General features: G+C 36.4%; 69 protein-coding genes and 1 pseudogene (2 of these 70 cut by a window edge). 5 read left to right on the forward strand and 65 right to left on the reverse strand.

Annotation, left to right across the window (positions count from 1 at the left end):
- The 4 genes from FFX44_RS08410 to FFX44_RS08425 all read right to left on the reverse strand — a co-directional run.
- On the reverse strand, positions 1–164 hold the 5' end (the start) of the coding sequence (locus FFX44_RS08410) for a hypothetical protein (RefSeq protein WP_289979949.1). The gene continues 166 nt to the left of window position 1, outside the view; only the first 164 of its 330 coding nucleotides appear in the window; its start codon is at positions 162–164; its stop codon lies off the left edge, out of view.
- An 11-nt stretch (positions 165–175) separates the two neighbouring features.
- The gene (gene fliD, locus FFX44_RS08415) at positions 176–1,615 is read right to left on the reverse strand and encodes a flagellar filament capping protein FliD (protein WP_289979951.1); all 1,440 of its coding nucleotides are present in this window, start codon (positions 1,613–1,615) and stop codon (positions 176–178) included.
- Positions 1,616–1,753: 138 nt separating this feature from the next.
- Positions 1,754–2,812: a flagellin gene (locus FFX44_RS08420; RefSeq protein ID WP_289979952.1), complete on the reverse strand. Its 1,059-nt coding sequence runs from the start codon at positions 2,810–2,812 to the stop codon at positions 1,754–1,756.
- A 248-nt stretch (positions 2,813–3,060) separates the two neighbouring features.
- On the reverse strand, positions 3,061–3,648 hold the full coding sequence (locus FFX44_RS08425) for a helix-turn-helix transcriptional regulator (protein ID WP_289979953.1): 588 nt from the start codon (positions 3,646–3,648) through the stop codon (positions 3,061–3,063).
- 213 nt (positions 3,649–3,861) lie between these two features.
- Between FFX44_RS08425 and FFX44_RS08430 the strand changes: the two genes are divergently transcribed.
- The 5 genes from FFX44_RS08430 (at position 3,862) to FFX44_RS08450 (ending at position 6,124) form a co-directional block, all read left to right on the forward strand.
- The gene (locus FFX44_RS08430; RefSeq protein WP_289979954.1) at positions 3,862–4,497 is read left to right on the forward strand and encodes an NAD(P)H-binding protein; all 636 of its coding nucleotides are present in this window, start codon (positions 3,862–3,864) and stop codon (positions 4,495–4,497) included.
- A gap of 183 nt (positions 4,498–4,680) precedes the next feature.
- A complete protein-coding gene (locus FFX44_RS08435; RefSeq protein ID WP_289979956.1) occupies positions 4,681–4,968 on the forward strand; it encodes a type II toxin-antitoxin system RelE/ParE family toxin in 288 nt (95 codons plus the stop codon).
- 14 nt (positions 4,969–4,982) lie between these two features.
- Complete coding sequence (locus FFX44_RS08440; protein WP_289979959.1) at positions 4,983–5,276, forward strand: HigA family addiction module antitoxin; 294 nt, start codon at positions 4,983–4,985, stop codon at positions 5,274–5,276.
- A gap of 321 nt (positions 5,277–5,597) precedes the next feature.
- A complete protein-coding gene (locus tag FFX44_RS08445; RefSeq protein WP_289979961.1) occupies positions 5,598–5,861 on the forward strand; it encodes a type II toxin-antitoxin system Phd/YefM family antitoxin in 264 nt (87 codons plus the stop codon).
- The gene (locus tag FFX44_RS08450; RefSeq protein ID WP_289979962.1) at positions 5,858–6,124 is read left to right on the forward strand and encodes a Txe/YoeB family addiction module toxin; all 267 of its coding nucleotides are present in this window, start codon (positions 5,858–5,860) and stop codon (positions 6,122–6,124) included. The genes FFX44_RS08445 and FFX44_RS08450 overlap by 4 nt, the downstream gene beginning before the upstream one ends.
- A gap of 119 nt (positions 6,125–6,243) precedes the next feature.
- Here the strand turns inward: FFX44_RS08450 and FFX44_RS08455 are convergent, their stop codons facing one another.
- From FFX44_RS08455 to flgB, 61 genes and pseudogenes are all read right to left on the reverse strand, one after another.
- Positions 6,244–6,420 (reverse strand): hypothetical protein, encoded by a 177-nt coding sequence (locus FFX44_RS08455; protein ID WP_289979963.1) that lies wholly within the window; start codon positions 6,418–6,420, stop codon positions 6,244–6,246.
- Complete coding sequence (locus FFX44_RS08460; protein WP_354669254.1) at positions 6,413–6,682, reverse strand: type II toxin-antitoxin system RelB/DinJ family antitoxin; 270 nt, start codon at positions 6,680–6,682, stop codon at positions 6,413–6,415. The genes FFX44_RS08455 and FFX44_RS08460 overlap by 8 nt, the downstream gene beginning before the upstream one ends.
- A 282-nt stretch (positions 6,683–6,964) precedes the next feature.
- Positions 6,965–8,223, reverse strand: a pseudogene (locus tag FFX44_RS08465) (chloride channel protein).
- A gap of 154 nt (positions 8,224–8,377) precedes the next feature.
- The gene (locus FFX44_RS08470; protein ID WP_289979965.1) at positions 8,378–8,692 is read right to left on the reverse strand and encodes a SemiSWEET family transporter; all 315 of its coding nucleotides are present in this window, start codon (positions 8,690–8,692) and stop codon (positions 8,378–8,380) included.
- A gap of 121 nt (positions 8,693–8,813) precedes the next feature.
- On the reverse strand, positions 8,814–9,797 hold the full coding sequence (locus FFX44_RS08475; protein WP_289979966.1) for a helix-turn-helix domain-containing protein: 984 nt from the start codon (positions 9,795–9,797) through the stop codon (positions 8,814–8,816).
- A gap of 208 nt (positions 9,798–10,005) precedes the next feature.
- On the reverse strand, positions 10,006–10,905 hold the full coding sequence (locus tag FFX44_RS08480; RefSeq protein ID WP_289979968.1) for an AEC family transporter: 900 nt from the start codon (positions 10,903–10,905) through the stop codon (positions 10,006–10,008).
- Between the two features lie 85 nt (positions 10,906–10,990).
- Positions 10,991–11,806 (reverse strand): rhamnulose-1-phosphate aldolase, encoded by an 816-nt coding sequence (gene rhaD / locus FFX44_RS08485; protein ID WP_289979970.1) that lies wholly within the window; start codon positions 11,804–11,806, stop codon positions 10,991–10,993.
- A gap of 37 nt (positions 11,807–11,843) precedes the next feature.
- Positions 11,844–13,109: an L-rhamnose isomerase gene (locus FFX44_RS08490; protein ID WP_289979971.1), complete on the reverse strand. Its 1,266-nt coding sequence runs from the start codon at positions 13,107–13,109 to the stop codon at positions 11,844–11,846.
- 14 nt (positions 13,110–13,123) lie between these two features.
- On the reverse strand, positions 13,124–13,441 hold the full coding sequence (gene rhaM, locus FFX44_RS08495) for an L-rhamnose mutarotase (RefSeq protein ID WP_289979973.1): 318 nt from the start codon (positions 13,439–13,441) through the stop codon (positions 13,124–13,126).
- Positions 13,431–14,915, reverse strand: coding sequence for a rhamnulokinase (rhaB, locus tag FFX44_RS08500; protein WP_289979975.1), 1,485 nt, complete (start codon positions 14,913–14,915; stop codon positions 13,431–13,433). The genes rhaM and rhaB overlap by 11 nt, the downstream gene beginning before the upstream one ends.
- 35 nt (positions 14,916–14,950) lie before the next feature.
- Complete coding sequence (locus FFX44_RS08505; RefSeq protein ID WP_289979976.1) at positions 14,951–16,213, reverse strand: MFS transporter; 1,263 nt, start codon at positions 16,211–16,213, stop codon at positions 14,951–14,953.
- 311 nt (positions 16,214–16,524) lie between these two features.
- Entirely contained in the window at positions 16,525–17,643 is a 1,119-nt protein-coding gene (locus tag FFX44_RS08510) for an NAD(P)-dependent alcohol dehydrogenase (protein WP_289979977.1), read from the reverse strand.
- Between the two features lie 230 nt (positions 17,644–17,873).
- On the reverse strand, positions 17,874–18,086 hold the full coding sequence (locus tag FFX44_RS08515) for a DUF3923 family protein (protein ID WP_289979978.1): 213 nt from the start codon (positions 18,084–18,086) through the stop codon (positions 17,874–17,876).
- 4 nt (positions 18,087–18,090) lie between these two features.
- The gene (locus tag FFX44_RS08520; RefSeq protein WP_289979980.1) at positions 18,091–18,642 is read right to left on the reverse strand and encodes a helix-turn-helix transcriptional regulator; all 552 of its coding nucleotides are present in this window, start codon (positions 18,640–18,642) and stop codon (positions 18,091–18,093) included.
- 74 nt (positions 18,643–18,716) lie between these two features.
- On the reverse strand, positions 18,717–19,292 hold the full coding sequence (locus FFX44_RS08525) for a histidine phosphatase family protein (RefSeq protein ID WP_289979984.1): 576 nt from the start codon (positions 19,290–19,292) through the stop codon (positions 18,717–18,719).
- 199 nt (positions 19,293–19,491) lie between these two features.
- Entirely contained in the window at positions 19,492–20,358 is an 867-nt protein-coding gene (locus FFX44_RS08530) for an ROK family protein (protein ID WP_289980082.1), read from the reverse strand.
- 43 nt (positions 20,359–20,401) lie between these two features.
- Positions 20,402–21,295: a ketose-bisphosphate aldolase gene (locus FFX44_RS08535; RefSeq protein WP_289979986.1), complete on the reverse strand. Its 894-nt coding sequence runs from the start codon at positions 21,293–21,295 to the stop codon at positions 20,402–20,404.
- 30 nt (positions 21,296–21,325) lie between these two features.
- Entirely contained in the window at positions 21,326–22,186 is an 861-nt protein-coding gene (locus tag FFX44_RS08540) for a class II fructose-bisphosphate aldolase (protein ID WP_289979987.1), read from the reverse strand.
- A 17-nt stretch (positions 22,187–22,203) separates the two neighbouring features.
- Positions 22,204–23,295, reverse strand: coding sequence for a PTS fructose transporter subunit IIC (locus tag FFX44_RS08545; RefSeq protein WP_289979988.1), 1,092 nt, complete (start codon positions 23,293–23,295; stop codon positions 22,204–22,206).
- Between the two features lie 26 nt (positions 23,296–23,321).
- Positions 23,322–23,627: a PTS fructose transporter subunit IIB gene (locus FFX44_RS08550; protein WP_289979989.1), complete on the reverse strand. Its 306-nt coding sequence runs from the start codon at positions 23,625–23,627 to the stop codon at positions 23,322–23,324.
- A gap of 3 nt (positions 23,628–23,630) precedes the next feature.
- Complete coding sequence (locus FFX44_RS08555; RefSeq protein WP_289979990.1) at positions 23,631–24,116, reverse strand: PTS sugar transporter subunit IIA; 486 nt, start codon at positions 24,114–24,116, stop codon at positions 23,631–23,633.
- Positions 24,113–25,594 carry a transcription antiterminator gene (locus FFX44_RS08560; RefSeq protein WP_289979991.1) on the reverse strand — a complete coding sequence of 494 codons (1,482 nt, stop codon included), beginning with the start codon at positions 25,592–25,594 and terminating at the stop codon, positions 24,113–24,115. The genes FFX44_RS08555 and FFX44_RS08560 overlap by 4 nt, the downstream gene beginning before the upstream one ends.
- 647 nt (positions 25,595–26,241) lie before the next feature.
- A complete protein-coding gene (flgL, locus tag FFX44_RS08565; protein WP_289979992.1) occupies positions 26,242–27,165 on the reverse strand; it encodes a flagellar hook-associated protein FlgL in 924 nt (307 codons plus the stop codon).
- 5 nt (positions 27,166–27,170) lie between these two features.
- A complete protein-coding gene (gene flgK, locus FFX44_RS08570) occupies positions 27,171–28,682 on the reverse strand; it encodes a flagellar hook-associated protein FlgK (protein WP_289979994.1) in 1,512 nt (503 codons plus the stop codon).
- 12 nt (positions 28,683–28,694) lie between these two features.
- Complete coding sequence (locus FFX44_RS08575) at positions 28,695–29,054, reverse strand: flagella synthesis protein (protein ID WP_289979995.1); 360 nt, start codon at positions 29,052–29,054, stop codon at positions 28,695–28,697.
- A gap of 1 nt (position 29,055) precedes the next feature.
- Complete coding sequence (gene flgM, locus FFX44_RS08580; RefSeq protein ID WP_289979996.1) at positions 29,056–29,358, reverse strand: flagellar biosynthesis anti-sigma factor FlgM; 303 nt, start codon at positions 29,356–29,358, stop codon at positions 29,056–29,058.
- A gap of 91 nt (positions 29,359–29,449) precedes the next feature.
- Positions 29,450–30,544: a flagellar motor switch phosphatase FliY gene (gene fliY / locus FFX44_RS08585; RefSeq protein ID WP_289979997.1), complete on the reverse strand. Its 1,095-nt coding sequence runs from the start codon at positions 30,542–30,544 to the stop codon at positions 29,450–29,452.
- Positions 30,541–31,539 (reverse strand): flagellar motor switch protein FliM, encoded by a 999-nt coding sequence (gene fliM, locus FFX44_RS08590; RefSeq protein ID WP_289979998.1) that lies wholly within the window; start codon positions 31,537–31,539, stop codon positions 30,541–30,543. Before fliM ends, fliY begins: the two co-directional genes overlap by 4 nt.
- 16 nt (positions 31,540–31,555) lie before the next feature.
- Positions 31,556–31,948, reverse strand: coding sequence for a chemotaxis protein CheW (locus FFX44_RS08595; protein WP_289980000.1), 393 nt, complete (start codon positions 31,946–31,948; stop codon positions 31,556–31,558).
- A 20-nt stretch (positions 31,949–31,968) separates the two neighbouring features.
- Positions 31,969–32,331: a response regulator gene (locus tag FFX44_RS08600; protein ID WP_289980001.1), complete on the reverse strand. Its 363-nt coding sequence runs from the start codon at positions 32,329–32,331 to the stop codon at positions 31,969–31,971.
- A gap of 13 nt (positions 32,332–32,344) precedes the next feature.
- Positions 32,345–32,932: a chemotaxis protein CheC gene (locus tag FFX44_RS08605; RefSeq protein ID WP_289980003.1), complete on the reverse strand. Its 588-nt coding sequence runs from the start codon at positions 32,930–32,932 to the stop codon at positions 32,345–32,347.
- Positions 32,932–34,986, reverse strand: a complete 2,055-nt coding sequence (locus FFX44_RS08610; protein WP_289980005.1) for a chemotaxis protein CheA — start codon at positions 34,984–34,986, stop codon at positions 32,932–32,934. The genes FFX44_RS08605 and FFX44_RS08610 overlap by 1 nt, the downstream gene beginning before the upstream one ends.
- 20 nt (positions 34,987–35,006) lie before the next feature.
- Positions 35,007–35,780 carry a protein-glutamate O-methyltransferase CheR gene (locus FFX44_RS08615; protein WP_289980006.1) on the reverse strand — a complete coding sequence of 258 codons (774 nt, stop codon included), beginning with the start codon at positions 35,778–35,780 and terminating at the stop codon, positions 35,007–35,009.
- Positions 35,781–35,784: 4 nt separating this feature from the next.
- Positions 35,785–36,789, reverse strand: coding sequence for a chemotaxis-specific protein-glutamate methyltransferase CheB (cheB, locus tag FFX44_RS08620; RefSeq protein ID WP_289980010.1), 1,005 nt, complete (start codon positions 36,787–36,789; stop codon positions 35,785–35,787).
- Between the two features lie 13 nt (positions 36,790–36,802).
- A complete protein-coding gene (locus FFX44_RS08625; protein WP_289980012.1) occupies positions 36,803–37,297 on the reverse strand; it encodes a chemotaxis protein CheD in 495 nt (164 codons plus the stop codon).
- Entirely contained in the window at positions 37,278–37,769 is a 492-nt protein-coding gene (locus FFX44_RS08630; RefSeq protein WP_289980016.1) for a chemotaxis protein CheW, read from the reverse strand. Before FFX44_RS08630 ends, FFX44_RS08625 begins: the two co-directional genes overlap by 20 nt.
- A gap of 29 nt (positions 37,770–37,798) precedes the next feature.
- Positions 37,799–39,109: a methyl-accepting chemotaxis protein gene (locus FFX44_RS08635; protein WP_289980017.1), complete on the reverse strand. Its 1,311-nt coding sequence runs from the start codon at positions 39,107–39,109 to the stop codon at positions 37,799–37,801.
- Positions 39,110–39,227: 118 nt separating this feature from the next.
- Positions 39,228–39,941 (reverse strand): ATP-binding cassette domain-containing protein, encoded by a 714-nt coding sequence (locus FFX44_RS08640; protein WP_289980018.1) that lies wholly within the window; start codon positions 39,939–39,941, stop codon positions 39,228–39,230.
- Positions 39,942–39,964: 23 nt separating this feature from the next.
- Entirely contained in the window at positions 39,965–40,732 is a 768-nt protein-coding gene (locus FFX44_RS08645; RefSeq protein WP_289980019.1) for a flagellar hook-basal body protein, read from the reverse strand.
- Between the two features lie 12 nt (positions 40,733–40,744).
- The gene (locus FFX44_RS08650; protein WP_289980020.1) at positions 40,745–41,449 is read right to left on the reverse strand and encodes a flagellar hook-basal body complex protein; all 705 of its coding nucleotides are present in this window, start codon (positions 41,447–41,449) and stop codon (positions 40,745–40,747) included.
- Entirely contained in the window at positions 41,446–42,159 is a 714-nt protein-coding gene (locus FFX44_RS08655; RefSeq protein ID WP_289980021.1) for a FliA/WhiG family RNA polymerase sigma factor, read from the reverse strand. The genes FFX44_RS08650 and FFX44_RS08655 overlap by 4 nt, the downstream gene beginning before the upstream one ends.
- Before the next feature lie 30 nt (positions 42,160–42,189).
- Complete coding sequence (gene flhA / locus FFX44_RS08660) at positions 42,190–44,265, reverse strand: flagellar biosynthesis protein FlhA (protein ID WP_289980022.1); 2,076 nt, start codon at positions 44,263–44,265, stop codon at positions 42,190–42,192.
- Positions 44,266–44,292: 27 nt separating this feature from the next.
- Entirely contained in the window at positions 44,293–45,360 is a 1,068-nt protein-coding gene (locus FFX44_RS08665; RefSeq protein ID WP_289980023.1) for an EscU/YscU/HrcU family type III secretion system export apparatus switch protein, read from the reverse strand.
- Between the two features lie 9 nt (positions 45,361–45,369).
- On the reverse strand, positions 45,370–46,122 hold the full coding sequence (locus tag FFX44_RS08670; RefSeq protein WP_289980024.1) for a flagellar biosynthetic protein FliR: 753 nt from the start codon (positions 46,120–46,122) through the stop codon (positions 45,370–45,372).
- Positions 46,123–46,131: 9 nt separating this feature from the next.
- Positions 46,132–46,395 carry a flagellar biosynthesis protein FliQ gene (gene fliQ / locus FFX44_RS08675; protein WP_289980025.1) on the reverse strand — a complete coding sequence of 88 codons (264 nt, stop codon included), beginning with the start codon at positions 46,393–46,395 and terminating at the stop codon, positions 46,132–46,134.
- Positions 46,396–46,412: 17 nt separating this feature from the next.
- Entirely contained in the window at positions 46,413–47,162 is a 750-nt protein-coding gene (gene fliP, locus FFX44_RS08680) for a flagellar type III secretion system pore protein FliP (RefSeq protein WP_289980084.1), read from the reverse strand.
- A gap of 17 nt (positions 47,163–47,179) precedes the next feature.
- Positions 47,180–47,548 carry a flagellar biosynthetic protein FliO gene (locus FFX44_RS08685; RefSeq protein WP_289980026.1) on the reverse strand — a complete coding sequence of 123 codons (369 nt, stop codon included), beginning with the start codon at positions 47,546–47,548 and terminating at the stop codon, positions 47,180–47,182.
- A 12-nt stretch (positions 47,549–47,560) separates the two neighbouring features.
- Positions 47,561–48,052, reverse strand: a complete 492-nt coding sequence (locus FFX44_RS08690; RefSeq protein WP_289980027.1) for a flagellar basal body-associated FliL family protein — start codon at positions 48,050–48,052, stop codon at positions 47,561–47,563.
- 10 nt (positions 48,053–48,062) lie between these two features.
- Positions 48,063–48,281 carry a flagellar FlbD family protein gene (locus FFX44_RS08695; protein ID WP_289980029.1) on the reverse strand — a complete coding sequence of 73 codons (219 nt, stop codon included), beginning with the start codon at positions 48,279–48,281 and terminating at the stop codon, positions 48,063–48,065.
- 36 nt (positions 48,282–48,317) lie between these two features.
- Positions 48,318–49,208 carry a flagellar hook-basal body complex protein gene (locus tag FFX44_RS08700; protein ID WP_289980031.1) on the reverse strand — a complete coding sequence of 297 codons (891 nt, stop codon included), beginning with the start codon at positions 49,206–49,208 and terminating at the stop codon, positions 48,318–48,320.
- 77 nt (positions 49,209–49,285) lie between these two features.
- Positions 49,286–49,654 carry a flagellar protein gene (locus FFX44_RS08705; RefSeq protein WP_289980033.1) on the reverse strand — a complete coding sequence of 123 codons (369 nt, stop codon included), beginning with the start codon at positions 49,652–49,654 and terminating at the stop codon, positions 49,286–49,288.
- The gene (locus FFX44_RS08710) at positions 49,638–50,075 is read right to left on the reverse strand and encodes a flagellar hook capping FlgD N-terminal domain-containing protein (protein ID WP_289980035.1); all 438 of its coding nucleotides are present in this window, start codon (positions 50,073–50,075) and stop codon (positions 49,638–49,640) included. Before FFX44_RS08710 ends, FFX44_RS08705 begins: the two co-directional genes overlap by 17 nt.
- Positions 50,076–50,088: 13 nt before the next feature.
- On the reverse strand, positions 50,089–51,579 hold the full coding sequence (locus FFX44_RS08715; protein WP_289980036.1) for a flagellar hook-length control protein FliK: 1,491 nt from the start codon (positions 51,577–51,579) through the stop codon (positions 50,089–50,091).
- Positions 51,572–52,009 (reverse strand): flagellar export protein FliJ, encoded by a 438-nt coding sequence (gene fliJ / locus FFX44_RS08720; protein WP_289980038.1) that lies wholly within the window; start codon positions 52,007–52,009, stop codon positions 51,572–51,574. Before fliJ ends, FFX44_RS08715 begins: the two co-directional genes overlap by 8 nt.
- Before the next feature lie 15 nt (positions 52,010–52,024).
- Complete coding sequence (gene fliI / locus FFX44_RS08725; protein ID WP_289980039.1) at positions 52,025–53,356, reverse strand: flagellar protein export ATPase FliI; 1,332 nt, start codon at positions 53,354–53,356, stop codon at positions 52,025–52,027.
- Complete coding sequence (locus FFX44_RS08730; protein ID WP_289980041.1) at positions 53,346–54,056, reverse strand: FliH/SctL family protein; 711 nt, start codon at positions 54,054–54,056, stop codon at positions 53,346–53,348. The genes fliI and FFX44_RS08730 overlap by 11 nt, the downstream gene beginning before the upstream one ends.
- Positions 54,040–55,044: a flagellar motor switch protein FliG gene (fliG, locus tag FFX44_RS08735; RefSeq protein WP_289980042.1), complete on the reverse strand. Its 1,005-nt coding sequence runs from the start codon at positions 55,042–55,044 to the stop codon at positions 54,040–54,042. Before fliG ends, FFX44_RS08730 begins: the two co-directional genes overlap by 17 nt.
- Before the next feature lie 16 nt (positions 55,045–55,060).
- A complete protein-coding gene (gene fliF / locus FFX44_RS08740) occupies positions 55,061–56,611 on the reverse strand; it encodes a flagellar basal-body MS-ring/collar protein FliF (protein WP_289980043.1) in 1,551 nt (516 codons plus the stop codon).
- 34 nt (positions 56,612–56,645) lie between these two features.
- Positions 56,646–56,975, reverse strand: a complete 330-nt coding sequence (gene fliE, locus FFX44_RS08745; RefSeq protein WP_289980044.1) for a flagellar hook-basal body complex protein FliE — start codon at positions 56,973–56,975, stop codon at positions 56,646–56,648.
- A gap of 10 nt (positions 56,976–56,985) precedes the next feature.
- On the reverse strand, positions 56,986–57,426 hold the full coding sequence (gene flgC / locus FFX44_RS08750; RefSeq protein ID WP_289980045.1) for a flagellar basal body rod protein FlgC: 441 nt from the start codon (positions 57,424–57,426) through the stop codon (positions 56,986–56,988).
- A gap of 23 nt (positions 57,427–57,449) precedes the next feature.
- A protein-coding gene (flgB, locus tag FFX44_RS08755; RefSeq protein WP_289980046.1) for a flagellar basal body rod protein FlgB crosses the window boundary here: on the reverse strand, positions 57,450–57,671 show its 3' portion. 138 nt of this gene lie beyond the right edge of the window; the window shows 222 of its 360 coding nt (coding positions 139–360); its start codon lies beyond the right edge, outside the window — the gene reads right to left on this strand; it ends in the stop codon at positions 57,450–57,452.

Genomic DNA, 57,671 nt, shown 5'->3' on the forward strand with positions numbered 1-57,671 from the left:
TCAGGCATATCAGCTAATCCATTCGGCCGAGCAGTGCTCTGCAGTGTATCCAACAAAGTATTGGTTTTAGTAAGTGCTTCTTCATAAACAGTGGTCTCTTGCTGTAACAAACTATCTGCAAGCAACGAATTTATCTGCATTATTGTCTTCTTATAATTATTCACTTGCTTTCTCCTTAACTACTACTGCTGCTTGACGTTGACGATGTCAGGCTTGTTACATAACTAAGCTGTGTCTCAGCCTTCATCATTGCAGTATCAAGCCGAGTATAGATGTCAACATAATGGTCCTTTTTTGCCTCAAGTGCTGTCGTGAGCTTTTTAATTTGGTCATTTAATTCAGAAGTTGAAGTTGTATATCCAGCCAACTTAACTGCAATAGTGCCCTTGTTCGTCGAAGTGTCTGACAAATAATTGTTTGCTAAGCTCCCGAGACTCGCAGCATACCCTGATTCTGACTTTGTTGTACCAGTAATGCTCTTGGTTGACTGGTAAAAGAAATTCTTGACCGCATCAGGGTCACTAGCTAACTGTGCCTTAAACTTATCTGCATCAAATCCAACTGTCCCATCATTATCAGTAATTGAGATCCCCAACTTGCTGGCATTCAAGGCTGTACCATTCGTGGCTGAAGAAGTCATCAAGCTGCTCAATTGACTCTGAAGTCGGGTTAACTCGCTGTCGCCAACGAGTGTCCCCTGGGTGTTGTCCGAACTGCTTGGATCACCAACATCCAAGTCATCACTTATTAAGCCCATTAGACTATTATATTGACTGACCAATGTGCTAACAGCCGAAGTGGCTTTGGAGGTATCGTTCGTTAGAGACAGTGTCACTGCATCACTGCTGATTTTGGAGAGATTGATTGTGACTCCCTTGATTGCATCAGAGACTGAATTAGTATTACGTTCAATAGAAACACCGTCCAATTGGAACTTAGCTGTCTTTCCGGTTGTCGTTGTTGTCGCATCACTGCTCATCCCTAGTGAACTCAGAACACTATCACTGTCGGCTGAAACTGCGAGTGTCTTTGCTCCTGCAGTCTGTGCCGTTAGCACCAAGTGATTATCTACCAAGCTGGCCTTGACACCTGATTTATTGGTTTGTGCATTTATCTTATCAACTACATTACTTAATGAATCAGTAGCACTGATAGCTACATCAACCGAAGTTGCCGTTGTCGTACTGCTATCACTGCTGTTCAGGGTCAGCGTACCGCTAATACCAAGTGCTGTATCCTTATCTGTGGAGACTTGACTACCAATGACTTTAGTATTCGTTGCCAGCTGACTGACGCTAAGTGAATATGTTCCTTCATCGGCCGCAGAGGTTCCTGAGATTGAAGCCACACTAGAATCAGAGGTTGTTGCAACTTTTGTATTGAAAGCATCGTCAGATTCTAGTGCTTGAACATCAGTCAAAAAATTGGTTAGCCGGCTTTTAATATCTCCCCATGCTGTCTGCTGTGAACTATTTGTCGTGATTTGAGTCTGTGCTTTTGTTCTGGCTACATAAGAAGAATCAGCCTGCAATAAAGATTCAATGGTACTTGCAGTGATACCTGAATATTGTCCCAATGTAGTACTAATTCCATCAGTAGTCGTCACACTAGTCATAATATCAATCCTTTCACTTTATAATATTTAAGTTAGTAAATTATGTGTTTAGAAGCAATCCTTATGTATACGACAAAAGTCGAACCTGCATTCGACTTTTGAGCGCTATTGTATAACGATAAATCAGCGTGCTTAAGCTTAACCTTGAAGTAAAGTAAGCACTGTATTAGGCATTGAGTTAGCTTGTGAAAGCATTGACGTTGCTGCCTGTGTCAAGATATTTTGCTTTGTAAATGTTGTCATTTCTGAAGCCATATCAACATCACGAATTTGTGAATTAGCATCTGATAAGTTCTCAGAAGTTGTTCCCAAGTTGTTGATTGTATGTGTCAAACGGTTTTGTGCGGCACCAAGGTCGGCACGTTGACCAGAAACAGTACTTACAGCCTTTGTAAGAGCTGTGATTGCTTGAGATGCTTTAATAGTATCTGCTGTCTCTTGTAGCTGTGTAGCTGAACTAGTAGTATCAGCTAATGTCTTAATCTTAGCTTCTAAGTCTGACAAACCTGAAACATTACTCAATGTAGATGCTGTAGTCAATGATGTTGTATCAACACCCAATGCTGCCAAATTTTCAATATCAGTATCGGACAATGTTGCAGTTGTTCCCACTACTGTTGTAAGTGCACTAGCTGCGGTTTGCATTGTAGTAATATCTGTGTCTGAAGCTGTTAAAGACAAAGTCGTGCTTCCAACTTTTAATGAATCTGCACTCATGTCACTGATTGAAACTGAGAGTGTTTGCCCAGCATTTGCACCGATTTGGAAAGTAAATGTGTTATTTCCACTCAAGAGACTCTTGTTATTGAACTCTGTATCCTGGCTAACACGTGTAATTTCACTTTGAAGAGCACCGAATTCCTTTTGGATATCCGTACGGTCACTATCTGATAAAGTACTATTGGCACTTTGAACAGAAAGATCACGCATACGTTCAAGCATTGTTTGGCTTTCGCTAAGTGCACCTTCAGCTGTTTGAATCAACGAAACACCATCTTGGGCGTTACGTGTTGCTTGAGTCATCCCACTGATTTGTGACTTCATGTTTTCTGAGATAGCTAATCCAGCAGCATCGTCACCGGCTTTATTGATACGTGAACCAGATGAAAGCTTTGACAAAGAATCACTTTTAGCTGCAGTTGCAGCATTCAAGTTACGAAGTGTATCCATAGCAGAAATATTAGTATTTATACGCATATTTAATTCCTCCATTTTTTACGAGTTTATTTTGAGGCTTCCCCCTCATGTTTATAGATATCGGTCGAGTAATAAATTATTTAATACTCTTGTTAAGAAATATTCATAAAATTTGCTTTGAAGTGTAAATCAAAGTTATCCGGTGACTCCCTTTAATGAAGTTTTATTAAAATTTTTACTCTACCATGGTTTAATTCTTTCATTGATTACATACTATGAGACTTGATTTACATCACATCTACCAAAAATCACACAAACAAAGAAACTATCGTGACCAAGAAAAAAATAGCGATTGCGAGAAAGAGAAGTGCAAAAATCAACTTGCCAATTTTGTGATATGGGTTAATTGCAATCCCATAGCCAAAAACTTTTGGTACGAACAGTGGTGTATTAGGCTCGTTCGCATACTTTTGATAGACTTGCTTCAGGAAATTATAAGAAACGTAAAGCGATGCAAGAATTAACAGTGACATAACCAACGTCAACGATTTGACCACACCTGTTTGATTTTCAAAGAATGACATTGCAAAAGCCGCTATAATGACCAATGTTAGCAATATCAAGAGTGACCAAGAATATTTCTTATTAGCCTTTTTGATATTAATTAATTCGTAATCCGTTTCAACTTTCTTCATCAGTTGCTTATCTCCCTTCATAATATCAAGTGAAAAATTGTAATAATTGCTGAGCTTAATTAATGTTGGCACATCAGGAAAGTTCTTCCCATTTTCCCAATTAGAAAGCGTCTGTCGCGAAATAAATAAATCATCCGCAACTTCTTGCTGTGTTTTCCCCAAGTGTTTTCTTTCTTGAATCAGAATCTTGGCTAATTCCATAATTATCATCCCTCCCTTACAACAACTACGCTATTAAATAATGAAGAAAATGTCTAGCAAATCTTTTTTGCATCCGCATGATTATTAGAAAAAAGTTATTTGGCTTGGAACTTTCCACACCTAAAATACATTTTAACCAAAGTGTAATCATTAGCCGTAAAATAATCAAAAATGCTAGAATATAACTGATAATTATATTAAAGAGGTGCGGAAATGAAAATATTTATTGTTGGAGCCACAGGACGTGTTGCTACTAAATTAATCGAACAATTAACTTTGGAAGGCCATGAGATTTTGGCTGGTGCCAGATCTCCAGAAAGAGTCTTGCGGAATCCACATGTTACACCGCTAAAGTTGGATCTGCACACTGGACTTGAAACCTTGTCAGAACTTGTTAAAGATGCAGATGCAATTTATTTCGTCGCTGGATCACGCGGCAAAGACTTACTACAGACCGATGCCTTCGGTGCTGTTAAAATAATGCAAGTTGCAGAGAAAAATCATATTAATCGATTTATTATGCTTAGTTCCGCCTTTTCTTTAGAACCAGAACAATGGAAGAAGAGGGGTATGGAAGACCTTTTGGACTATAATATTGCTAAGTTCTTCGCCGATAATTACCTTGTCCATCAGAGCAAGTTGGACTACACCATCTTACAAGCTGCCGCATTGATTGAAGAAAAGGGTTCTCACAGAATTGCTCTTAATGAGAATAGCGGAACAAAGAATACAATTCAAAATGTTGCTGAGACACTGGCTGCCATTATCAAGTTCGACAATACCAGCAAAAAGATCATTAAAATGAGCGATGGGAAAACACCTATTGATGAAGCTTTAACACAAATATAGATTCAGGTTGCTTGATTTTAACCGTAAGCACCCAATAACCGACCGTCCATAAAGCTTAATATTCAATGATTCTATGAGTGAACTGTAGGGTTTATAAATTATCAATGACCCCTAGGATATAGCTGTTTTACATATACACGCAATTGAGGTACAATATAGTTAAATTACGTCAAAGGAAAAACTATGATAAGAAATTTTGCAGACAAGGAAACTAAGAAAATATATAATCAAAAATTTTCTAAGAAGTTGCCTCAATCAATTCAGAAAGTAGCTTTACGAAAGCTAATTATGTTAGATAATGCTACGAATATCAATGATTTAAGAATTCCGCCTGCTAATCATTTGGAACAATTAGTGGGAGATCGAGAAGGACAGTATAGTATAAAAATTAATGCACAATATCGACTTTGTTTTTCAGTTGAAAATCATAGTGATTTTACCAACGTCGAAATTATTGATTATCACCATTAAGGGGAGTGAATATTATGAGTAAGATCCCAACACCAAAAATTAGCGAAATTTTGAAAGAAGAATTTATGGAGCCTTTGAACTTCTCAGCCTATGCATTGGCAAAGAAGATCAATGTACCAACGTCTAGAATACAAGATATTTTACATGATCGGCGACAAATCACTGTTGATACATCTGTTAGATTAGGCAGGTTTTTTGGAGTTTCTGACCGCTATTTTTTAAACTTACAAAATGATATAGATATTCGTAATGCCGAAGAAGAAAAAGGAAATGAGTATAGTCAGATTCAACAATATCAATTTGGATAGATTTAAATGGCTCTTTGTCAACCGCTGTTGATGAGAAATTTTTATTAGGGGCTTGACTAAACGTAGGAAGAGGCTGGGTCAAAAGTTAAATTTTGATTCAGTTTCTCTATTTATTTCGTATAAACGTGTTTCATAAGTCAAAATTTTCCGTCTAACTTCGAATTACTCATAGCAAAGTACTCGCTATGTTCGTAATTTCGAGTTAATACTCAATTTTTGTAAAGCACTTCAGCTTAGCCACATCCCAAAGTATGACTTATATAAGCAAATAGTTGCGTACGTGTAAAACGTACGTTCTAATTTGTCTTAGAGGTGATCAAAATGAAAAACTATACACCCACAAAAGCACGTCAGCACCTTTATCAGATTTTAAAAGATATCAACCAGCAAAAAAAACCGGTTACAATTACACCTGCTAACGGAAATGAAGATCAAGCAGCCATTATTATTTCTAAAAAAGATTGGGATTCAATCACTGAGACCTTATATTTGGAAAATACTGGAACATTGGCTAAAGTCCGTGAACGTGTAGATGATGACAGTGGCTTTACTAACGCTGATGAAATTGATTGGGATAATCTATGAGTGTTTATCAAGTTGAGATAAAAAACTCTGCTAAAAGTGATTTGAAAAAGTTAAAGAAATCGAACTTAAAGGACCAATTTTTAAAAACGGTTGCTATTTTAAAAGTGAATTCATACCAGTTAACACAATCATTTGAAAAATTACAGCCAACCGGTCGTGGATTGTATTCAAGGCGACTAAATGCGCAGCACCGAGTAGTTTATCGTGTAGATGAAGAATTAAAAAAGGTTTACATTTATGCAGCATGGAGCCATTACGAATAACTAAAAAAACTAGCAAAATAGATCCTGAATTTGGGAGAAATTTTGCTAGTTTTTTGCTTAATTTCGCTTCTTTAGAGTGTTCGGAAAATCAATAGGAAATGTTTGACCACACTATACTGTTAGAAATATTCTGGAATGCTCCTATCTGTTAAAAAACAGTCGATTATGTAATCCCAAGGAGAACGTACCTCTGTATCGGAAGATACCTTTCCATTAAAAATTGGCCGCCATCTGTGATTCTTCTTCACAACTTTATATTGCCGCTTAAACTGAGTGGTTGGAGTTATTTTACTCATTTAACAACTGCTCCAACTCTTGCTTATTAGTCGCACTCTTTAATTCTGTAGTCCCTGCAAGGTCTTCAGCCACCTCAGTTAATGACCTAGCAACCTGATTGTTTGGAAAACCATAATGCTGTGGTAATCCATTGTTAGCCACGGTTGTCACAACTACTCGCATGAATTCGGACATAGTTAAGCCGTGTTGAGCTAGTTGTTCCTGGGCCTTTTTCTTAATTACTGGGTCGACTCTAGTGTTAATTCTGGAACTAGTTGCTATGTTAGCCTATCATCAGTCCTTTCTTTTATAATTGTACGCCATACTTCACACAGAGCAAAAAAGAGTGTTATTATGTAACAAATTGCCGTACCAATAAAAGATTCTAATGTTCTTAAAGAAGTCAAAGATACCTTACTCAATAAAATTTTTTGAAAACATTTGAAAAAAATTTGTATTTAATTTCCTGCATTAAACTGAACCAACTATGTACAAAATCAAGAAAAAAAGAACTCGAAGCAGTATAGCTTCTAAGTTCTGTATAAAATTATTAAATCTATTCTATTATTGCCCTTTTAAAACTAATTTGGAAACTATCATCGCTATTGATACTCCTAAGCCTAATGGCAAAATAGCCGAATAGCCGAATAGCTCAAATGACAAATTTCCAAAATCATCATTAATGCCATTAATGGTGCTTACTGAGATGCTGCAAGCAAACTGCATTGCCAAAGCGAAAGCCCTGGAAAAAAATTTTGGAGCATAAGTCCAAAAATTGTGCCCATTACAGCCCCAATTGAAATTGATGGTGTCAGTGTTCCGCCAGAGGCTCCACTTTTAATTGTTAAAACCGTTACGACTGCTTTTATTATCGCTCCGACAAGTAGTAACAACAAAAACTTGTGATTGATTGTATCGATTGATAATTGAGCTAAAGCACGACCATTTCCCATAATCTCTGGAAAAACAGTTGCTATAACACCCGTTAATAAACCAGTTAGCGGCAATTGCCACAAAATATTTTTATCTTTAGTCTGTTTATAGCCTGCCCATTTAAATGCTTGGCGAAAGAAGGCTCCTGCTAAACCACAAATTGGTGCTGCAAAAATTACAAATAGCAAAAATTTCAAAGAAAAATTTTGCTTTCCAACTAAATAGTAAGGGCCAATTCCCTTAAAGATTGTACCAATTAACATTGAAGTTGATGACATCACTAAACTGACAGCAACTGTTTTTTTGCTCACATCCTTTAGTAATACCTCAACACAAAACAACATACCAGTTAACGGGGCACCATACACACCGGCGAAACCTGCTCCGGCAGCTGCTGCAATCAGCAACTTTTGATCACTCATGCTCAAAGAAAAATTTATTTTTTTCAAAAAATAATTCCAGCGTTGGGCAAGCATTGCTCCGGCCTCACGAGGTGCTAGTTCTCTACCAACTGATCCGCCAGTTGCTACATAAAATATTTGCGTCATAACATGGATGGTCGTTTGAACAGCTGGCATATTTTTGCCAGAAATTGCCTTTGCAATTGGAACTGTTTGTTTAAACTTTGTCCGCAAAATCCACCAAATAAACCCAGCGACACTTGCACCTAAAAAAACCGAGAACATTCTGTGTAGTGGAGAAATCAAAAGTGAAGCAGGATTAGCTGCACTTTCTTGAAAATTCAAAAATAATTGCTCAACTTCAGCCAGCAATAAGCTTAATAAGAGTGAACTAATTCCGACAATAATACCTAGAACTAAAGTTGAAAGAAACAAAATTAAATTCTTTTTTTTATTAATACTAGCTGCGTATTTAAAATACTCAGCAATATCCTGACCAACCAAATCAATGTTTTTTGAGATCCACGAACCATAATTTTCCCAACTTATATCACACTCCCAGATACTATAAAATGAACCCCAAAAAATTAGACAAAAAATCTAACTTTTGGGGTTCATTTTATTATTAGTCAACTCTTTTTACCTAGTGGATGTATATCGTAACCACTGTGAATAATCCAAAAAAAATGCCCGGAACATTGGCGATTATTACAGGCCAATCTTTATATGTTTTGTTCCAGCCATAGCCAGTCCATAACGAAGCATTCACCATTGCTACAAACGGTTGTAGAAACCCGACTGGATGCCCTGAAAAATTACTAATAATTTGAGGAATATATGAAATATACATCGCAATGCACATAACGGTTGCCAGTTTGCTTAATAATTTGAGACGCCTAATCCTATCAGCGGATACAGCAGTTTCTCCTTCTGGGTATTTTGATGTGTCAATTCTCATATGTTTTTCTCCTTATTGGTTAAAGTATACATTACAGCTTAACATTGTTTTTTGGAAACGTAAAAATTAATGGGGAGAAAAGACAATTGAGTAACATCCATACATTATATCTTACTGTAAATTATAATCCATTTTTTCGTTGCTCCGATGGCAATTCTTTATAAAATTCAAAGTATTTTTTGTAAAAAAAACTATAGTTTGAAATTCCGACAGCCTGCGCAATTTGGTTAATCGGGAGTGTTGTTGAGGTAATTAGGACGTTTGCCTGTGTTAACCTTTTTTTTAATACCGTTTCTGAAAATGACCTTCCAACTTCCTTCTTAAAGAGGTTGCTGAAATAGTTTTTATTGTAATTATATTTTTCAGCTACTTGTTTTAGGTTAATATCAGTGTAGTTTTTGTCGATTTCGTCTAGTACCTCAATCATTATTTTCCTTGTTTTACTTTGCGGTTCATTTTCTAAAATACGATAATTTCTGACCAGATTTGTGATTAAAATTTGTAAACACGCCTTGATAACTGTATCTGAAAATTCCCTCTTCAAAAAATATTCTTCAATAATTTCATCCATTATCTGTGAAATCTTGTAATTTTTTGCCGTTCTAAAAATCAAAAAATCTTTTTTTTGATTTGACTTCATTGAGCTTTTCAATAAAAAATCATATAAAACGCTGCGACTTCGCCTTAGGTCTTTCAATAAATCAATGTTGATATTGCTATTTCTAAATAAAATATTAATCAACAAGTCACTCTCACTAAGTGCCCCAATCGAATGTGTTGCTCCAACATCTAATAATAATAAATCTCCCCTATTTAACACAACTTTTTCTCCATCTACTGCTTGAACTGATTTCCCCTCAAGCATGTAATTGATTTCTAAAAAAGAATGTGAATGGGTTGGATAAGGAGCAAATCTGTTGTGCTTACTTATATAAATATCCTTGTTCTTAAAAAAATAGTTATTTAGAACTTTAAAACTGTTTGTTTGCCCTGTTCGCTCAATTGTATTTGCTGGTATTTCTTCTAGATAACACTCATCTTGCTTTTGTTTGGTTTCAATTGGGTTTAAAGTTCTTAGCATGGTCATAACTCTTCGATTTAACATTTTTTCATCCCCCTATAATTACTCGAAAAGCCAATATGAATATGTAACTTCAAAGGCTTTTTGAATATTACTTTTAAAGAATGAGCACTAAAAAACATATTCGTTTACAGCTTAACAAATCTCAAAAGAAAGTCAAAATCTCATTGCAATACTCTTAATTTTAAATCCTTTTTCAGGTAAAATCACTTTATCGCTTATAACACACTCTCTAAATCATCCAATTTAAAATCATTGTAATTGTTACAACAGAGAAGATGGTGCTGACTAAAGTACAACTAGAAACATATTGCGGTTTTTTGTCAAACTCAATTGCATATAACGTAGTGTTTGCCGCACTAGGCATCGCTGACATTAATACAAATACAACCATCATACTGTAACTAAGCATTAGCATAGTTGCTATAAAGTAAGCTATCAGTGGAGATATTACCAATCGAAATAAGCATGCCCACCCTGCTGTACGCCAATCTACTTTTTGAAAGTGAATCTCTGCCAATTGCATTCCTAAGACTAGCATGATGATTGGTATTGTTGTATTCCCTATTAAGTTGACACTCTTCATAAGAAAATTGGGTACCACAACATTACACTTATTTAATAAAATTGCTGGTAATATAACATAGTTCATCGGTTGCTTAAAAATATTTGTCAAGGGCTTCCTTATCCCTGAACTCTTATCAGATGCCACATATATTCCTACTGTTCCCATCAATATATTATGAAAAATCATAATTGCCATTCCATATTGTAATTTTGCACCACCAAATGCAAACATTATTATAGGTATCCCGAAATTCCCACTATTCGGAAAACAAATTGATAACAAAAATGCATCCCTCTCATCCTGATCTAACCCCCAAAAACGGCTAAACACTACTCCTATGATAATTAACAGTATCAATATTATACTTGTCACAATGATAATGGTTACGAATTTACTATTGATGGAGTATTTATAAAATGTTTGAAATACCAAAAAAGGAAGAAGCAAATATATAGCTATATTTGAGAGTGGCTTAATAGCCATCTGTGTTTTTATTTTGAAAATAAATCCACTAGCAAAAATTAATATCACCGGCAGCATCACATTCTCAAAAATATTCATCATTTCATCCCCACCATATAATCTACATTAAAAAAATAAAGCCACTGTAACTTTTCTTAGTTACTTGACTTTATTCTTATTATTTTCCTTAAATAAATGCTGGATTTGCAACAACATTAAATGCCGCAGCTAATTCCTTCAATTGTTCATCAGAGATAGACTGTCTAATCTCTCCGCCTTGTGCCCCAATTTGTGAATAGATTGTTGCAGCTTTTTCAACCGTTTCGATCAAGCCAAATGTCTCATCTAAGTCTGAACCTACTCCAAACAACCCATGATGTGGCCACATTACTACACGAAAATCTTGCATTTTACTTGCCGTTGCCTTGCCAATAGCTGTTGTGCCCGGTGTCATATATGGAATCAAACCTACACCTTCTGGAAAGACTACCAAAGATTCTGCTTGCATCTTCCACAAAAGTCGTGAGATATGTCCCTCGTTTAAATCTTGTGTGAATGACAATGCAATCACATTTGTTGGATGACAATGCATTACAACTCTATGAGTCTTATCGAATTTTAATCTTTCAATATGTGTCATCAAATGACTTGGAAATTCTGATGTTGGCTTACCGCCATCTTCAAAGCCCCACAATAAATCTGCCTTTTGGCCATCAGATGTAATCTGAACCAAGCCTAAGTCAAGTGTTGGTTGATTAATTACATTTCGGAAATACCGTCCTGTTCCAGTAACCAAGAAATATTCCTTTGCTAATGGAGATGCATCAAAGCCAAGCACAAAAGTTTTTTTAACTTCTCTAACATCAGCAAAATCAGCTAAATCGGTACTATCGATTCTCAATGAAACATTGCCACCATTGCGTTCGTCCCAGCCATGTACGTAGGACTCATGGGTAACTTCGCATATTTTCTTTACAAATTTTGAATTTACAAATTTAGTCATTATACTTTTCTCCCTAGTTTATGTCTGTTGTTTGCATTTAATTGCGTTTAAATAAAACATCTTTTTCATACTGATGGATATCTTCCAACCAATCAGTCCCAACTGGTGTCTCGTTTTCTAAACAGAATTCATCCCAAACTGCACCAAATGGATACGCCTTGAGCTCTTCTGTAACAGCTAAACGTGTTGTAAAGTCATAACTTAACTCAGCTTTTTTCAGTTGATCAATTGGTGCCAACATTGCCTGCAATAAGGCCTTTTGCGTTGCACGTGCTCCAATTACCCAAGCAGCCACGCGGTCAATCGTCGCATCAAAGAAATCAAGCCCAATATTTGTTCGTTCTAATTGGTTGTCTCGTACCAATGAACGTGCAATTCGTATCAATGCATCGTCCATAATCACAACATGATCACTATCCCACCGAACCGGTCGTGACACATGCAACATCAACCCCTTACCAAATGGTAAGAATGCTGAAAACTTATCTGAAACATCTTCTGTTGGGTGCCAGTGACCTGCATCAATCGTCCATAACTTATCACGGCTAATTGCGTAATTGTTATAGAAGAGATGTGAACCAACTGTATATGATTCAATTCCAGTCCCAAAGAGTTTCCCTTCAACTGCCTCAATAGTATTTTTCTCTTCGTACTTTTTCGCAAAAACTTCATCGAGTGATGCAATTAAACGTTCTCTTGGGCCTTGCTTGTCGATTGGATTATCTTTGAAACCATCTGGAATCCAAAAATTATTAACTGATTGTTGCCCTAATTCTTTACCAAAATAATTTGCAATTTCTCGCGACTTCTTACCAACTTCAATCCAGTAATCACGAATTTGTTTTTCAGGACTAGCAAGTGTGAAATTATGCTTTACTTTTGGATGAGAGAAGAAGGTTGGGTTCATATCAAGACCAACACCTTCTTTTTTAGCCCAGTCTACCCAATACTTAAAATCCGCTGGCCCAATTTCATTGAAATCCTTCTTCTGATCAGTTACTGCATATAATGTATGCAACTGGACTTTATGTTTACCAGGAATCAAGGTAAGTGCCTTATGCAAATCGGCTGTCAATTCATCTGGTGTCCGTGCAATTCCTGGAAAATCTCCACTGACCCCAATTCCCCCTGTTAATTCTTGATCAGGATTTAAGAATCCATGAATATCATCGCCTTGCCAGCAATGCATTGAGAGCTTAACCTTCTTTAATTGTGCAATCACTTTATCTGTATCAACGCCAATTTCTGCATATCTTTCTTTAGCTGTTTTGTATGCCCTTTCAATATTCTCTGCTTTAACCATTTAAAACTCCTCCTTTAATCTAAGTGAAATACTTCGTGTAAGTCTAAAGTTACCGGACTTTTGTCTTCATTAGTATCCATGATTGGTTCCATATATGCCCACCATTTTTTACAATCATCAGACTGTGCGATAGCGTTATATTTCTCGACATCGTCAACTTCTAGATAAGCAAATAAATTTCCAGTTTCTTTATCAAGGAATATTGAATAATTATGTGCCCCAGCATCTTTCAAAGCTTCTCGCATTTTTGGAAAAAGATTATTATGTCGTTTTTCATACTCTTCATACATATCACGATAAACATGCATTAACTGTCCCATTCTAACTGTCAACCAAATTACCCCCTTTATATTTTTCATTCTTCAAAAACTTTTTGTAATCATCTAGGATATTAGAATATTTTTCTCTCTCAGGAACAAACTTGTCTATCTTAAATGAATCACTAATTATTTGACGAGCAAGATAAATATTCAAAATATCACCTTTCGTAATCATTTGAACCATAATGTTTCCAATCGCTGTCGCTTCACTTGGACCTGCATATACGTCAACGCCACTCACCGTTGCTGTCAGTTGATTCATTAAATCTACATTTGAACCACCACCAACGATGTTCAAACTATCAATGTGATAGCCCAAAATATCATCAAGAATAGATAATTCATTTGCATAATATAGTGACAGATTTGAATAGACAGCCATTGCGAGTTCTCCCGGTGATTCAGGAACCTTCTGTTTAGTTTCACGACAATATGCTTGAAGTTCTGCTATCATATTCTCTGGATTCTGAAAACGAGCAGCATTTATATCTATGAATTGTTGGAATGGTGGCTCTCTTTTTGCTAAAGCTGCTAAAGCTGCAAAGCTGTACTGATCATTCAACTCTTTTTTTATATTTTGAATGACCCACAATCCCATAATGTTTTTCAAAAAACGGTAAGTTCCGTACGCTCCCCATTCATTTGTATAGTTTTGTTCAAAAGCCTTTTCTCCATTTTCTGGAGTATTAAGTTCTGCACCAATCAGCGACCATGTCCCAGAACTTAAATACGCCCACCGCTGGCCCAGAGCAGGTGTACCAATAACAGCCGAAGCAGTATCATGTGTTGCTACTGTAACTACCTCGGTTTGAGGCAAACTATACTTTTTGACTAATTGCTGACTAATATCACCTAGAATCGTTCCAGCTTCTACTAATTTTGGAAATTGAGATTGTTTTACATTAACACTTTTCAATAAGTTATTATCAAATAGGCCTTCGCGCAGACTTAGCATCTGTGTTGTTGACGCATTTGTAACTTCAGTAACTGCTTTCCCAGTTAAAATAAAGCCAATGTAGTCTGGAATCATCATTATCTTATCTGTTTTGGCTAACAATTCTTTGTCCTCTTCAAATAATTGATAAAGTGTATTAAAGTCAAGAAACTGAATTCCTGTTTTTTGATAAATATACTTTTTTGATAATGATGTCGTTAACCTTTCTATGCTTCCATGAGTTCTATTATCACGATAAGAAATCGAATCCTGTAATTTGTTTCCCTTTTGGTCAACCAAAACATAATCAACCGCCCAAGTATCAATCCCTAGAACAACTGAATCATATCCAGCTTTTTTAATTTTTTCTAAGCCAATTAGAATTTCTTCTATTAATTTGTCAATATCCCAACAATCATGTCCTTTATTGTGAACAAAACCATTTTTAAACCGATGAATTTCTCTCAAGCTTAATTTGTTGTCGACTAGTTTTGAAAGCATTAGTCGACCACTTGAAGCCCCTATATCAACAGCAACATAAGTTTTACTCATAAGTCATGTCACCCTTATCCCTTCAATTGAAAATTTTATTCTTGTTTGTCACCATAACGTTCTTTTGTAATTTGTGATAAAGTTTTACCACGTGTTTTAGGTGTCCATAAGATTCCAACAATTAACGATACCAGAAGCAAAATAATCATTGCAGTTCCTGCAATTTTAAAACCTAAAGAAGATAAAATAATTGGAAATACAATTGACCATATTCCTGCTGTCCCACGAACAATGAAGAACATAAATCCTTGCGAACCAGCCCGATACTTAGTAGGGAACAATTCAACAGCCCATAGTGCATACCATGCTTGAGCTCCAATTCCAGCTGAAATTCCCCAAATGATAACAAACGCCAACAATGCTAACCAACCAAAACCAATATATGTTAGAATTACCCATGAAATCACTGCCATGCTTGCACCTATGAAGAAGAATGAGCGATGATTAACTTTATCTCCTAAAAGGGCAAAGCCGAAGTATCCAGCAAGGGCTGTGAAAATCCATAATACTGCTTGTAACATATTTGCTTGCGTATTATTCAATCCACCTACTGTTTCATATACGAATGGCATGAAGAATCCCATCGCACCTGCAACTAAGTTCCAGAATACGTAAACCCCACATAAGAATAGAATACTTTTAACTGATATCATATTGGCAAAAAGATCACGGTAGGGATGATTCTCAACTGGCGATCCCAATTCTTTTTTCTTTTGATTGATCCAATCCTGTGATTCTGGTAACTTTTTTTGTAAATTCCATGCAATAAAAGCTACTACTGTCAAGAAAGCAAAAAGTAATCTACTCCCCAATAGGCCTAGTGGAGCCAATAAGGTACCTGATATAAAAATAATTACTGGTCCCATTGACCATGCAAATTGTGAGATACCGATATTATGAGCCCGATTAGTGTCACCTGAGGTTTCCCCAATGTATGTCCACGAAGCAGGAACTCCTGCACCAACTGCGATACCTGTTACTAAAAAGCCTAGTAAAAGCATTGGAAAATTAACTGAAAAAACGACTATTAATGTTCCTAACATATAAATCAACATGTCATAGGTATAAATCATCTTTCGTCCATACTTATCTGAAAGTCTTCCACCAATAATTGCACCTAACGCTGACCCAAATGCATTTGCACTTAGAGCCCCCAACAATCCAACATCAAAATCAGATAATCCAAAAGATTTTTGCCATAGTGTTAAACCCGATGCACCCGCTACAATTGATCCAGAATCCAGAAAATTGGTTAACGATACAGCCCAAGTTGACCCATTTGAACTTTCTTTTGCCATGCTGCCACCCCTTGTCATTTTTCGGATATCCATTTTGTATACAAATAGATTACACCATTGAATGTATCCGTTTACAATATCAAAAAGACAGTCTTTTTATGTCATATATACATAATTAAAAACTGGAAAAATAATCTAAGATAATCACTCTTAGCAAGGTAAATTTTCCCGTAGCTATATTCCATCAGAATTTTCCCCTCAAAAAAACTGGATCAAAATTTAAATTTTGATTCAGTTCCTCTATTTATTCCGTATAAATATGTTCTTATTGTATAGGTTTTCTTAAATCATGAGTAACTTAGCCTCATTAATTATTCTGGTTGATACTCCTCATCAATAACCAAAACGGGTTTAATTGTCTTTCCCATAACTGAGTCATTGTTTGCTTGATTAATATCAGTAAATTTGTAGAACTTTTCGGTCTTGTCAAAGTCAAACATCCCTAATTTATAAAATTCAATCAACCGTGGAACATCAATTTGCGGAATCGAATCACCCATATTGACACCGACAACTTTACGATCAGAAGTACACAAGTCATTCCAAGAACTCATTGTAATGTTATTTGCAGTTACTGCAATCAAAGCAGTTGTTCCACCTTGTGCTAGCGCATTAATTGCTTGTAACATAACAGATTCAATTCCTGTTGTGTCAACAGTAAAGTCCACCCCGTAACCATTCGTTAACTTTTGAATGGCTGCGACTGGGTCTTCCTCCTTACTATTGATTGCCTGAGTTGCACCAAGTTCTTTGGCTAACTTAAGCCTTTCTGGTACAACATCTACCGCAATCACTTTTGTGCACCCAGAAATTTTTCCTGCCATCATCGCTGCCAACCCAACTGCGCCAGTGCCAAAAACGGCAATTGTTTGCCCTGGTCTTGGCTTCAAAGTATTAAAAACAGTACCACTACCAGTTACATAACCACAACCTAAAGGTCCAAGTTTACGCAAATCAAGCTTTTTATCAACCTTAACTGCATTGCGTTGATTCACAACCGTATGTGTTGTAAAAGATGACTGGTTAAACATATCACTAATATGCTTGCCATCTTTAAGGAAGTGATCAGTCCCATTTGCGCGTACTCCACTCAAATTATACTTGGCATAGCTGCGACATTGCGTGGGTATTCCTTTCAAACAATTGTCACATGTGCCATCAGAATAAAATGATAACACTACATGGTCACCAATTGTAAAATCTTGTACTTGTGAACCAATCTTTTCAACAATTCCGGCACCTTCATGCCCTAAAATTACAGGATAGCCTAAGGAAGCATCCCCCTTACGTATTGCCTCATCTGAATGACAAATTCCACTTGCTATCACCTTGATTTGTAAATCTGTCGGCCCCATATCTGCTAGTTCAATATTATTCTTGATTACAAACGGGTCACCAACCTTATTAACTACTGCTGCACTGATTTTCATGATACTTATCCCTCCTTGAATTAGTGAATTATTTAACTATCCAGCTTTATTATATCCATAGAACAAGCGCTTTCAATGACAAATCTACATCTGTTAAATAACAAATTTACATATTGTAAATCACTAAACTTCAAATTAATGCTGAAAATACAATGCATAATCTAGCTACTAACTTAATATAAATAATTATTAAAAATTAGTTATTTGTATCACAAAGAATCTAACACACTTTATCTTTTTCTCTTAACAAATATCAAGATAACTAACTGTATTATTGCTACAACTATAAAAAAGACTGCTAAAACAATCAAAGAAACTACTCTTGTCTTTGGCGTTTGAACTGCGCCCGAACCATCAATCCTTCTCGTCATCAAAATAAAACTCAGCACGCCAAAAATTAGTAACCAAATTAAGTTACTCAACCACCACATTTTTAATTTCATATCGCTAACTACTCCTTTTTTGGTAGTAGTATGTACTAAACAATTGCCATAATAGAATTAGGCTGTTTATAAAAGTTGTAGTTTGAAAACTAAAATTATTTAAAATATCATTAATAAATGTACAACTTAAAAATACGGTTAGACTAAATATCCGCATTAAAATTTGTATTTTACTATCTGCGAACTTAGTTAAAAAAACTAGCATGATGCTTAACAAGATCAATCCGTCCATTATTAACAATGCCCGTGAATTTGAAGCTATAGTCAATCTGCTGGTGATTAATGTTACTAACAACAGCAACGGATAAAGCAAAGTTGCAGTAGAATTACTTTTTTCAACCTTTTCTTTATCTCCTCCACTAATTAGTTCATCCGTTGTAATTCCGTAAATATTCGCCAATTTTTTTATCAGTATAACATCTGGTAAGTGTCTCCCAGTTTCCCAATTAGAGACTGCTTGACGTGAAACATGCAATTTTTTGGCAACAGCAGCTTGAGTGAGTCCATTTTCTTGTCGCTTATACTTTAAGAGTTCTGATATCTTGGCTACAACCATACATACTCCTCCTCAAAATTAACGTGTCTCTATTCTAATAGCAAGACAGACATCCTGTCATCGCTGTTATACTCTTATTTCTTGTCTATAATTAAAACTTCCTTTTTATCAACAATCTTACTACTCTCATCGAAGCTTATTTTCAACACATACGGAGTAAAATACTGTAGTCTGATAAAATCTGAATATCCAAATCCATTATCAAAATGATTAAGCATAGCACTTAAGGCAGCTCCATGAGTTGAAAATAATATAGTTTCTCCTTGATGCTGTTCAAGAATCTTACTAAGTACCTTCATATTTCTTTGCTGTAAACTATTCATTGATTCGCCGTTTTTTTCATGGAAATCAAAGTTTTCCCATCTTTTTTTAAGTAGCATATCCCCATTTTCGCCAATATCACCGCGAACCCTTTCTTTTAAGCATTCGTCTGTGTGTACTTTAAGCTTTTTTTCAGAAACTAGTGGTTCAATTGTCTGTAAAGTTCTCTTGTAGGGGCTTGAGATACAAAAGTCAAAAGAGATATTCTTAAGCGAATCAAGTACCGCTAAAGAATCATCTCTTCCTACTTGAGTTAATGACATCGTTGCATCATCTGCCCAAGAATAATCTGGCAATGCATGACGAACAAAATATATATTTGTTAGCATATAATTCTCCTTTGTAAAAACTAATATTTAAAAAATTATATTCTGAATACCAGATATACGCAACAATCAACAAGAAAATGTACCATAAGTAGATAAATTTTGACTTATAGAACACGTTTATCTGGAATAAAAAAACCAGATCAAAATTTAACTTTTGATCCAGCTCTATAATTTACTATCCAGGATATCTAATCTCAAATTATCTTGCAAATCTTGTTCTACCAAACGCCAGACAGCCTTTAATTCCTGCATCATTACCGAGTTTTGCCGGAATTATATATTTGTCTACATCTATAATATCGACATAATTATTCATGTCTCTTAAAAAATATTTCCTAACTTTAGGATACAGTTGTTGCTGACTAGAGACACTTCCACCAAAAATCAAAATATCGGGTGATAATGTTAACGTATAGTTCACACAGGCTTTAGCAATATATCTTGCTAATAAATCCCAAACTGGATTATCCTTCTTAATTTCAAAGCCTTCCTTACCAAGGCGTGCTTCAATTGATGGCCCTGAAGCAAGCCCTTCAAAGCAGCCATCATGATATGGACAAACACCCTTAAAATCAAGATCCTCGCTTTCTTTAGGCAAAAGGATATGCCCTGATTCTAAGTGCGAATCTCCTGAAAAAATATTTCCATTCTGAATGAACCCTCCGCCGATCCCAGTTCCAATTGTGGAATAGAAAATATTTTTATACCCTTTACCATTACCAAACACATATTCTCCGTAGGCCGCAATGTTAACATCCGTTGTCAAAATGATTTCAACCTTCAGATATTTTTTGATATACAATACAAGATTGAAATTCTTCCATAATAATTTAGGAGTGTCTTTAATGCAACCATAGTCATTCTTAAATTTATTAATGACTACTGGTCCAAAAGAACCGATTACTAATCCATCAATTTCTTTATTTTTGAAGAAGTCTATTACATCATTGAGTGTCTCTTGGGGTCCTCTAGTTGAAAATTTGACACTCTCACGAATTTCTCCTACCGTGTTACCTACAGCGCAAACAAATTTTGTTCCCCCTGCCTCAATTGCTCCTATCATAATTTTCCTTTCTCTAGATAGAATTTATCTAAGTTGGTCACACAGACTATAGATACTCTGCTCGCCACGGATCGAGGTCTTTATATAGTTCTGCTTTCCCAATTGCATTAAACAACGCATTTTTATGGTGAACAACCTTTTTAGCTTCAACAATACATACTGGGAATAAATTATTTGGATCCCAGCCTTCATCACTACTCAATACTTCACGTGCCTTCTTAAAGAATGCATATTTATAATCCGAAGAAATATTGACTTTAGAAATACCAGTCTTAACAGCTTCAGCAATTTGCTCATCTGGATTTGACGAACCACCATGCAATACTAACGGATTATTAACAACTGCCATTATATCTTTTAAGATATCAATCCGAATTTTCGGAGTCACATCTGAAGGATAAATTCCATGCGCTGTCCCAATTCCAATTGCTAATGTATCCACACCTGTTTCTTCAACAAATTTTTTAGCATCTTCAGGTTGCGTATAAATACCATTTTGTAAATGCTTTTCTATATGATTACCTGTTTGGCCAATCGTTCCTAACTCTCCTTCAACTGATACTCCAACCAAATGACACATATCAACCGTTTTTCTAGTAATAGCTACATTTTCTTCCCAAGTGGCTAGTGAACCGTCAATCATTACTGAACTAAAGCCATTATGAATCGCACGAGCAACATTATTGATAGTATCACCATGGTCTAGGTGTAAAACAAACGGAACCTTGCTGTTCTTGATTCGTTGTAATACATAAGCGAAAAAGTCATCCTTTGCATATGCCATTTCAGTGGGGTGAACGGCAATAATTGCAGGAGCATTATCAGCTTCACATTGTTCAACTGCTGATTTTAATAATTCAGCGTTTGAGACATTATAAGCACCGACTGCAAAGTGATTTTTTTTAGCAACAGCGAGCATCTGATTCATATTTAATAGCATAGTTTATATCTCCTTAGTTTTTATAGTTTATTATCTTATTGCGGCTTGGTTAGTTGATCCAGAAATTTCGATATAGCTTTGCACCATCTCCTTAGCTGCAAAAATTGTATTTGTCATTAAATCAACATATTCGCGGTTGCGTTCATTTTCTTGTTGTTCAAAAATCGAATCAGCTTGGGCTTTCATGACATCAGAACCAACATTCACTTTATTGATGCCAAGCGAGATCGCCTTTTTGATATTTTTAGTGCCACAACCTGATCCTCCATGTAGCACTAAAGGAATATGGGTTGCTTTCTTTATTTTTTCAATAATACTGAAATCAAATTTTGGAACAAAATTTTCAGGCATAATTCCATGGCTTGATCCAAACGAGATAGCTAAAGCGGTTACATTTGTTTCTTGAATAAACTTGATAGCTTTTTCAGGATCTGTATACATATTAGCTTGTGTAAGCTTTTCCCCAGATACCGTCCCCATATTGCCCATTTCTGCTTCTACACTCACCTTGCACATACTTGCAGCTTTCACTATTTCTTTAGTTATTTGTACATTTTTACTATAGCCATATTCTGCAGCATCAATCATTACACTTGAAAAGCCTGCAGCGATACTCTTTAGTACATATTCCTTAGACTTGCCATGGTCCAAATTTATGGCAACATCAACTTTGGCTGTTTCGGCCATTTTAATGACACTTGGTAAAACATATTCTGCCCTAATATGTTTTTGTAGATGCTCCATTAACAAATCAATTATAATCGGGGCATTTTTTTCTTCCGCAGCAAGAATCGTTGCATACGCACTTTCTAAGTTAAAGCAATTAATTGCCAGCACCGCATAATCATTCCTATTAGCCTTATCTAACATGCTCTTCATTGATACATACATTTTCAGGCTCCCTTCCGTTAACTAATTTTGATATCATCTAAATTAATTTCCTCCTCTTCGTCACTTCTCACAGTACCCCCTTGCTCCTCTGGAACCCTTCTTTTCCAAAGAAATAAAATGACTCCCGTAGCTAAAGAACCAATTAGTAGTGCTACCAAGAACAGCACTGGTTTATTCATTGCAGGTACAATGAATAGACCACCCGAAGGTACTGGGCTTTCAACTCCCCAGGACATTGACAAGCCGCCACCAATTGCAGCACCTATTGAACATGAGGCCACCATGCGAATCAAATCAACTGCTGCCAATGGGATAACACCCTCAGTAATCATGACAATTCCCATTGGAAATGCAATCTTTATATTGTCTTCTTCTTCTAAGGTATAAATTTTACGCTTGAAGACCCTAGAAAATACCCAAGAAAGTGAAACCCCAAAAGGAGGAACCATTGAAGCCAAAATTTTGACTGCTTCAGGTTGTTTAACCCCCTGCAATAACAACCCATCTGCAAATAGAGATGCAACTTTATTAACTGGTCCTCCAAAGTCAAATGCTGCCATCCCTCCTAAAATAGCACCAAATGCGAAACGTGCTGAACCTTGCATACTATTCAAAAACGAAGTTAATGCGTTAGTTGCCCAGACTATCGGTTGCCCCACAATGAAGAACATTACTATCCCCATAACTATTGATGCAAGTAATGGAATAATCATCATTGGAACCAAGCCCTCAGCCCATTTTGGAACTTTTATATACTTAACTAGAAGTAAAACTACCCAACCTGTTAAGAACCCTCCTAACATTCCACCCAGAAACCCAGCACCAATGTTATAAGAAATAATACCGCTTAATAAACCTGGTGCAATCCCCGGTCGATCTGCAATGGAATATGCAATGGCCGCTGAAATGACAGGTGCTAACAGTCCCATTCCCCAAACACCTAAAGTCGTAAATGTTGAAGCAACAGAATAATTGCCTGTAAATTTCGTAATCACTGAACCACCCATTAAGTTACCAATAGCAATCAATAACCCGGAAGCAACCACCAGTGGTAACATATACGAGATAGCCGTCATAGCGTGTTTCCTAAGTTGCATTTTTTTTAACATTTTTACCCGCCTCCTATTTGCAATATTTACAACTTGTCTATAATAGTTTGGAGCAATTTTTTAGGTGCCTTAATTGCAGTGTTCGTCGGCACTTCTACGACTCTTTTACCGGCAAAACGTTCACTCCCTCCAATTTTTATATCAATCACCAAGAGAACAAAATCAGCTTCTTTGATTTGTTCCGCTGTCAATTTGTTTTCTGTACCAATCGTACCTTGAGTCTCCATATGAATTTCATAGCCTAATTCTTGTGCTGCTTTCATAATTTTTTCGCGCGCAATATACGTATGTGCAATCCCAGATGTGCATGCTGCAATCCCAACAATTTTCATAACTTATACCTCCTTGGTTTTTCTATTTAGTAACTTAATTAATTCTTCCTTATCTTTAATTTCATGAAGTTTTGTAATAAAATTATCATCTGCTAATAAAATTGCTACTTTTTGTAATAAGCGGATATGCAGTGTATTAGCATCAGTATCTTTCACCGCAAATAAAATAATTACACTTACCAGTTCATCATCCAAAGACTCCCACTCTATACCATGCTGGCTAATGCCGATTGCTAAAGAAGTGTTCTTAACAGCTTGGGATTTCCCATGCGGAATTGCAATTCCTTGCCCCAAACCAGTAATACCTTCTGACTCCCGAAGCACCACATCATCAATAAAGGCTTGACGATCCGTAACATCTCCTTTAATAACTAATAATTCAGTTAATTCTTCAATGGCCTCTTTCTTTGTATCCGCTCTCAGATCAACTGAAATTAATTCTGTTGTAATAACATCAGAGATATTAAAATCCACATTTTCATTTTTCATTTATTTTTCAGCTCCCTAATTAATCTCTCTACATTTTTTTGATCATTTTTATTAAACATAGCACTTACCAATATTGACGGCTTACCAACAACTTCGTTAAGAACAATGGAAGAAATTATTAAGTCAATTTGCTTATCATAATTTTCGGAGTTTTTCCGATATTGTCTCAATGAAACCACATCTTCTATTTTTAAATTTGGAAAAGCACGATGAACTTTTACCTTTAAAAGTTCTGAAGTTCCCACTCCACTTGCACACATGATTAAAACACATAATGATTTAATCTCTTGTTCAACAGCTTTAGCAAAGTAAAGAGTAATAAATCCAATCTCATCGTCAGATAAAGTTTCTCCAAAATATTGAATGAAAATCTTATTGACAGCGATTTTAACAATCTCAAAAATTTCAGAATATTCATTTTTGATATCCGGCAATAATCTATTACTAACAAAAATTTTATTTTTTATACGATTTAACAATGGCTTTATATGATTAATTAATTCTATTTTTAACTTAGTAGTGCTGATACTGCCCTTATAATTATCCAAAACTGTCTCAATAATTTGATGAGTTATCTTTTCGACCTCATCCGAATAATTAGGTTCATTCTCGGAGTTGGAAAAAAGGCGGGATGAAATTAAATACTGCAGTAAATAATATTTTTCTTGATTTGGTAATTCATGGCCTAAATAACTTGAAAAATTATTTATTAATTTACTAGAAATTTGGTACAAATAACCATTCGCTTCAATCGTATTTTTTTGACCATTGATATCAAAATCACTATCATCAGAAGAAACCTCAATTCCACTGCGATATCGATTTATTAAAATACATAAGTGGGAAAAAATATTAATATTGTACGGATAGGGAATTATAGAATTTAACTGTTCTTCAATTGAATGGAATTGTTCAACCACAAATCTCATGTCATATTTGTTTAATAGTGAAAAATCTTTGTTCAGCAACTCCTCATCAATATCATTTATTCGAGGCACATATCGTAAGAGTGCTCTCCGAATTGCCAATTCATTACCCATTACTCCCACAAAACGATTTTGTCGAATTATGCTGATTTTATATTTACTCAACTGTGACTTAATAAAAGTTAAATCACCATTCATAACCGCTTCACTCACATAAAATTTTTCAAAAAGATAATCCACACTTATTTTTCTTGGTGATTTCATTAACAGCTTCAACAAAATTTCATTGCGTCGTTCAACTGGAGAAAAATCACTAATTTGTTTCGTATTAGATTTTTCTTCAAGATACTTATCATAATCTAGACGATATCCCTTTCCTTTTTCGGAAATAATCAATTTGTTATTATCACAATCTCTGTTAATTTTATCTACATACCGTATTATGGTTCTTTTAGAAATTTTAAGCTTTTTAGCAATGGTTCCAGAAGACAAGTAATTATCTTGTTGACTTAGAAATTCAAGCAGGGATTGTTTCCTTTCCTCAAAAGTCATATATTCACCTACTTCCTTACAATTATTAGTTTATCTCATTCCGATGTAAGCGTTATCATAACAATGTCACTAGTACCTGTCACTTTTTACTAATAGCGTTTTTATTGCTCACTAAGATTGCCACAGTAAAACTATAGCATGCCCTTTACTATGCGCAATTCTAAACTTATGAAACACATTTATTCGCAATTTATAATTAAGACTAGCTCAAGATTTAACTCGACCCAACCTAATTTTTATAAGAGTAAAAAAATAGAACTCGAAGCAGTATAGCTTCTAAGTTCTGTATAAAATTATTTATCCAGCAACAAAAAATTGGCAAATAATCAAAGATTAATGTACTAAAGTTATTACTCACTAATCCAGAAAACCAAGTATATCTTTAACTGCTGTCCTTGCTTGAAACACTTAACTTGGGTCAATTCCATAGTGTTTTATTCCAATAATCACACATAAGAAGTGTGCTATAGATCAGAAAAATTTGAATACTTTGCTATGAGTAATTCAAAGTTAGATGATGAACTTTAACTTATAGAACACGTTTACCTGGGATAAAAAAGAAACCAGATCAAAATTTAACTTTTGACCCAATCCCCGTTTCACTATAAATATGACAAATACGATTATTATTTTTAACCATCAAAAAACTACTTCATATAGTCCATAACAGATGTCTGCATTACTTTTGTACCCATTGCCAAAGTCGCTTGGTATGTTGCCATTTGGCTAGTATACTCAACATATTTCGAAGCAACATCTACATCTTGCTTGTCTGATAAGCTATCTGTCAAATTAGTATTTTCTGTCTCATTACGTGATTGTACAGAGGTTAGCCGGTTTTCAAGTGCTCCTAACTTAGATCTGACGTTAACAAAATTTTGGCGATAATCTTCGAATTTAGTCATTATGCCATTTGACAAAGAGGTAGTATCACCATTATTTAATGCTGTGACTAGATCATTGAAAAATGTTCCCAAATTCTTTGGCTCCGCCGTTGTTCCTGATTCATCTAAAAACTGACTCCCATCAGTTACCAAGCTAACAGTTGTTCCTTTAGACACCTCACGACTCAAATTATCCGTTGTTCCACTATACTTGATTCCCGTAATATCACCATTGTCATCTTTTTCAACTGAAAATGGTTGGGTCGTTGTATTTTGCCCTGCAAAAATATATTTACCACCATAATTTGTATTCAGTGAATCAACAATACTTTCAATATTTTGCTGAATTTCATCTTTATTTGCTTTAAATTCATCACTATCAGCTGTGCTATTGGCGGAGGACTGAATCAATGTTTTAATTCGCAACATCGCTGTATTAACATCACCTAAGGCCGAGTCTTGCGTTTTAGTCCATGTCAGTGAATCCGAAATAGTCGATGAATCACTCTCGTTTTGTGAAATCAAGTCCTTCAAATTCATTATTTGCGAAGCAGCAAGCGGATCATCCGAAGACTTGTTAACCAATTTAGAACTTGATAATTGGCTCATTGTGTTCTGCACCTTATTAGAATTAATAGAAAGATTGGATAAAAAATCGCTATAGACCATACTGCTAGAAATTCTCATATTGCTCACGCTCCAGTATTATTAATTAAAGTATCCAACATTTCCGAGACAACTGATAACAAACGTGCATTTGCCTGAAAACCTTGTTGGTACTTAATAATATTCGACATTTCTTCATTTAATGATACCCCCGAGACAGATGCGTCCTTTTCTTCAAGCTGTGTTAAGACACTCTGTTGTGCAGTTGCAGTGTTATCGGCTGATTGTTTAGAAATACCATTCTTAGTGACAGTATTATTGAACTCATTTGCAAAAGTCGACCCTGTTTGACTGCTGGTAAAGCTCATCGAAGTGCTGTCATATGTTGCAAGTTCTGTGTCAGAAACAGGGAAATCGAGTTTTGTGCCTGCTAATGCTGCAATTGCAGCAGCCTTAGTTCCATCCCCTGATGCAGTCGTCTTACCAGCACTGATACCTGTAACATTATTACTAACATCCGAGCTGAGTGTGATATTTGCTGCATAGTTATCTCCTGTTCCAAGATTAAAGAACCCTGTAGTACTTGAGGATCCGTTCGTATATACCATATTTGTTGTCTTAGCAATCGTTTCTGCAAAATCATTCAAATCTTGTAAACGATCCTGAGTTTCCCCGATTGCTGCTTGCAGACCGCCAATGGTTCCTGAAGAAACATTTAGTTTCTGATAATCTGTAGATTCGGCGGAGTTAGATAGTACGACCGTTCCCACTGCGTATTGGGTATCCGTCGTACCTACATCACTACTATCGCCCCCAACTGCTAACGTTGACCCGCTTGCAGTACTTGTAGTAACCACACTCAATGTTGACATATTTGTACTGGTCAATACATCTTGCCCATCAAGCTGAACAAACGCACGCCCATAATTATCAGTCGTAGTGGTTATATTGGCTAAGCCAGACAAATCCTTTAAGACCGAATCTCTTGTATCCAATAAATCATTAGGAGATTCACCTCTGCTAGACATATTGTAAATTTGCTCGTTCAAATTCTGCAGCTGTTCGACCTTATTATTGAAATCAAGCACATTCTTATTCACACTTTGGACTGTACTGCTGTTAAGACTACTAATATCATTTGCCATACTATTCAATGTATCTGCAAAAGTGCTAGCATTTTCCGCGACTAACGTTTTAGCAGTATCAGATTCTGGGTTATTGGAAAGCCCTGTCCAGCTGCTTGTCAGTGTTGATAATTGCGTCAGCAATCCATTATCAGAAGGCTCGTTGAAGACATTCTCCAAATCACCTAAGACATCTGACTTTTCTGTTGCAAATTGGTAATTAGAGTTGGCATTGCGAATCTGTCCACGAACAAAATCATCGACAATTCTTTCAACACCTGCTGATTTCACACCTGTACCAAGCGTTCCAACACCTGGAACCGTATATGCACTGTTTGTCTCTAGGTCGACTCGTTGACGAGAATATCCATCAGTACTGGTATTCGCGATATTGTGACTGCTCGTCTGCAGTGCAACCTGATTTGCACTTAATCCGCTCGTTGCATTATTTAATGTTCCAAACAACCCTGCCATTTTTATTACCTCTCAAATTTCTTCATCAACAAAGTTAGTACGCGGCTGTGCATATACTTGCGCGCCTTTCGAATACGTACCAGCCGGACTGCTAAGATTTTTTTTAACGGCCGTCATCAGCATCTCTTGATAACCAATTGCCTGTCTTGTAAGCAGCATGTTCTCCTCCTGCTGCGTCTTAATTACAGTAATCAATTCGCGTACCTTTTCAGAAATATTTCCTTGATAACCTTCTAAGACCTTCACAAAGACTTCTTTTTCTGGCAGCAGATTTGTGAGACTCTCTCCGTCATCTTTAATTAGATAGTCCTTTTCTTTTTTTAACAGCTTAACAAAGTTTCCTAAATGCCGCTCAAATTCTTTTGTTTGCATACTAATCTTCCTTTTGCATGTCCACTTGCGCCATCATCCGTTTAGCAATATCATCTGCCGAAATCTTGTAATTCCCACTATTGATTGCACTCTTGAGACTTGCAACTTTCTTCAAGTCAATCTCAGGTTCAACCTGACCTTGCATTATCTGCTGTGCCCGCTCTGATAATTCAACACTTGTTGATTCTTCAGTTGAGTTCTTATTAGTTTGATTTTTACTTGCGGCTAACTGTGTATTTTTCGTGAACTTAGCAGCTTGATCGCCATATATATTATTGGTTCCTTGATAGCCTTCTATCTTCAAAATACCCAACTCCTTCCATAAAAAAGTATCATATATTTAATATCGGCACAACAAAAAAAAGTTAAACCACTTTCGTTTAACTTTTTTCAATCTATTTAAGACGATTTATTCTTTGCGTAGGTGATAAAATATTCGTAATTCTAATACCGAAGTTCTCATTGATTACGACAACCTCACCAGTTGCAATCGGCTTCCCATTAAGTAATATCTCAAGTGGCTCATCGGTTAAGCGGTCTAATTCAATAACAGATCCTGTCCCAAAAGATAATATATCACGCACTTTCTTCTCACTTCTGCCCAACACAACACTCAGGTTTAACGGCACATCCAATAATAAATCCAGGTTGTCACCTTCGGCCTTTCGTTCATCATTTAGTACCTGAAATTCTGGTTTGCTTACCTCAACAGTTTTCCCTACGGCAGGTTCTTCTTGCTGCGGAACTGCCTTTGTTGCTGATTTCTTGCTCACTTCAGCAACCGGCTCAACAGCAGTTTGCTCATCATTCCTAACTGTCGTTGCCTTATCGGAAAGCATTGCCTTTGAGATATCTTCCACCATATCCGCAGTGAAAATCTGCATAATTTCACTTTCAATTAAACCCTCAACGGATAATGAAAATGAAATGCGATATACATCAGCATTACTATCAAGATTATCATAGTGAACGGCTTCTGGATCTTCCCATAACTTGACATTTGGTGGTAAAATATCAACCTTACGGTTTATCATGGTTGCCATAGATGTCGATGCCGAACCAATCATTTGGTTCATTGCTTCCGCGACTGCGCTTAATTCCAAATCAGTAAACTGTTTATTTTCAGGCTTTCCGTCTCCTCCCATCATTAAATCTGCAATTACAATTGCATCTTTAACCTCAAGAAGTAACAGATTTGAACCGACTAATCCTTCCTTAAAACCTACGACAGTTGAAACCTTGGGTGTACTTATAGCATCTAAAATAGCACCAAACTTTGTCGATTCTACTCTTGGAGTAGTTATGCTCACACGTTTATTTAAAATAGATGACAGGGTCGTTGCTGCCTGAGACATTGATATATTGCCTACTTCTCCAATAACATCTTGTTTTGTTTTCTCATCAATATCGCTTTTCACTTCAGTAGTATCATTTGTCGCTGCTCCTGCCATCATTGCATCAATTTCTTCTTGTGATAGACTGTCACTCATTGAGTCTCCCCCTCTAACTTGTCGATTAATTCTACAGCAATCTGATTATTTTTCTTACCTAATTTGACACTATAATACGGACTGCCTTCAACATATGAATCAAGCGGCTCGTTAATCTTACTACCTAGCTTCAAAATATCTCCTGGCTCTAAGTGCAGAAAGTTGGATAATTCCAGCTCCGACTCTCCAAGAACTACTTGTAAATCAAGACCAATATTGTTCATGCTCTCTTTTAACTTGCGCTCATCATTTGCACTATATTCCTGATTTGAGTCAAACCAATTGTGAAAACTTAATTTATCTGTGAGTCCTTCAAAGAATACATATGGGACACAAATATTAATAAAGCTGTCAACCTCACCTATTCTAACAGTAAATGTTATCATCACAACTGGCTCATTTGGCGACATATTTTGAAGCAACTGTGGGTTACTATCCAACTCATCAAATTCAGTCTGTAATTCAATAATATCTTTCCAAACATTTTCATAAATTTTTGTCATCTCAACAACAATTTCCTTTAGAAGTGTCAATTCAATATCTGTAAAAGTATCCTTACCCTTTACAAAAACATTCTCTTGCTTGCCAATATCCACTCCTCCACAAAGCAGTTCCACTATCATCATACATAACTGTGGATTCATCTCTAGAATCTGAATTCCCTTTAACGGTTCAGAATGGAATAGACCTAACAAAGTAAATCGTGGAACCGAATGAATAAATTCATCATAACTGACCTGCTCAATAGATGCCAAATTAAGATTAATATTTGCCCGCAAGAGTGTTGAGAGAACATTACTACTGACCTTAGAAAAGTCTTCGAAAATCATGTGCAACGTATTGACATACTCTTTAGACAGCTTTGTCGGTCTTCTGAAATCATAGCTCTTTACTTTGAGTTCTTCTTCTTTTTCAATTTTTTCTTCTACGATTTCACCGTTGTTCATTGCGTTCAACAGAGAATCAATTTCTTGTTGTGTCAATACTTGATCCACTTTGATCCCTCACTTATCAAAAAATCAGTTGATTTATCTCTATAACACTTGCTACATTTTCCTCAACAGTTGTCGCACCAATATAATATTTCTTATCCGAAGTGCTTTCAAGTTGAATTTGTCCCTGTTCAATATCAATGACCTTCAACACTTCATCTATCAATAATCCTTTACGATTATCCTCGTTCTTCATTATCAAGATATTCATTTTCTTCTTAATTGGCGGTAAATCAATCAGTTCTGCCAACCCTATCACTGTCAAGACGCTGCCTCTCAAGTTTATCAATCCCTGTACCCACTTGGGTGCTAATGGTATTCCTGTTATCTCCACAGTATCTATTACTTCTTCAACGGACTCCGCTGAAACCATAAAATTCTGCTGGTTCATTTTGAAGAGAATCATTTGCACAGCCCAACATCTCCTAACGTTTAAGATAGTGCCTTGTCTAAAGCCTTGATAACTCGATCTGTATCAAAAGGCTTAACAATAAAGTCAACTGCTCCTGCTCGAATTGCTTCCATAACCATTCCCTGTTGCCCCATTGCACTGCACATTACAACTTTTGCATTACCATCAAAATTCTTAATTAATTTTAGAGATTCAATTCCATCAACTTCGGGCATAGTAATATCCATTGTAACTAAATCTGGTTTTGCAGCTTGATACTTGTCAAACGCATCTTGTCCATTTTCAGCTTCTTCTGCAACTTCATAACCATTTTTTTCTAGGATATCCCTCAATTTCATTCTCATAAAAACCGCATCATCAACGATTAAGACTCTTTTTGCCATTTTATTGCTCCTTTCAAACTCGTAAAGACTCTACCATTTTATTCAAAACACCCTGCTCTGGAATTAAAAATAACGATGAATCAATTTTTTCATCTGCATATATAAATTCGTTTCTCATAATCATTATTTGATCATCATAGTGTTCCAATGCTAAGTAAGAACTACTGATAATAGCACCAAAATAATCTTCCTGTGTTCGTGGCACTGATGATTGTATTTCTGCATTCAATAATCCTTCAATCGCACTTAGAAAGGAGTTGGTTACTATGTTGGTTAATTCACTAATCGCTGATATTTCCAATTCATTTGATGTCGAGTTTCCACCCAACAATAACTTAACCAATTTTTTAATCGATTTATCCGGGATTATTAGAAGAAAGACCCCTTTGTAATCGCCCTTAAAATTACTAATAGTAGCATGGACCTCTTCATCTTCAGCATACATTTCTTTGTATAGTTCATGATAACTTAAAAAACTGATTTCGGGAACATGCATATTGATTTTTTGGTTAATAAGTTTTGAAATACTTGTTGCTGCATTGCCGCCACCAATATTTATGATTTCTCTTATTGCATCTAATTCAATGTCAGTATATTCCATTAGCTTTCAACCGGCTTGCCTTGGCAAATAGCATTGACATCCAGAATAAGAGCAATTGAACCATTTCCAAAGATTGTTGCACCCTGAAACTTATTAAGTTTTTGAATAATGATATCGATTTTCTTAATTACAATTTCTTGTTGCCCAATCAATTCATTCACCAATACTGCAAAATATTGCTTATCGCTTTTAACAACAATCGCAAATTGCTTGGCATTTTCTTCATTAGTCAAACCTAAGACTTGGTCTACTCTAATGACCGGAATCAACCCCTCTTGGTACTCTACTACTTCCTTATCCATACTAGTAATTATTTCTTTTTCTTGGATTACAACAACTCGTTCAACAACGTCCAACGGAATTGCAAAACTTTCGTTAGCAACTCTTACCATCAATGCTTGAATAATTGACAACGTTAACGGCAACTTGATTAAGAATCTGGTACCAACATGGAGTTCGGTCTTCATCTCCAACGATCCACCCAAATCACTGATCTTGGCCATTACCGCATCTAAGCCTACACCGCGCCCAGAAATATTAGTAATTTTCTTAGCAGTTGAAAAACCTGGGTGAAAAATCAAATTAATTAATTCATCATCTGTCATCCCTGTTGTATCAATTCCCTTGCTCTCTGCACTTTCCTTCATGACCTGTGGATCAAGTCCCTTACCATCATCCTCGAGTGTAATATTGACCTGATTTCCCTCTTGATATGCAGATAGTTTGATTATGCCCTTTACTGGTTTACCATATTTCTGCCGAACTTCTGCACTCTCGATCCCATGGTCTGCCGAATTACGCAATAGATGAATTAGAGGTTCACTCAATTCTGAAACCACAGTCTTATCTAGCTCGGTTTCTTCACCCTCAACTACCAGTTCCATATCCTTATCAAGCTCTCTCGCTAAATCCCTAACCATGCGGGGAAAGCGGCTGAAAACAACACTGACTTGCTGCATCCTAATTTTTAAGACCAAATCCTGCAATTCAGAAGTCAAACGTGAGACTTGTTCTAATGAATCTTTGACCTCAGTTGCATCATTTCTTTTGTTTGCATCATCCAGTTGGTTACGGTAAACAACCAATTCGGAGACTAAATTCAAGAATAGATCCAAACGTGATAAATCAACCCTGATTGACTGATTTCTTGCAGCACTTGGATGTTTGTTTGGTGTACTATTTTTCTTTTCTTTTGCTTTCATAGGTTTCTTTGGTGTATTTTCAGCTGGTTTAGCGATTGGCGATTCTTCCGTAGTTTGTACCTGTTCTTTACCGTTCAAAACCTTTGTACTATCAAATTCTTCTACGATAAAGGTATCAATTTCGCTATTGCTATCAATATTTGCTTCAACCTGTTCCTTTGTACTCTTCGTCAAATAAATCAACTTGAAGTCAGTATCAAATTCACCATTTTCAAGTAAGTCAGCAGTAGGTTCCGTATAGATCACGTCGCCTTCTTGCTCCAGATGTTCGATTATCAAGAATGCACGTGGGCCTTTAAGCATTGATTCTTTATCTATTCGAATTGCCACCGCAAATGCATTATATCCTTGTGACCTTGCTTTTTTTACAACATCAATATCTGCATCTTCACTGTTATTTAATCCTGTAGTGAGTTCTTCAGACTTGCTGGTCGTATTGTGTACTTCCTCAGTCGTTGTGCCATTAACACTCTTTTCAACATCAATTAATTTCTTTAGTAACTCGCTAATCTGGTCTTCTGATAACTCCTGATCATTGCGCAAATCCTCTACCAATTGTGACAATTTATCCAAGCATTCAAATATCAACGATATGTATTCGCTTGTGACTTTTAATTTGCCAGATTTGAAAAAGTCAAAAAGGTTTTCCATCTTATGAGTTAACTTGGTCATTACATCGTAGCCCATTGTTGCAGACATTCCCTTTAAAGTGTGTGCTGCTCTAAAAATCTCATTGACTAAATCTATATTTTGGGGCTCGCTTTCCAATTCCAGAACATCATCATTTAATTTTTGAAGATTATCATCGCTTTCTTCAAAAAATAGATTACGGTATACACTATTGTCGTCCATTAATCAAATCTCCTTCCGCATTAGACTTTTCTATATATAAAAGTATCAACTTTTTCAAGATTGAACTTACTGGGCTCATTTATTGTTTCGGTTGCTCCTGTGAACAACAGTCCGCCTTTACTAAGTGCTTCGCTAAACTTTCGATAAACTTCGTCACGTGCCTCTAGCTTAAAATAAATAGTGACATTGCGACAAACTATTACTTGAACATTTTTAGGATATTTTGTTCCCAATAAATCCTGCTTTTCAAAAGAAACATATTTCTTAATCTCTTTGTTTACAGCATATCTATCGGGTCCAATTTCACTAAAGTACTTCAGCAAGTCACCGGGTTCGACCTTCGTTAACTCCGCTTTTGCATACTCACCCTGTCTCGCCCTTGCTAGAATATTATCATCAATATCAGTTGCAAGGATGCTAGTGTTTCTGACTTTGTTCTTATTCAAAATCATTGCTAACGAGTATGGCTCTGCACCCGTTGAACAAGCAGCACTCCAAAGCTTTATATGCTCGAATCGTGGAACCACTTCTTGCATAAAACAACGTTCGAATGTCTCAAATATCTCTTTATTTCTAAAAAAATCTGTGACATTGATTGTTATATGCTTTACGAATGCATTATATGCATCTCGGTCTTTCTCAAGAATGCGTGCATAGTCCTCAATCGTTTTTGCACCCGTAGAATTCATAATATTTGTTATTCTGCGTTGCATTTGTCTTTCTTTATAATTATCTAAATCAATTCCTACATTTTCTTGTACCCATTTGTTGAAGAAAATAAAATTCTGTGTCATCTTCTCACCCAATCATCTGTTGCAGTCTCTGACATACTCCCTCTAAGCTTAAAACCTCATCGACAACCCCTGCCTCAATCGCACTACGTGGCATTCCAAAAATGACACTGCTCTGCTCATCTTGCGCAATTGTATGGCCTCCAAAATCTTTTATTCTGCTCATACCAATCGTTCCGTCTTTTCCCATTCCAGTTAAAACAATTCCTGCAAGCCGCTCTTTATAGGTATCTGCAGCTGAAATAAATAAATTATCAACAGCTGGTCTTGTCCCATTTTGTTTGGGTCCTTGATTCAAAGATATCTTGCCATTTCTGACTATCATATGAAAATCCCCTGGTGCAACATATATCTTAGGCTCAATCTTAAGTCCATCTTTTGCTTCAACAACTTCACTTTTACTTTCCTGATTCAGTCTTTCAGCAAATGATGTGGTAAAACCCTTAGGCATATGCTGGACTATTAATACCGGTATCTTTGTAGCAATATTTAGTGAACGGATTATTTTAAGCAGTGTCTTGGGTCCGCCAGTTGATGCACCAATTACCACAGCTCTGAGAGTACTAAAATCATTTTCAATTGTTTTTGCACCTACAAAAAGATTCACTTTACTAACAAAATCACTTCTTGTTTCACTATCAATTCCCCTAACCTTTGTTAAAAATTCCTCCAACCATTCATTTTCTAGACTCATTAAGTTGTTTGGCTTCTCAATAAAATCAGTGGCTCCTGTAGCTAAAGCTTCAATCGTATTCTCTTTTTTACTCAATGCACTCAAGATAATTACTGGAACATCATTAGTACGCCGAATGATTTTAAGTGCTTCTAATCCATTCATTGTTGGCATCTCAATGTCCATTAGCACCAAGTCATAATTATTCTGCTCAATCAATTCAATCGCTTGCTTACCGTTTCTTGCAGTATCCGTCACACGCAAGTCATTTTGCTTTTCGACAATGTCCGTAATTACTTTTCGCATGAATGCTGAATCATCAACAACTAAAATATTCATAAAATCCGTCTTTCTATATATACACGATTTCGTGGTTAACAATTCTCACCATTGTATTAAAATCCTTCAAGTCGACTATCATTGTTCTTCCACTATTTCCGCCAACATGTTCTGCAATAATTGGGATTTTTAAACTAGCTAAAGAACTCTTGACAGCTAACACATTGCGTTGCCCAATGCTCAAACCAGAACCATTATTGAAATTAAACATGTTAGCTCCACCAACAATTTTGGCAGTCAAATCTGCATTAGGTGATTTTTTCTTAATTTGTGAAACCATTTCTGGAATTGCTAAATTTGCAAATTTTGCATTATTAAGTATGCCTTTATTTTCAAATGGCACACTATCTGGAAGCATTATATGACTTAATCCACCGATTTTTGTCTTTTTATCATAGATAAGTGTCCCCACACAAGAACCCAAACCGACAGTTATCAATTTTTCTGTTTCCGTTCCTAACTTATATTCCGCAATCCCAACTTTTATTTCATTCCCTAGTACTGTCATCAAAAGTACCTTCTGACGCAGTCTCTTCAAGTGCATCCATTATTTGATCTTCTTGCCTGTTATTGAAAAGATATGCTAAATTAATTGAAATCACAATATCATCCTTGAGCTTCAAAAACTTGTCCACATAACCTCTTTTTAAATTTGCCTTTTCAATCTCGGTCTCATACTCTGTCTCAGTCAGTTCTGTAATCCCAACTATTTCCTCAATCAATAATCCTAGCGAATTATCTTGCCAATTGCACAAAATAACCTTAGAGCTTGGGCTGTCCTCAACTTTTTCACCAAAAAGCTTATTTTTAAAATCAATAATTGGCGCCATCGTATCATTATATTCGACTGCACCTAGCACATAGTCGGGTACCTCCGGAAGCACAATAAACTTTGGAGATTCTACTACTCTTTTCACTATGCTTACTGGCAATGCGAACATCTGCTCATGACTTTTAAATACAATATACTGATCCACCATCTAAAGCCATCTCCCTTAAATTAACCTTTTTAAAGTTTAAAACTATCCACTTGGAATTTCAGAACATCTGCAATATCTTCAATCTCTCTGACATTCTTTTCAAATTCCTTAACATTCAACTGAAGCTCCTCAATATTTGCAGTTACTTCTTGTGTTCCTGCCGATGTATCAGAAATGGCTGAAGAAATATTCTCCACTGAATGACCAACCATGTTTTTCTCTTCAATTACTGCTGATACATTTTTTTCGATTTTCTGAATACTATCAACAAATTTCTTGACTATGACTGAGATCTGTTCAGTTGAATTAATTGCTTGACCAATATAATTTGTTTGCTGTTCTCCACTCTCATATGAAATATTTAAAGAAGAGGCCATATGCTCTGATTTATTTCTGATCAGTGTGATTATCTCTCTAATATTCTTTGTTGACTCGCTACTTTGTTCTGCAAGACTTCTGACCTCTTCAGCTACAATCGCAAAGCCCCGTCCTGCTTCCCCTGCTCTTGCTGCTTCAATTGAGGCATTGAGTGCTAGGAGGTTTGTCTGTTCAGAAATATCCGTGATCAATGCAACAATATTGCCAATACTCTGAATATCCTTATTCATTTCATCCATTTCTGTAACTAATTGTGCTTGTGCCTTGCGCTCTTCTTCCCAGTTACTTGATACTTGAACCATCATGGTTGAGTTGCTCGAATTCGTCTCCTTTGATTCTTCAACATACCCATTCATTAATTCAATCTCACTGTATATTTTCTCTATTTTGTTAGAGAGTTCTTGCATGTCATTCGATGTCTGTTCGGCTTCTGCAGCCTGTGAACCTGAAGCTTCCGAAATGTTTCCCATTGTTGTTTTGACACCATCAACCGAACTATTTGCATCCTCAAGAACCTTAACAAGATTTTGTGCCATTCCACTCATTTTTGTACTTTCACTTTTCATTCCAATGATTACGGCCATAAAAGTGTTCGCAAAGCTGTGCACATCATCTTTTATTTTAGAAATCGCTGGATCGTCTTTTTTTGATGGTGTCAGATCATCTAGGCTGGAGAAATCTCCTGAAACAACCTGATTGATTTTCTGATGGACATATTCAAGCTCTCTCTTATAAGGGTTTGCTGCAATATAATTCAAGGCAACACACAGAATCAGGTGCAACACCAATACAACTACTGCAAAAATAAAAAATTTAGTTCTGATCGCAGTATCGGTGCTCCCACTAACCAGCATTAAATAGGCAATAATTAATACAAGCAAGGTGAAAATAATTGGCTTAAATGCACCTATTTTCAACTTTACGGTTCTCTTAGGGACTTTCTTTAAACTTTTCTTGGTCATTACTTAATACCCCTTCCGACATGAACAACATATATTTAGATTCGAGCAAGATTAGTTAAAAACTTACGCAACTCTATACTTTTCATATCGGAAATTTATTGAAATTATTAAGACTTCATTACCAGATATACACGTCTTTATTATCAGGATATCTAGTGTATCCACCGCCTTGTTCGTCTCTAATCAATTCCCCACTGCTTAATTCGAGTACCCTTTCGCGCACCGTATTTACCATAGTACTATCATGCGTTGCCATAATGACTGTTGTCCCCATACTATTGATCTTAAAAAAAAGCTTCATTATTTCTAATGCAGCTTTTGAATCCAAGTTTGCTGTTGGTTCATCAGCCAGAACAATCGCTGGGTAATTGACAATTGCTCTAGCGATTGCTACTCTCTTTTGCTGACCAATTGATAATTCGTTAATTTTTCTATCACTCTTGTTGAGCATACCCACAACATCCAGGACATCATTTGTTCTCACCATTACCTCATTGTCATTAGCATCGCTCACAGCTGCAACACACACTGCAACATTCTCAAAGACTGTGCGTTTGGATAAGAACAAGTCATTTTGCATTACAATCCCCAGCTGTCTTCTTAAATGATAGAGCTGCTTATGATTGATTCGGTTAACAAAAGTATTTCCTATCTTAATACTTCCAGAAGTTTGCTCTTCTTCACGATACAAAAGCTTCAGCAAGGTTGATTTCCCTGCTCCACTAGCACCAATTACATAGACAAATTCACCCTGCTTAATTGAAAAGTTAATATTTTGTAAAGCATGAATCTTCCCCTTATATATCTTTGAAACTTTTCTCGCTTCTATCAATTGATGTCTCACCTCTTACAATATTAATCGGCTAAGCGGTTAATTACCTCAAACATATCATCCGTTGACTGAAGTGCTTTGGCATTCATCTGATATGCTCTTTGGGTTGCAATCATGTCCGTCATCGAGCTTGCTAAATCAACAGTTGAAGTTTCCAAATACCCTTGCTTGACACTTGCATTTGTCATCACCTGCAATTGATTCTCATTCGTAACAGTATAATTATTATTGCCAACACTCACTAAATCTTCATTATTTTGCGGTAAATACATTCTTAGTTTTCCCACCGAAGTGCTGTTTCCATTGTTCACAATACTTATACTGCCATCGCTAGCAACACTCAAATCACCCTTGGGCCAATTCGTTTCAGGCACAGTTGCATCAACAGCCACTTTATTCCCACTTGCGTTCACCAACTGTCCAGTGCTATCGCGTTTAAAGCTACCATCACGTGTCAGCAATAATTCACCATTTTGCCCGTATACCCCAAAGAAACCTTGCCCTTGTATCGCAAAATCAGTTGCACTCCCAGTCTGTTGCAAGCTCCCTTGCGTGAAGTTAACTGATTCACCATTGACTGCTACTCCAGTATTTAAACCAAGATTTGTTCCAGATATTAGATTTGCTTCTTGCGTTGTTGTCTGATTATTGACTAACTCTTGAAAAGTCGTGTCCCTATTCTTATAGCCAACTGTATCTGAATTTGCAATATTATTTGCAATGTTGTCCATATTATTTTGTAAGCCATTCATCCCAGACTTATTAATCGATAAAATACCCGAAATATTCATCTAAATCAACCTCTATGCCTTCCCTAAACTATTGACTGCCTTATCTAGCGTTTCATTGGTTGAACTCAAAACCTTTTGATTAGCTTCAAACTCTCTACCTGTTTGCATTAACGTTACCATTTCATCTGACATCGAAACATTCGACTGCTCCAAGTAACCTTGCATCACATTAGGATTCGTATCAACTTGCACATTTTGATTAGTCGTATAATAGCCGTTCCCTGCGTCCGTTAACTGCTGTTCATTAGCAATGCTTGCTATCCTAAAAGACGGATCATCACTTGCACTAACCGCCTGTCCATTCGCTCCCACAACTTGATAGCCTTCTTGCGTTGTATATTGATTTTGATTATTAAGCTTGAAATTTCCATTCCTTGTATATGCAAGTGAACCATCATTCATTCTAACTGTAAAATATCCATTGCTATTAATCGCAAAGTCGGTCGTTCTCCCAGTCTCTTTCATTGTGCCTTTGCTACTATCAATATAAGAACCATCAATAGCATTACCAAATGTAAATCCACCAATGTTTTGTCTTTCAGAAACTGTTGCGCCTCCTTGGTGATTTTCAAATTGCACCTCTTTTAATGTTGATTGGAATAGCTGCTTTGCCTGATACCCTGTTGTATTGACATTAGCGATATTTCCACTAGTATTTTCTTGCCTTTTGAGTAAAACATCTAGACTTTGCTCTATCGTATCTAACCCTCGTATCATGACAATTCATCCTCCATCGATAATTTTAGCTTTGCAATTACTTTCCCATGAATCTGCGAAACGCGCGCAATTGAAATATCTAAAATTGCAGCAATCTCCTTTAAAGTTGCTTCCTCCTTGTAGTACAAGCTCAAGATTAGTTGCTCACGCTCATTTAGCTTTCTTATACATCTTGTAAGAGCCATTTCACGTTCTTCTCCAATTAACTTTTGTTCAGCATTAGTTCCACTTTTGTCAGGTATAATATCTCCTAGCGAGATTCCACCTTCTCCTTCTGTAGGGAAGATCGTTCCTTCAAGAGAAATACTAGCCAAATAATGAATGTTTTCATATATCTCATTCAATTGTGTAATGGATATTCCCATTTTTTCACAGATTTCACTGTCAGAGACTTCCCTTTTGTGATCCTGTTCGAGAACCTGTTTTGCCTTGTAAAAATCATTAATCGCAACCATCTTATATCTTGAGATTCTTGAATGTTTCCGAACTTCGTCAATAATTGCGCCCCTGATTCTGATTGCCGCATAGCTCTCAAAAGGAACTTTCTTCGTAGAATCAAACTTGTGTAAAGCATCGATCAAACCGATCACACCAATATTATAATAATCGCTATATTCATACTCAGTACTTTTAATCGGAACTCTTTTAGCAACTCTTTCAACTAAAGGAAGATATTTCAAGACTTCATCTTCAGTGCTAGTTTCATACATATTATCTCTATCCTCCCTCATCAAAAATTTTTAAACATTAATTGTTCCTACAGTTTCAATCGAAATTTCATTAGGGACTTCATTTAAAGACAAAATCGACATATTGGGAAAATTAAAGGAAACTAACTTTCGAAAGGCCAGTCTGATTTTGGGAGAAGTTAATACTACAAACTCAATATTCTTAAGTGTCAGTTCCTGCTGAATCTTGTTAATAGCTTCTAGAATTTGATTGACTGAATCTGGCTTCAACACCGGATATGAGCCAGTAGCCGTTTTTTGAATACTTTGCGTAATTAATTCCTCCACCTTCGGATGAATTGTTACTACTTTAATATTCTTTTGCTCATCAGCGTACTTAGCAGCAATTGTTCTTCTTAGCGCTTGTCTTACATATTCAGTTAATACCTCTGTATCTTTTGTAACTGATCCATAATCCGCCAAGGTTTCCAGAATTGTTGCCAAGTCATTAATTGGAATTTTTTCTTCCAATAAGTTTTGTAAAACTTTTTCAACCTCTCCCAAGCGTAAAATATCCGGTATCAATTCATCTATTACAACATTATTCTGATCTTTTATTCCTTCTAATAACTTCTGAACCTCTTGTCTACCAAGAAGTTCTGGTGCATTACCAAAAATTATTTCTTTCAAATGTGTGGCAATTACTGTCAAAGGTTCAATGATTGTAAATCCCTGAACTTCAGCAGCTTCTTTGTCTTTTTGATCAATCCACATTGCATCAATACTAAATGCTGGTTCCTTTGTCGGAATACCCTTGAATGGGAACGGTTCATCATCGGGACTGATAATCATCAACTTATCTGCGTAAATCTGACCTGCTCCAACTTCGTTTCCTCTAATTTTAATAGAATAGTCATTCGACTCAAGATACAAGTTGTCTCGTATCCTGACTGGATGTACCAAGATTCCAAGTTCTCTGGCTGTTTGTTTGCGAATAGCAACTATTCTACTCATTAAGCTGTTATCAATCGTACTGTCCACCAACGAAATCAATCCATAGCCAATTTCAATTGCGATGGGTTCAACCTGAAAAGAGGAGACCGACTCATCTTCTTCTTGTTCCTTTTTCTTGCGTTTCAACGCCAATTTCTGTTCTTCTTCTTTTTTTCTAATTGCTGTTTTTTGTTCTGTTTGTTTAATAACCATACTTGCAACAAACATTCCAATCCCAATAAATAAGAAAGGTAGGAAAGGAAAACCTGGCACTATTGCCAGTATCAACAAAATTACACCGACGATTCTAAATAAGATAGGATATCTTACGACATCAGACGAAATATCCAAACCAAAAGAACTATTGTTATCTGAACGAGTAACTATAATCCCGGATGCGATTGAAATCAGAAGTGAAGGAATCGCACTGACTAAGCCATCACCGATTGACAGTTTTCCAAATTGAGCTAATGCATCAGTTATTGATAAATCACCTTTCATGGTAAAAATAATGGTCCCTGCTATCAGATTGATCAAGGTGATCATAATGCTTGCAATTGCATCACCTTTAACAAACTTGCTGGCTCCATCCATCGAACCATAAAAATCGGCTTCTCGTTGTAAATCCTTTCTGCGATTTCTAGCTTGTTCTTCATTTATTAACCCAGAATTCAAATCAGAATCAATCGCCATCTGTTTTCCTGGCATCGCATCAAGCGTAAATCTTGCAGAAACCTCAGAAACACGTCCTGCACCATTAGTCACAACCACTAGTTGTACAACCATAATAATAATGAATAAAATAATTCCAACGATATAATTACTGCCTGCCACAACATTGGCAAAGGCAGCAATTACATTTCCACCATTACCCTCAGTCAGTATTAAACGAGTTGAAGACATATTCAAACCAAGCTTGAACATTGTTGTAATTAATAACAATGTTGGGAAAGTCGTAAATTCTAGAACACTCTTAGTGAATAGTGTAATAAGTAAAATATTGATTGCAACTGCTAGGTTAATAACAATTAGTATATCCAATGCCATTGCGGGCAGCGGTATTATTATTAATCCGATAATACTGATTACTAAGAACGAAACAATCACATCAGCATAGTTTAATGTTCTTTTCTTCTTAAGCCTCTTTTTACCCATTTATCTACTAATCCCCCAAAACTCAATCTAAATCTTATTTTTTTCTTTCTCTTCCAACTGGTAAACTAGTGCTACAATTGTTGCAACTGATTCATACATCTCTGCTGGTATAAATTCACCAGGTTCGACCTTAGCAAAGATGGCTCTGGCAACAGGCCTGTTCTCAATCATTGGTACATGCATTTTCTTGGCCTCTGCTTTCATTCGCTGTGCTAATTCATCCGCACCTTTTGCCAAAAGCAGTGGAATCCCTTCCTTTTGCGGATCATACTTGATTGCAATTGCATAATGCGTCGGATTTGTAACCATCACAGTTGCTTCCTTGACCTTTGAAATTGCATTGCGCGACATCGCCTGATACCTAGCTTTTCGCTGTGCCTTGACCTTTGGATCTCCTTCTTGTTGTTTGAATTCATCTTTAATTTCTTGCTTAGTCATTCGCAAGCTCTTATAGTGCGTATATCTTTGATACCCATAATCAAAAATTGCAACAACTACGAGAAAGAAAGATATTTTTTCAATTAATGACCTAGTAAAATCTAAGACAAAATAAAGTATTTTTTGAACTCCTACATCATTCAAATTAATTATTGTTGGAATTTCCGACATGAATTGCTGATAGCAGAGATAAATGATAATCCCTAACTTCGCAAGTGTTTTTGCCACATTAACCAATGATCTCAGACCTAGCATTTGTTTAAACCCATTAATCGGATTTAATTTTTTAAAATCGGGTTTTAGTGGCTTCCATGTAAACAACAATCCGACTTGCAGGATATTAACAAATGATCCGAGAAAAATACTGATCAGCATAAATGGGCTTGCTAGTAAAATTATCATTAGCACAGCTTGAACTGCTACTCGCGGCAGATCATTCATCTCGACCTTAAAATCTGCAATTTGTTCAAGCATTTGTGTCAAATAGGGTAAGAATTCCTTGAGAATAAATTCCCACAGAGGAAGAATGACAAATGCAAAAATTAATAAGGAGATCGCAATATTCAACTCCGGTGTTTTGGGAACTTCTCCTTTTTTCTTTGCATCCTTTAATCTTTTAGGAGTTGGTTTTTCTGTTTTCCCATCTTTGTCAGCCATCTTAATCTCCTATTTTACAGATTTTATGAACTCAAGCATGTCCCCTATTCCCTCAGAAAGGTTATTCCCCAAAAAGCTTGCCAAACTTGATAAAGCAAGTAAAAAAATTACAATACTAACAATTGTTTTTACAGAAAGACTCATCATTAGGATATTAATCTGTGGAATTGATCTTGAGATAACTCCCAACAAAATATCAATCACAAGTACGGCTACTACCATAGGTGCTGCCAGACTAACCGACATCTCGACCGTCTTCTCAAATAACTGAACAACCCCATCTACTGATGCTCCATTTATATTCTCAGTGCCTAGCGGAACAATCTTGAAAGAATTAATAACCCCATAAATCATTAGATTTTGCAAATCGAGCATAAAGAAGACGGAAACTGTCAACCAGTAATAAAGCTTACTGAACTGGGCAGATTGAACATCTGTCATAGTGTCATATGCTTGTGCCATAGAAAATCCCACTTGAAAATCAATCATCTGGCCTGCCATCATAACTCCGCTAAAAACAAGCTGGCTTAGATAACCCATTGCTAATCCAAAGAGGACTTCTTTGATAGCCACTTCTCCCAAAAGTACCATGTTAGTAATTTCTTTATATTCTGTAATTGCAGGGTAGGCTGAAATCGCTAAGCTTCCTCCTACGACAAGTTTTGCAAAATTAGGAAAACCCTTCTGTGAAAAGATTGGACAAATCACGATAAATGACATCACCCTGCACAATAGAAGCGCTCCTACCTGAACCACGACCATTTGACCACCTCACAACTTTGAAATCATCTTGAATACATTCTTCGTAAATTCAAGAAGAATTGTTATCATGAAGTTGCCTGCCAAAATCAGAGTAATTAAAATCGCAACCAGCTTCGGTACAAAACTCAGGGTCTGCTCTTGAATCTGAGTAGTAGCCTGAAGGATACTAATTATTAGCCCAACTAACATTCCAATTCCAACTGCTGGACCTGAAATTAAAATAATCCTAATAAAAGCATCCCTAATAACCTGTAAAACTACTTCGATTGTCATAAAATCTACCTAACTCCCTAATAAAAACTCTTGATTAGTGACTCTACTAGTAAGTACCAGCCATCTACAAGTACAAACAACAGAATTTTAAACGGTAACGAAATCATGACTGGTGATAACATCACCATTCCCATTGACATCAAAATACTTGAGACTACCATATCGATAATCAAGAATGGGATAAACAACAGAAATCCTATACTAAAAGCTGTGCGCAGCTCACTAATCACAAAAGCTGGGGTAATTATCGTCAACGGTATATTTTTGTACTTTTTAGTATTAACTTTCTCTTTAGACACATCAACAAAAAGCTGGATATCCTTTTGTCTTGTCTGACCATACATGAATTCCTTTATTCGGTCCTCTGAGCGGTCAAATACCTGCTGCTGCGTTATCTCACTTTGGTTATACGGCTTGATTGCATCCTGGTAAATATCTGTATAAACCGGGCGCATTGTAAAAAATGTTAGGAATAAAGCTAGTCCAAGCAACACCTGGTTGGGTGGATTTTGCTGTGTTCCAAGTGCACTTCTTGCAAATGAAAGTACCATTATAATCCTCGTAAAAGACGTCATCATTACTAACAAGATCGGAGTAATCGATAACAAAGTCAACAAGATAAAGGTATTAACGGTAGTAGTAGAGCTTGAATTATTATTCAGTAAATTATTAACAGTCGACGTAATATCTTTGGTACTAATAGCAGAAACCGTAGTAGGAAATAGGAACAGTTTCCAAAAACAGATATTAATTACGGCTAACCCCATGGCAATTTTCTTCTTCATTATCTTTTCCTCTTCTTAAGCGCTTGAATCTTATCACTCATATCTTGAAGAATTTGTTTGAAATCCTTACTATTGTGCTCGCTGCTTTTAGCCTTTTCCAACGAGTCCAACAATTGGGCCACTTCATAGTCATTCAATTCTTTCAAAATCTCATTATGGTTTTCTGAGAAACTCATCACATAGTAAGTATCGATAACTTGTACTATTCCAATAGAGGAGGTCTTACTCACTGCAATCTTTTGAATGATTCTAAAATTTTTTTTACTCTGATTAGTATATTTCCCCAGGGTTTTTAAACAAATATTAATCATGAAAATGATAATTATTAAAAAGACAATTGTTTTGAAAACCGTAATATATATATCCATCTTTTCCCTTTTCTATTGAATAACCAAATTTGTAATAAATACATCTTCTACTATTTTTGTTCCATACGCTTTATTAATAGTGTCCCGTAGTTGACTTTTTAATCCCGCAAGGCTATCTGAAGATCCTAGAATATCACTTGCCTTTTTTTGCCTAATAACATTTATAACACTGTCTCTGACAACTGCGACATCCTTCTTAACTTTGGTTTTCTGCTCTGAATTTGCGACTAAAAATGATAAGGTGATTTGGGCATATTGTGCATTATCCGATCCATCTTCATTAGTCAAATTAATCACAAATTTTTTAACGGGCACTAACTGCTGCTTCCCCGAAACAACTGTCTTAGCATGGTGCTTAACTGTCTCTTTTTTCGAACCTAATGCACTCATTATCTTTGGTGTAACGACTGTCCCAACTACTCCACCGCTTGTTGCCACCACAAGTAATATCAACATCCACAAAATCCATTTTTTCCCTTTTTTTTCACTTTTTTCTTTTGCCATGAGTGACTATCTACATCTCCTTATTAATGGCGTTTAAGTTCTGTGACTCCACAAGAATTTCTTTCCGATATTCGATTATTAATTTTTTTATTTCAATTGCTTTATTCTTTACAATTATATTTCTATCATCCGTAAGCGTAATTATTGTATCCGGAGTTTCTTCGATTTTAAAAATTAAATCTGCATTCAGGAAAAATGTTTTTCCATTTAGACCTACTAATTCAATCAACCCTTGTCCTCCTTATTATTAATCAAGCATTCGTTATTATGATTGCTTCAAGTTAATTAATGTTTGTAACATTTCATCTGATGTAGTAATCGTTTTTGCATTTGCTTGGTATGCCCTATTCGCAACAATCATTTCCGTGAATTCACTAGATAAATCGACATTAGACATCTCTAGTTCACCTGACACCAAAGTTCCTGTGCCTGTATCCCCAGGATTTGATATGATAGCCGCCCCCGAGTTCGATGAAACTGCAAAGTTGTTACCCCCAACATTTTCAAGCCCTGCGGCATTATTAAAGGTTGCCAAGGAAACCTTGCCCAACACGAAATTCTGACTACCATATTTACCAATAACAAGACCACTCTGATCAACCGACACAGAATCATAATTAAGCGTCTGACCATTAACTGTAATGGTGCTTGGAATTGTTAATGCGGATAGGCTTCCAGAAGCCGCAAGTGCATTATCTGTATTAGTTCCGTCTGTATATTCTGTTAGTGGGGTCGTCGCTGCTCGGCCCATAACTTTAAATCCATCACTCGTTGTTAAATTCCCCTGATTATCCCTGGAAAATGCGCCGTCTCTTGTATACAGGTTCTCGCCCTTCTCGTTTTGAGCGATGAAATATCCACCACCATTTATATAAAAGTCAAGTGTTCGTCCCGTTGATTGGGGTGAACCTGTCGAAGTATCTTTATCTATCGAACCAGCTTGAACCCCAAGTCCGATTTGCTTCGCATTTGTACCACCTAAATTATTAGATGCAGATGATGCAGTGGACATATTTTGACTCATTAAGTCTTCAAAAATAACACGACTTGATTTAAAACCCATTGTATTTACATTAGCAATATTATCCGAGATTACATCCATCTTTGTTTGAAAACCTTTCATACCACTAACACCAGAATAAAGCGATTTTAACATTTAAAATTCCTCCTATAGGTTAATCTCTCCTCAATCAGTCAGAGAGTTAATTAGGCTTCCTTATAAGGTCCAGCCTATTATTTTACAAATTTTGTACTGTCTATGTTTGTAACTGTATTTATCTCATTGACATTCATTGCAGTAATAATCGTTCTATTTTGAACATTTGCTATTAACCCCATATCTTTATATAACAGCAACGAGTCCTTGCTGCCTTTTTCATCCAGTTCGTTCATAGCCTGCCCAATATGGGAAAGATCACTATTTTGCAGATCCAAATTACGTGCACTCAACCTTTGACGTGCATGCTTTGAAATCTTCACTTGTTCCTGTTTATCTGCAAGTATTTTTGAAAAGTCTTCATTATTTTTACTGGAATTATTTACGTGAACTTCGTTATTTATCCCCTTGGAACTATTACTAATTCCATTAATTTGTTGTATCATTATCCACTTCCGTTAATGCACCCATCTCGTATTCATCTCCATTTACCACAAGAGTTGCATAACCATTTGAAAATTTAACTTTATCCACTTTTCCGCTCACCGTTGTGCCCCCATCGGTTAACTTTACATTTTTTCCTAATAACGAAAATGCTTCGTTTTGCTGCATTCCCATAACCGTAGTAGTTAAGCTTTTCCCAATATTATTTAACTGATCTAATGATGCAAACTGTGCCATTTGTGAGACGTAATCTGTCCCGCTACTGCTACCACTCGATGAATCACTATCAATTGATGGATTCTGCATTGCAGCAGACATGATTTTCAAGAAATCATCCATTGATAAGCTCGTCTTACTTGTTGAACCGCTATATTCCGTTGATATTCCTACTGACGGAATGGCTTGTGTATAGTCATAACTCATGAACATTTCTCCTTTATGCTAAAATACTGATTATATTTTTTTCATTTTGCTGCTTTTTGTCCTGCTTTTTATTGCTGGCTTCATCTTGCCCGATTTTATTATTCCGATATTGTTCAGCAAATCTCGTTTTAGAAGAATTTTGATTCGCCTGTTGTCCAAATTGATGCTGTCCAAATGAAAACTGTGCACCGTCTAAAATACTTGCTGTTGTTTGATATGCTGAAATTCTATTGCTGGTTGTCTTATCTGCTGCAATCTGGTCATTCAATACCTGTTCTAACTGTGTTGAAATACTGCTGATAAGCAATTTTGCATGATTCGATGATAACTTAAAATTAAGACTGACTTCATTTGACGTTGATTGCAAAGAAATTTCAATTTTTCCCAGACTTCCCGGTTCCAACTGAACTGTAACTTGCTTGCTTGCTCCACTCAACAACGTCTTCACAATACTTGTGGCCGTCTTACTTTGCAAAATAGTCGCAGAGTCGCTAATTTTTGCTGTAAAATCCGTCTTATGCTCCTGTGTAACACTATTTTCCATCATCAAATTAGCGACCTGGCTTCGTGTCATATCTTCAATTACCTTGGAATCTACAGTTGTACTAGCATTCTCTTTTTGTTTATCCAGTGGTACCACAGTCGAATTTTCTTTAGTGTCTGTTGTTTCATCAATGACTGCTGTTTCATTTTCTTCTATGCCTGTCACAGCATTACTGATTTTTGGTATCGTTTCTGGTTTGCGCTCTTGTGTAATCTTATTCTCTGTCACCAAGTTTGTGGTTTGACTACCTATCTGGTCTGTAAGTGCCAAATTTACTACGTTATCATTTTTACCTTGTATTTCTGGAACAATTTGCTGCACGTTATCTGTGCCAGTCAACTCCAGTGAGTTATTATTTTCAACCTCACTTTTGATATCGTTTCGGCCAGCATTAAGGCCTTGAAGATTGTTTACTACAGGATTCGTGTTTGACTCTTGCAGATTTCCAGTAAATAATTGGGAATCTATTTCTAATAAATCCTTATCCTTATTAATTGCTTTCTTAATTCCTTTATTGCTGGCATCATCTTCTACACCTATTACATTTGAAGATGGATTTTTGTCACTTGTAGAGCTAGCATTATCTATTTGTTCAGTATCTTTGGAATCTGCTTTACTTAAAATTGGTGCTACCGAGACAGCTTTTTCTTCTTGTATCGCAGGATCTACATGCGCTAGGTCGCTTAAATCATCACTTTTATCCTTTTCCTTATCTTCTCCAACTTGCTTATCCTTGGCTGAATCTTCACTATCTTGGAATTTTTTTGCATCAACTGAACTTTCAACACTTGCACTAGACTCACTGGAACCTTCTATTAAAGTCTTACTGTTTAACTTTTGCTGCAATAGATTGGTGAATTGCGCTGAAGTTCCTATTAAATCACTTGCAATACTGGTATTCCCGGCACCTACAGTATCTGTCATTGCTGCTTGTCGACTAGTTATTAGAGTACTATCCATAATTTTCACCTCCTTTCAACGATTTACGATTTGCAAACTCATCTAATTCTTTCTGCTCTTCGTGTGCTAATCTTATTTCAAATTCATCCTTCTGTTTTACTTCAAGTTTCTCTAAAACTCTGCGTTCCTGCTGCGCTCCAATCAATCGTTCCAATAACTCAGCAAGGCTTTTTTTCAGCTCTACTGCTTCTAGTCTCAGTCTGTTTACTTGCTGATTAATTTCATCTAAATAATTTCTTTGAATCTGCATTCTTCCAACTGTTGGTTCAATCAAGTACATCAAGCTCGTCTTCTCTGATAATAATTCGTCAATTCTTTTTTCTTTTAAAGATAATTTGGAGCCTAAGGTTGTATATTCTTGCTTTAAACTGTCTTCTTTTTCTCTTCTAAAATCGAGCAATTTTTCAAGTGTAAAGTTAAATTTTCCCATTTTCTTCCCGGCTCTCTAGAGATTATATTGATCAAATAATTGATGTAGTTTCCCTTCCATTTTATCAAAAGCTTCATACTCATCTACAGACTGGCAGAGGAAGTCTTCAATTGGGTGGTGTAAGGAAACCGCATAATCAATAACCGGATTTGCTCCATTCTTATATGCCCCAATATCAATCAAATCTTTTGCATCTGCATACACGGTTATATTTTCCCGCAACTCTTTTGCATCATTTTCATGTTCTTTTGTAATCAAGGATTTCATCAGCCTACTCAAACTATCTTGAATTGAGATTGCTGGATAGTGATTCTTACTTGCAATCTTTCTAGATAAAACAATATGTCCATCAAGGATTCCACGAACTGAGTCCGCAATCGGTTCATTCATATCGTCACCTTCAACAAGTACCGTATAAAATGCAGTAATTGAACCATTTTCCGACATCCCACTTCTTTCCAAAAGCTTCGGCAGCGTCGCAAAAACTGAAGGTGTGTAGCCTTTCGTTGTTGGAGGTTCACCTATTGACAATCCAATTTCCCTTTGCGCCATTGCAAAACGTGTGACTGAATCCATCATCAATACAACTTTCTTTCCCTGATCTCTAAAATATTCCGCAATTGCAGTCGCTACATACGCACCTTTTAATCTAACTAGCGGTGGCATATCCGAAGTAGCACAGACAACGACTGATTTCGCATAACCTTCATCGCCCAAGTCTTTTTCGATAAATTCTTTGACCTCTCTGCCTCGTTCACCGATAAGGCCAATTACAATTACATCTGCCTGACAATATTTAGCAATCATTCCAAGTAATGTACTCTTGCCGACACCACTTCCTGCAAAGACACCCATCCGCTGACCCTCGCCAACAGTCAACATTCCATCAATCGCTCTGACACCCGTACTCAAAATTGTATCAATATTCTTACGCTTAAACGGGTCTGGAGATTCTCTCATTACTGGGTATTCAAAGAGCTGTTCATCACTGCCTTTTTCGTCTCCCATGACTCTTCCCAGTCCGTCTAATGTATGTCCGAGTAAAGAGTCACCTACTTTGATTGTCAAACTTTTACCTGTTGCCTTTACTAGCGAGCCTGGGCCGATTCCTCCAAGCTCATCTAACGGCATCAATAAAACCGTCTTCTTTATAAAGCCAACAACCTCAGTGAGCGTTACCTTATCATTATTTTTGTTCTTAATTTTGCAGATTTCTCCAATAAAAACATCTATTCCCGTGACGCGAATGGTTAACCCAACGACCTCGCTTACCTTGCCAAAGCTCGAAAAAAATTTATTTTTTTTGGCTTGATCCAAATAGTGCTCGAAAGATACTTCAAAGCTCATTTGCAGGCTCCTTAACACTAGTCATATATTTTGCCAACTCACTTTTTAAATCAAATGTTTCCAGTGAATCACCAGACTCGATATTAATTTCATACAATCCCATTTTTGAATCATTAATGATTGTATATCTCAACCTGCTCACTTCACTTCTTTTTTCTTCCATCTTTTTCACAATTAAATCATGATAGCGCTCGTTAGCAGATATTATGAAAATCTGATCCGGTTCTTCTAACTTAAAAAAGATTGGTTCTACTAACGCCAATAGCTCACCAGCATCTTCATCTATCCTATGCCGTAAAATTATTTCAGCCATCTCTACTGCAAATTTGAAGATTTCATCATGTTTATCCTGTTCGTAAAGCCTAATATCAGCTGCCACATCTTGATAAGATTTCTGCGCCTTTTCTATTAAACTAGCTGCTATTTTTTGACCTTCATTCTTTCCATCTTGATACCCCTTTTCAAATCCTTCTTTTTCTCCAACTGTATAAGCCGTATCTCTAATTTTATTAGCTTCTGCTTTTGCACTTTCGATAATTGTTTCCTTTAAAACTTCTAGACTCTCACGTTGCTGGCTCCCTACTTGATTCAAGTTGGGGTCAATTTTTCGTGGCTCAGGCATCTTCGTAACAATTTTCTTTTTTTCTTCGGTACTTGAGGTTATATTGCTTTTAACAAGATTTTTATTCAATAACCGCATCTTGTTCGCCTCTTTCTATATAAATCTCACCCGTTTCATCCAACCTACGAATAACTCCAACGATCTTTTGCTGTGCTTCTTCCACAGCAGAAAGACGTGTTGGTCCCATAAATTCGATTTCTTCCTTCAGATTTTCAACAGCTCGACTAGAAAGGTTCGCAAAAATAAAGTCTCGAATTGAATCTGCAGCACCCTTGAGTGCCAATGACAAATCAGAATTTTCAACATCGCGCAAGACTTTCTGAACATCTTTGCTACCCAAGCTGATAATATCATCAAATGTAAAGAGACTAGCTTTAACTTCTTGTGAAAGTTCAGGTTGCCTTTTCTCCAGATCAGAAAGAATATTCTTTTCTGTTCCTCGACTGACCGAATTAAGGATTTCGACCAATGAGTGGACACCGCCAATATTCTCTGTGTCATTGTCCACCGTTGTTGAAAATTTATTTTCCATTATATGCTCAACTTTTTTGATAATTCTAGGTGACACACTACCTAATGTTCCGATTTTTTCTGCAACTTCGACCTGTAATTCATCAGAAAAATGTGCTAACATTTCTGCTGCCTTATCAGGTTGTATGTAACACATTATCATTGCAATTATTTGTGGATTTTCTTCTTGCAATAGTCTAGTTAGTTGTGCTGTATCAGCTTTTCTGGCAATTTCAAAAGGTCTTTCTTTTAATTGAATTTGATTTAGTATATCAATTATCTCTTTTGCTTTTTGAGGACCCAGAGCCTGCTTCAAGAGATCCCTTGCATAATCTATTCCTCCATCAATAACATATTGCCGTGCATCAGCAGTTGCAATAAATTCTTTAAGCACACCAGATCGTTCTTCAGGACTAACAAAATCTGTGTTAGCAATCTCATAACTAACTTTCTGGATAAAACTATCAGGGAGCAGCTTCATTATTTTTGCAGATGTCTCAGAGCCAAGCGAGATTAACAAAATTGCTGCCTTTTTAATACCATCCATTGAATCCATAGTCACTCTCCCCCTGCTATTTTTCTTTCATCCATGCTTTTAGCAACTCTGCAACAACTTCTGGGTGCTCACCAGCAAATTCCTTTGCATTCTCATCTTCGGCTACCTTGCCTTTTCTCTTTTCTAAATCAATTGTGGGTTTAGTATCCTCTGCAACTGCCTCAGTAGTATTATTATCTGGCTTTACCTCATCTGCTTCCGCAGTAACATCGTAATCGTCATAGTATTCATTATTTCGATTTCTTCTAATCCGCATAACTGTAAATACAATAGTACCAACAACCACTAATATTCCGACTGCACCAATTAAATACACCCAGATGAAATTATTCTTGGCAGTCTTTTTCTTTGTTTTAGAACTACTTGCCTTGTTTCTCTTCGCAAAATCAATTCCTTGAATATTAATTGTGTCGCCTCTTCCCTGATCGTAACCAACAGCTGATTGGATAACACTTTGAATCTTCTGCTGATCAGTCTGTGAAAGACTGCCATCAACGATAACAGAAGTCGTCATTCTTTTGATTGCTCCAGGTGCACTGATAGTCTTAGTAACCTGTGTGTTTAATTCATTATTTACTGTGCGACTATAAGAACCCGCATCTGAACTGCTTGATGATGCAGTTGCATTTGTTGCACTGTTAGCCGATTCACCGCTTGCTGTAGCAGCACCGCTTCCTGTGGACTGCTCTTCTTCACTCCTAATGCTAGGATTACTATAGGTAGTTGCTTTATTTTCTATAGAATCGAAATTCAAGCTTAAATCAATCGAAACACGAATTTTATTTGTTCCGTATATGGGTGTAAGAAGTTTTTTTACTTTTGCTTCCATCGTTTTCTCATAAGCCTTTTCAATTCGCATATACTTGGTATTGTATCCACTTGAGGAATTGCTTCCACCCGAACTTGTCAGAAGATTACCATTGTTATCAACAATTTTGACATTGTCTTGCGTAAGTCCCTCCACTGCCCCAGTTGTTAATGAGCGAATTCCTTGCACAGCTTCCCCAGAGATACCACTACTTTTTAGTGTCAATACAATTGATGCTTTAGCTTTTTTAGCATTACCACTATCACTAAATACACTTTGGCTAGGCATTACTAACATTACCTTGGCTTTTTGAACCTCGTTAAGTGACTCAATTGCGCGCTCCAATTCACCTGTAACCGCACGTTGATACATAACTTTGCGGTCTTCGTCAGTCGTCATAACGCTTGTATTATCAAACAATTCGAACCCAGTAGAACTATCTGGAAGCTTATTGTCTACCGCTAAGTCAATTCGTGTTTGATCTACTTTATTTTGAGGTATCAAAATAGTTTTTCCACTATCTCCCAATTTATATGGAATGTCCTCACTCTTTAAAGTTTCCACAACACTGCCGGCATCTGCATCACTCAAATCTGTAAATAAAACTCCATATTGTACTTTTGTAGTTAAATATGTAACAACACCGATAACAACTAATAAGCTGACCAATGAAGATATCCATGCTACTTTTTTTACTCGGCTTTGGTCTTGCCATATTTCCCCACACCTTGCTAAAAATGCTTTAATTCTCTCCAACACTTAGTTTTCCCTCCGCATAATGCTGTCCCCAAAATTAGAATTGCATGTTTTTTATGTCATTGTAAGCATCAATACACTTATTACGAACCTGAACAGCCGTTTCTAGAGAAAGTTGTGCCTCGGTCATTTTTATCATTACATCCCCTAAATTACTGTTGTTTCCAGAAATCATACTTGCTGAACTCTGATCCATGTTGGACATATTTTGGCTAACAGACGATAACGCCGACGTCAAATAATCACTAAATGATTTTCCATTTTGTGAATCATCATCAAGCTTACTTGTCTGACTAGTCAATCCAGTCATTTTTTGGACAGAGTTACTATAGTTGTTTAAGTCACTTACTCCGCTAATTCCTACCATTTTATTCCCCCTAACTCTTTGATATCTCTAGTGCCTTCTTCAAGATGTCTTTATTAGACTCCGCTGCAGAGGTGTTTGCCTCATACGTTCTCATAGTTTGAATCATATTAACCATTTGATCCGATAAATTCACATTGGACATATGTACATACCCATTTTGATCTGCATCAGCATTTGTAGGATCATATTCCACCTTGTCTGTATTATCCTGAGACAATCCCGTGACCTTCACCCCATAACTCATTTGTGAACCTACTCCTGTGTTGGATTCCCCAGCTGCTTGCGCATTCTTCAAGCTCTCACTAAACTGCACAGTTTTACTCTTATATGCTCCACCTTCTGCAGTATGTGTCGTATTTACATTCGCAATATTAGTTGATATAGTGTCAAGCTTTAATCGCTCCAATGCTAATCCGCTGGCATTTATTTCTAATCCGTTAAATACACTCATCTACTTCATCCCCTGAATTTGAATTAATTATTAAGTACATAATTAAGCATTTGATAGCGCCCGTTTAGTTGGGATACTACTGAACTATAATAGAGTTCGTTAGTTGATTGATTAACCATTTCCACATCGAGATCTACATTATTACCATTCTCATTAACAGCAGTTGTATCATCAGTTTTCACTTGAGCTTGACTTGCCGAATTTGCGCCTATATGGTTTTCCTTTGTTGTAACCAGATTTAAAGC

The sequence above is a fragment of the Lactobacillus sp. UCMA15818 genome, from assembly GCF_030400225.1.
GTDB lineage: Bacteria > Bacillota > Bacilli > Lactobacillales > Lactobacillaceae > Liquorilactobacillus.

Excerpts from the sequence above, each read along its gene's own strand:
- FFX44_RS08730 (WP_289980041.1), bottom strand. The coding sequence starts at position 54,056 with ATGCGGTTATTGAATAAAAATCTTGTTAAAAGCAATATAACCTCAAGT.
- FFX44_RS08475 (WP_289979966.1), bottom strand. The coding sequence starts at position 9,797 with ATGTTAAATCGAAGAGTTATGACCATGCTAAGAACTTTAAACCCAATT.
- fliD (WP_289979951.1), bottom strand. The coding sequence starts at position 1,615 with ATGACTAGTGTGACGACTACTGATGGAATTAGTACTACATTGGGACAA.
- FFX44_RS08505 (WP_289979976.1), bottom strand. The coding sequence starts at position 16,213 with ATGGCAAAAGAAAGTTCAAATGGGTCAACTTGGGCTGTATCGTTAACC.
- FFX44_RS08700 (WP_289980031.1), bottom strand. The coding sequence starts at position 49,208 with ATGTTAAAATCGCTTTATTCTGGTGTTAGTGGTATGAAAGGTTTTCAA.
- fliI (WP_289980039.1), bottom strand. The coding sequence starts at position 53,356 with ATGAGCTTTGAAGTATCTTTCGAGCACTATTTGGATCAAGCCAAAAAA.
- FFX44_RS08440 (WP_289979959.1), top strand. The coding sequence starts at position 4,983 with ATGAGTAAGATCCCAACACCAAAAATTAGCGAAATTTTGAAAGAAGAA.
- FFX44_RS08670 (WP_289980024.1), bottom strand. The coding sequence starts at position 46,122 with ATGGTCGTGGTTCAGGTAGGAGCGCTTCTATTGTGCAGGGTGATGTCA.
- FFX44_RS08435 (WP_289979956.1), top strand. The coding sequence starts at position 4,681 with ATGATAAGAAATTTTGCAGACAAGGAAACTAAGAAAATATATAATCAA.
- FFX44_RS08525 (WP_289979984.1), bottom strand. The coding sequence starts at position 19,292 with ATGCTAACAAATATATATTTTGTTCGTCATGCATTGCCAGATTATTCT.
- FFX44_RS08615 (WP_289980006.1), bottom strand. The coding sequence starts at position 35,780 with ATGACACAGAATTTTATTTTCTTCAACAAATGGGTACAAGAAAATGTA.
- FFX44_RS08430 (WP_289979954.1), top strand. The coding sequence starts at position 3,862 with ATGAAAATATTTATTGTTGGAGCCACAGGACGTGTTGCTACTAAATTA.
- FFX44_RS08445 (WP_289979961.1), top strand. The coding sequence starts at position 5,598 with ATGAAAAACTATACACCCACAAAAGCACGTCAGCACCTTTATCAGATT.
- flgK (WP_289979994.1), bottom strand. The coding sequence starts at position 28,682 with ATGGCAGGGTTGTTTGGAACATTAAATAATGCAACGAGCGGATTAAGT.
- FFX44_RS08520 (WP_289979980.1), bottom strand. The coding sequence starts at position 18,642 with ATGGTTGTAGCCAAGATATCAGAACTCTTAAAGTATAAGCGACAAGAA.
- FFX44_RS08470 (WP_289979965.1), bottom strand. The coding sequence starts at position 8,692 with ATGAGAATTGACACATCAAAATACCCAGAAGGAGAAACTGCTGTATCC.
- FFX44_RS08635 (WP_289980017.1), bottom strand. The coding sequence starts at position 39,109 with ATGACCAAGAAAAGTTTAAAGAAAGTCCCTAAGAGAACCGTAAAGTTG.
- FFX44_RS08480 (WP_289979968.1), bottom strand. The coding sequence starts at position 10,905 with ATGATGAATATTTTTGAGAATGTGATGCTGCCGGTGATATTAATTTTT.
- flgL (WP_289979992.1), bottom strand. The coding sequence starts at position 27,165 with ATGAGAATTTCTAGCAGTATGGTCTATAGCGATTTTTTATCCAATCTT.
- FFX44_RS08455 (WP_289979963.1), bottom strand. The coding sequence starts at position 6,420 with ATGAGTAAAATAACTCCAACCACTCAGTTTAAGCGGCAATATAAAGTT.
- FFX44_RS08540 (WP_289979987.1), bottom strand. The coding sequence starts at position 22,186 with ATGTATGTATCAATGAAGAGCATGTTAGATAAGGCTAATAGGAATGAT.
- FFX44_RS08510 (WP_289979977.1), bottom strand. The coding sequence starts at position 17,643 with ATGAAAATCAGTGCAGCAGTAGTTAATAAGGTTGGTGACCCGTTTGTA.
- cheB (WP_289980010.1), bottom strand. The coding sequence starts at position 36,789 with ATGAATATTTTAGTTGTTGATGATTCAGCATTCATGCGAAAAGTAATT.
- FFX44_RS08650 (WP_289980020.1), bottom strand. The coding sequence starts at position 41,449 with ATGATACGAGGGTTAGATACGATAGAGCAAAGTCTAGATGTTTTACTC.
- rhaB (WP_289979975.1), bottom strand. The coding sequence starts at position 14,915 with ATGAGTAAAACTTATGTTGCTGTTGATATAGGGGCTTCAAGTGGTCGA.
- FFX44_RS08605 (WP_289980003.1), bottom strand. The coding sequence starts at position 32,932 with ATGGAATATACTGACATTGAATTAGATGCAATAAGAGAAATCATAAAT.
- FFX44_RS08690 (WP_289980027.1), bottom strand. The coding sequence starts at position 48,052 with ATGGCAAAAGAAAAAAGTGAAAAAAAAGGGAAAAAATGGATTTTGTGG.
- FFX44_RS08665 (WP_289980023.1), bottom strand. The coding sequence starts at position 45,360 with ATGGCTGACAAAGATGGGAAAACAGAAAAACCAACTCCTAAAAGATTA.
- fliQ (WP_289980025.1), bottom strand. The coding sequence starts at position 46,395 with ATGACAATCGAAGTAGTTTTACAGGTTATTAGGGATGCTTTTATTAGG.
- FFX44_RS08655 (WP_289980021.1), bottom strand. The coding sequence starts at position 42,159 with ATGTATGAAACTAGCACTGAAGATGAAGTCTTGAAATATCTTCCTTTA.
- fliJ (WP_289980038.1), bottom strand. The coding sequence starts at position 52,009 with ATGGGAAAATTTAACTTTACACTTGAAAAATTGCTCGATTTTAGAAGA.
- FFX44_RS08450 (WP_289979962.1), top strand. The coding sequence starts at position 5,858 with ATGAGTGTTTATCAAGTTGAGATAAAAAACTCTGCTAAAAGTGATTTG.
- flhA (WP_289980022.1), bottom strand. The coding sequence starts at position 44,265 with ATGGGTAAAAAGAGGCTTAAGAAGAAAAGAACATTAAACTATGCTGAT.
- fliE (WP_289980044.1), bottom strand. The coding sequence starts at position 56,975 with ATGGTAGGAATTAGCGGAGTAAGTGACTTAAACAACTATAGTAACTCT.
- FFX44_RS08610 (WP_289980005.1), bottom strand. The coding sequence starts at position 34,986 with ATGGACGACAATAGTGTATACCGTAATCTATTTTTTGAAGAAAGCGAT.
- FFX44_RS08685 (WP_289980026.1), bottom strand. The coding sequence starts at position 47,548 with ATGGATATATATATTACGGTTTTCAAAACAATTGTCTTTTTAATAATT.
- fliY (WP_289979997.1), bottom strand. The coding sequence starts at position 30,544 with ATGAGTGACAGTCTATCACAAGAAGAAATTGATGCAATGATGGCAGGA.
- FFX44_RS08555 (WP_289979990.1), bottom strand. The coding sequence starts at position 24,116 with ATGAAAAATGAAAATGTGGATTTTAATATCTCTGATGTTATTACAACA.
- FFX44_RS08490 (WP_289979971.1), bottom strand. The coding sequence starts at position 13,109 with ATGGTTAAAGCAGAGAATATTGAAAGGGCATACAAAACAGCTAAAGAA.
- FFX44_RS08710 (WP_289980035.1), bottom strand. The coding sequence starts at position 50,075 with ATGAGTTATGACTATACACAAGCCATTCCGTCAGTAGGAATATCAACG.
- FFX44_RS08545 (WP_289979988.1), bottom strand. The coding sequence starts at position 23,295 with ATGTTAAAAAAAATGCAACTTAGGAAACACGCTATGACGGCTATCTCG.
- FFX44_RS08705 (WP_289980033.1), bottom strand. The coding sequence starts at position 49,654 with ATGATACAACAAATTAATGGAATTAGTAATAGTTCCAAGGGGATAAAT.
- FFX44_RS08420 (WP_289979952.1), bottom strand. The coding sequence starts at position 2,812 with ATGCGTATAAATACTAATATTTCTGCTATGGATACACTTCGTAACTTG.
- fliG (WP_289980042.1), bottom strand. The coding sequence starts at position 55,044 with ATGGATTCAATGGATGGTATTAAAAAGGCAGCAATTTTGTTAATCTCG.
- FFX44_RS08630 (WP_289980016.1), bottom strand. The coding sequence starts at position 37,769 with ATGGTGGATCAGTATATTGTATTTAAAAGTCATGAGCAGATGTTCGCA.
- FFX44_RS08425 (WP_289979953.1), bottom strand. The coding sequence starts at position 3,648 with ATGGAATTAGCCAAGATTCTGATTCAAGAAAGAAAACACTTGGGGAAA.
- FFX44_RS08550 (WP_289979989.1), bottom strand. The coding sequence starts at position 23,627 with ATGAAAATTGTTGGGATTGCAGCATGCACATCTGGGATTGCACATACG.
- fliP (WP_289980084.1), bottom strand. The coding sequence starts at position 47,162 with ATGGGGTTAGCCGTAATTAATATCTGTTTTTGGAAACTGTTCCTATTT.
- FFX44_RS08535 (WP_289979986.1), bottom strand. The coding sequence starts at position 21,295 with ATGCTATTAAATATGAATCAGATGCTCGCTGTTGCTAAAAAAAATCAC.
- FFX44_RS08625 (WP_289980012.1), bottom strand. The coding sequence starts at position 37,297 with ATGACAGTACTAGGGAATGAAATAAAAGTTGGGATTGCGGAATATAAG.
- rhaD (WP_289979970.1), bottom strand. The coding sequence starts at position 11,806 with ATGACTAAATTTGTAAATTCAAAATTTGTAAAGAAAATATGCGAAGTT.
- FFX44_RS08515 (WP_289979978.1), bottom strand. The coding sequence starts at position 18,086 with ATGAAATTAAAAATGTGGTGGTTGAGTAACTTAATTTGGTTACTAATT.
- FFX44_RS08715 (WP_289980036.1), bottom strand. The coding sequence starts at position 51,579 with ATGGATAGTACTCTAATAACTAGTCGACAAGCAGCAATGACAGATACT.
- FFX44_RS08600 (WP_289980001.1), bottom strand. The coding sequence starts at position 32,331 with ATGGCAAAAAGAGTCTTAATCGTTGATGATGCGGTTTTTATGAGAATG.
- FFX44_RS08560 (WP_289979991.1), bottom strand. The coding sequence starts at position 25,594 with ATGACTTTTGAGGAAAGGAAACAATCCCTGCTTGAATTTCTAAGTCAA.
- flgC (WP_289980045.1), bottom strand. The coding sequence starts at position 57,426 with ATGAGTGTATTTAACGGATTAGAAATAAATGCCAGCGGATTAGCATTG.
- FFX44_RS08575 (WP_289979995.1), bottom strand. The coding sequence starts at position 29,054 with ATGCAAACAAAAGAATTTGAGCGGCATTTAGGAAACTTTGTTAAGCTG.
- FFX44_RS08645 (WP_289980019.1), bottom strand. The coding sequence starts at position 40,732 with ATGAATATTTCGGGTATTTTATCGATTAATAAGTCTGGGATGAATGGC.